The sequence below is a fragment of the Paraburkholderia aspalathi genome, assembly GCF_905220735.1.
In the GTDB taxonomy this organism is placed as follows: Bacteria; Pseudomonadota; Gammaproteobacteria; order Burkholderiales; family Burkholderiaceae; genus Paraburkholderia; species Paraburkholderia aspalathi.
The window spans coordinates 692,060-749,730 of sequence record NZ_CAJNBA010000004.1 but is presented as its reverse complement, the minus strand read 5'-3'; the positions used below and the strand labels follow the sequence as shown (position 1 = coordinate 749,730).

Here is a 57,671-nt window from a genome sequence, read left to right as displayed (position 1 = left end):
CGGCCTCCCAGATTTTCGGCCCAATGAAATAGCCGACGGGATATGCCAGCAGGATGTATCCCAGGAACCAGACTCCATACGTGGGGCCCTTCGCGTAGATGCCGCCAGGAAAGCCGACCATCGTACCGATACTGTAGATTTCGCCCGCAGCGAGAAAGAACACCAGATACGCGCCAAACTGCCGGGACGCGACAAAGAAGTCATGCACGCTTTGCGCGCCATGTCCTTTTTTGGACCGTATCGCCAGATACAGCGAAAAGAGAATCAAACCGAGAAAGACAACGGTGGACATCCTGGCTCTCCTGCTGCTTCAGTTGGTTTGCGGATCGGCTTCGTCCGCGCGACGATCGAACAGACGCCAGCACACCTGCAGGCAGATGGACGTCAGGACAAACCACGCGAAAATCCACGCATAGATGAACGGCACGCCGAAGACGAATCGATCGACCGAAGCGACCCAGGGCAGCAGGCCTATCACACCGATATAGGGGATGCCGATCCCGATCACGAACTTGAGCATGAAGTCTCCGTCTGCTTTTCGTAAGCGATGAAATCGTCTCTGCTGAATCCGCCTGCCAATGCAGGACTGGCCCGGGGTAGCGGCGCTCCGCGGCGAGCGGATGTGGCACGGCGGCCATAGCAGATGAGTTCAGTATCGGTGGCCGAAAATGCACCTGACTAGTACCAGCGATAATAAATCGCCTGGTCCACATGAGGGGCCATGAGCGGGCATTGCACCCGCTTCTACGAATGTGGCCAGGTCGTTTTTACGTGACTAACGCGATCAACCGGCAACGCAGCAGCCAAGCTGCTCACGAGATGTTCGAGCCGGCGAAGCGCCGATACTGCCCAGCGCGCCGCTCTTTTTACGGTTCGTCCCGCTTACCAGGCATCGCTGCCCGCATAACGCGTCGCCACGGCCAAAGCGACACTCCAAACCAGCGCGCCCAGCAGCGACAGGCCGATCGCCAGATAGACCGCCACGCGAATCCCCACGTCGACTGGCTGGATCGCGCTCATCAGCGCGCCGAAGATCGCGACGCCAAAAGCGGCCCCAGTCTGCCGGCTCGCGTTGAGCACACCCGCCCCGACGCCGGCACGCGCCTTGTCCACCGCTGTCATCAGCGCGGCGGTCGCCGCCGGCGAAATCACCCCCGCCGCGAAACCGACTGCGGGAAAGCAAAGCGCAATACGCCAGTACGGCGCATTGTCCGCGAGCGCGACGAGCCCAACGAAACCCACCGCATACAGCACGAAGCCGGCACAAACGAGCCGGTGCGCACCATACGTCCGGTTCAACGCACCGGATGCAAAGCTGCCGATGGCCACCATCACGGTCAACGGCAGGAATTCGAGGCCGGTCTGCAATGGCGACCATCCGCGTGCAGACTGGAAGTACAAGCTCAACAGGAAAAACAAGCCATAGAAAATCAGACCGGAAATCAACGAAACGAATGCCGACGCTGAAAATACTGGACTACGAAAGAAGCCTAACGGCAGCATCGGTTGTTTGCGCCTGCCCTCGACCAGCACGAATGCAACCCAGGCGGCAAGCGCAATCACCGCACCAGCCCGTATCACGGCCGCCTGCCATCCGAGCTTCGCCCCCTCGATCAGCACGGCTACCGACGCGCCAAGCGCAACAACGGCAAGCAGTTGCCCGGCGACATCCATCGACCTGTCCGAGCTGGCCGGCCGCACCGCACCGATGCGCGTGGTCAGCCACGCGCCGATCAGCGCGATCGGCACGTTCACCAGAAAAATACTGCGCCAGCCGAGCAGATGAGTTAGCAGACCACCGGCGAGAGGCCCCGCCGCCATCGCGATACCGCCGCATCCGGCCAATACGCCGATCGCGCTCGCGCGCTGCCGGGCAACCGGAAAGGCATGATTGATCAGGGTCAGCGAACACGGCACCAATAATGCCGCGCCGACACCTTGCAATACCCGCGCAACCACCAGAATCTGCAAATCCGGCGCCAATCCACATAACGCCGATGCGCAAGCGAAGACCAGCAGTCCGGCGAGATAGACCGTTTTCGCGCCGATCCGGTCGCCTAGCGCGCCGCCGCTCAACAGCAGGCTGGCAAACGTCAGCGTGTAAGCGTTGACCACCCACTGCAGCCCGGCAATATCCGAGCCCAGACTGGCCGCAACCGGCTCAAGCGCGACGTTTACGATCGACGTATCCAGGATGACAATGACGTAGCTGAGGCTCGTCGCGATCAATACCCGCTTCTGATATTCACGTTCATCGTTCAAGAGTTTCAGCCCCTATTTTCTGCTTCGCCGTTGACTATACGGCGGCCCGCACAGAGAATGCTTCGGGCTGTATCGAAGTGTGCGTGCGGACAACTTTTCGCCTGCCGGCAGGCGTCGCTCACGCATCAATGACGGACATTGCACATAAATGGGTCAGCACAATATTTCGAGCGTTGCACACCTGATCGCCGAACCGGTTCGTTCGGTGATGCTGATCACGCTCGCCGACGGCGGCACCATGTCGGCCGGCGCGCTTGCAGCAGCGGCGGGCGTGACTGCCCAGACCGCCAGCTCGCACCTCGCCAAGCTGCTCGACGGCGGCTTGCTGAGCGTGGAAAGCAAAGGCCGGCATCGCTATTACCGCCTCGCCGGCGCGCACGTTTCTCATGTGCTTGAAAGCCTCGCGTCGGTTGGCCCGGTCACCCCGGCGTGGCGCAATACGCCGAATCGCTCGGCGCAGGCGCTGCGTTTCGCACGCTGCTGCTATGACCATCTGGCGGGCCAGATCAGCATCGCGGTGACGCAAAGCATGCTCACGCGGGGTTTCATCGTCGAGGCGAGCGAGCGCCGCTACGCGCTCACCACATCCGGCCATGTGTGGCTGCAGCAGCTCGGAATCGATATCGGCGAGTCGCCGATCGGCGAAACGGAACTGGCACGTCAATGTCTCGATTGGACCGAGCGGCAGTTTCACGTCGCGGGGCCGTTAGGCGCCCGGCTGATGGATGCCTTTCTTGCATGGGGCTGGGTGCGCAAATCTTCCGCCACGCGATCGGTGGCCGTCACGGCGCTCGGCTGGGATGGACTCAAGACGCACTTCGGCATCGTGCGTGAGACAGTCGAACCTGATTAAAAGCGTCAGGTCACGTAGACCGCTCAATTGTTAAATCCTCGCCTCGCAGCTTCGTTTTGTTGAAGCCGGCTCACCGAGGGGAGGCAACATGCACGCACCGAGACATCATCGCGGAGCTGATCGCCCGCCGCATCTGAGAGCGGTCAAGCCAACCCATCAGTCGCACCCGGGATCCGGACCCGAGCCGGAACAGAAACCTAGGCAGAAGCCAGGGCCGACGCCCAAGGAAACGGGCACCCCGCACGAAGACCGTCTTGCGAAGCTCGCAACCTTCACGTCCAACCTGCGCATGGTTTCGCTGAACCTGCTGCTTCTGATCGGCGCATGTCTTGCCGGCGCCGTGCTGTGGAAACTGCTCTCCGCACGCGAGACCGTCATCGAAAATATCTCGGTTCCCGAGGAAATCGCCAAAATCGGCTACTCCAGCGACGTGGTCCAGTCACTCGTCGCGGGCCAACTGATCTCCCTCGAAGAGAGTGCGGCAAACGTGATACCCGCCTCTGCCAAAGAAGAAATCAGGCTCGATTCCGACATGCCGGATTTCTCGGTGCCCGGCACCTCCATTTCCGCAAAGACGATCCTGCAATACGTGCGCGAGGCGCTGCCGCTTCCGGTTTCGACCATCTCAGGCAGCGTAACCTGCGCCAAAGACCTCTGCACTCTGCACCTGGTCCTGGTGGAACGCGGCCACGTTTATAATTTCGACACGGACGAAGGCGCAATCGCCGATCTGAAGAAAAAACTCCCCAAAGTCGCCATTGATGTGCTGAAGAAGCACAGTCCTTATATCTACGCCTCGTACCAGTCGGCCGAAGCCCAGACGCGCTGCTACGATGACAAGAAAGCCTGCGATTTTTCCGAGCCTGAGCGGATATTTTCGAGCATCGTCAACGCCGGAGACGAACAGCCGAACTACAAATGGGCCCTCCTCGGACTCTCGAAGATCAACGAGGCGAACCACGACTACAAAGGCGAAATCAACGCGGTCAGCCGCCTATCCACGGAATACCCGTCGTCCTGGAGCTTCTATAACTGGGGCGTCGCACTCAGCGAGCTCGGTTGCCACAAACAGGCGATCGGCGCGTTCGAACGATCCATTGCCTTGCATTCGTCACGGGAGGCGGCGTTCAATGCAATTGGCCGCGCCTGGCTGGCACTGGCGAGGCAAGCACCTGACCGCCATTCGGCCGAAGCGGAGTCCGACCTGCAAAATGCGCGCGACGATTTCCATATCGCCGTTTATCTGAAACCGGACTATCAGGAAGCGCACGTCAATCTGGCGGAGTCGCTCAAGCTGCTCGACGATGACAGCGGCGCGCGCCGCGAATACTTGAGCGCCATCAAGATGGATCCGACACGCGCGGGGCTCGCCTATGCCAGGTACGCCGAACTGGTCCGGAATCCGAAAGAGCGGAGTGAGCTCCTCGGCCTTGCAAGCTGGGCCGACAGCTTGCACAAGGAATGCCGCGCGAGTAACTCGACCTCACTGCTCGAGTCGCAAGGTTGCAGCGTCGCCATGCGCGCGGAATCAACTCACTTCGCTGACACAGGAAGTTATGCTGGAATCGAGACCGTTGCAGCGACGGCGGCTTCGGCACCCGACTGCCAAAGCCTCGCGGTCGATGACATACTCGGGCCCAAAGATGGCTTGCCCGACATTCCGGAGATTGCACCGTAAAATCGGGCGCAGCACCCCGCGCATACAAGCACTGTATCAATGGCTGACTGTGCCGCGATCCGAGCGGCGCTCGACAAAACGCCTCACGTAGTCATCCGCGGGGCGCGTCAGGATCTCGTTAGGCGTCCCTTCCTGTACGAGTTTGCCGTCGCGCAGAATCGCAATGCGGTTGCCGATCCGCAGCGCTTCGTCGAGATCGTGCGTGATAAATACGATGGTCTTCTTTAGCGTCGCCTGCAGTTGCAGCAACTGGTCCTGCATTTCCGTGCGAATCAGCGGGTCGAGCGCGGAGAATGCTTCGTCCATCAGCAGGACGTCTGTATCGGCAGCTAGCGCGCGGGCCAAGCCGACCCGCTGACGCATGCCACCGGATAACTCGTCCGGGTAGTGGTCGTCATAACCGTTCAGGCCCACCTTGCCGAGCCAGACACGGGCTTTCTCATTGGCTTCAGTCTTGCGTTCGCCGCGCACACGCAATGCATACGCTGTATTGTCGAGCACGGTCTGATGCGGCAACAGTCCGAAATTCTGGAACACCATGCTGACCTTATAGCGGCGCAGGTCACGCAGGCCTTGCGCGCCGAGCTTGATGACGTCCGAACCGTCGATCACGATCTCGCCCGCAGTCGGCTCGATCAGCCGGTTGAAATGGCGCACCAGGGTCGACTTCCCGGAACCGGACAGTCCCATGATCACGAAGATTTCGCCCGCGCCGATATTCAGGCTGACGTCGTTCAAGCCGACATTGCATCCGGTCTGTGCCAGCACATCGGCTTTGCCCTTGCCGCTTCGCAACAGGTCGAGCACGCGCGCATGACTGGCCGGCGGACCGAAAAGCTTGTACACGTGGTTGACTTCAATCGCTGCCATGTCGCTCTCCTCGCTTTTTCCAATCATTTGGCCGTGCGGGTTTCGAGCCCGCCATCAGCCGCCGATGTTTCGTCCGTATTCGCGCTGCCCACACGATAAGGAATGCGCGAAGCCGCCCGGGCCTTTCTGCGCTGCGCTAATACCCGTCGCGCACGGCGGTCCTGTCCATAGCCCTGGCTGATGCGGTCGATCACGATTGCGAGGATCACGATGGCAACACCCGCCTGCGTCCCCTTGCCCACGTCGAGGGTCTGAATGCCGGCGAGCACATCTTCGCCGAGGCCGCGCGAACCGATCATCGAGGCGATCACCACCATGGAGAGCGCCATCATCGTCGTCTGGTTGATGCCGGCCATGATGCTGGGCCGCGCCAGCGGCATCTGCACGTTCACCAGCAATTGCCAGCGCGTCGTGCCGAAGGCGCGCGCCGCCTCCACCACCTCGCTGTCCACATGGCGGATGCCGAGATCGGTCAGGCGAATCAGCGGTGGCAGCGCATAGATGATGGTGGCGAGGATCGCCGGCACCTTGCCGAGGCCGAACAGCATCAGCACCGGAATCAGATAGACGAAGCTGGGCAGCGTTTGCATGACGTCGAGCGTGGGCAACAGCACGCGCCGCAGCCATGCGCTGCGCGAGGTGAGAATGCCGAGCGGTACGCCGAGCGAGACCGACAGCACCGTCGCCACCAGCATCAACGCGAGGGTCTGCATCAGCTTTTCCCAGAGGCCGAAACAACCGATCGCATAGAGCAGCAGCATGAAGAAGCCGGCAACGCTCAGGCGCCGCGTTGCATTCCACGTCACCGCGCCGACCGCCAGCAGGATCAGCCACGGCGGTAGCGCGCGCAAAGCGCCTTCAAGCGGCACGAGCACATAGCGTAAGAGCGCAATGCTGAATTGGTGAAAGCTGTCGCCGTAGCGGGTAACGAACGATTGCACGGCGTCGTTCACCCAGTCGGCAATCGAAAGATGCAGAAAAAACGAATGCATGACCCCTCCTCCACTACACGTACACCACAGGCCGTACAACACCTGCAGTCCGGCACGAAGCCGCAAGACCTCGTGCCGTCGAAATCCGCCTGACGTTACCGCCTGTCAGGCGCCAGCGAGTCCGGCCTGCACTTTCGACGCGACGTCGGCAGGCACCCATTGCTTCCACATCTCCGGATGCTCGCGCAGGAATTGCGTGGCCATGACCGAGCCGTCGAGTTTCTTCGTGCTCATCTCGAGGATCGTGCTGTTCAGGAAGTCCATCGGAAACTTGACCTTGCCGAGCATCGACACGAGCTGCGGGTCAGCGTCGTAGAACGGCGTGGATACGCCTACCGTGACATGCGAGACCATATACGAGGAAGCGCATTGCGAGGTGCTGCTTTCGTCGCGCAAGGTCTTCCAGCACGCGTCGTTATAGGCAGGCATCTTCAATTCGACGAACCTGTACTTCGCCATTAACGCGGCCGGGCCCCAGTAATAGAACACGATCGGCGCGCCACGCTGGTAAGCGGAAGCGATAGCGGCATCGAGCGCGGCGCCGGTGCCTGGGTGGAAGTTGGTGTAGCTCGCATCGAGATTCAGCACCTTCAGCAAGCGCGTGTTGACCCGTTCGCAATCCCAGCCCGTCGGGCAGTTTAGAAAGCGGCCCTTGTCCGGTTCCTCGTCGTCGGCGAATACGCTTTTGTACTTCGGCAGGTCAGTCACTGAAACAAGACCTGCTGCGAGCGGCTTGATGCCGCGTTTGGGATCGCCCTTCACCACGTATTCCGGCACGAACCAGCCTTCCTTCGTGCCGCCCGGCAAGGTGTCGCCCACCAGCTTGACGCTGCCCGAGGCCACAGCCTTCGCGGTGATCTCGCTGCGCCCGGTCCATTGTTCGGCCCATACCTGCACGTCGTTGTGCGCGAGCGCAGTTTCGGTGGCTGCCGTGCTGCCGGGCACGACATCGGTCTTGCAGCCGTAACCCTTCTCCAGAATCTGCCGCAGCACTTCGGTCGCAAAGGAGCCGCTTTCCCACGTAATGCCGGCGAAATGCACCGTCTTGCCCTGCGCGCACCAGCTATCCGCAGCGTGCGCGGTGACGCCGGTCAAAGCCATGGCGGCGGCGCACAGCACCGTCCGAAGTTGTCTGAATTGCATCGTCGATCACCCTTGGAACGTTGAATTGCAATGAGCCGGCATGTGCGAGGGCCTTGACCCTTGCCTCACATGCCGATGAGGACACGCCATGCGCTCAGGCGAGCAGGCGCTTCTCGAACGGATAGTCGGACAGCAGTTCCACGCGGCCGTCATCGCGCACATACACCTGCTCTTCCAGCTTGACGCCTTCGCCGCCATCTTCATGGCCGATATAGCTTTCGATGCACAGCGTCATGCCGGGCTCGATCACGCCGTCATAGCCCTTGGCGTCGTTGTCCTCGCGATGGACGATGTACGGATACTCGCCGGTCATGCCGACGCCATGCGCAAGCGCGAAATAGCGGCGCGCCTGATAAGGGCCGGGAATCTTCCAGGCCTTCGCAATGAACTCCTGAAACGTCGTGCCGGCGCGCACGTTCTCCATATTCGAATGCACCTGTTCGTAGGCGAGTCTGTAGAGCGTTTTCTGTGCTGTCGTAGCGGGAGCGTCGCCGCACAGGAAGGTGCGCGAGAAGTCCGCGTAATAGCCGAAGCGCCCCACGACGTCCGTATCGAGGCCAACGAGCTCGCCTGTCTGGATCTTGCGCGGGCTGCTTTCCTGGAACCACGGATTGGTGCGCGGACCCGAGCTGATCAAACGTGTTTCCACGTAGTCGCCGTCCGTTTCAATGATGTGCTTATGCAGATGCGACCAGAGTTCGTTTTCGCTGATGCCGGGCACGAGTGCGGCCTCCAGCTTACGCACGCCCTCTTCCGCGGCACGCAGCGATGAACGGATCATCTTGATCTCGTTCGGCACTTTGATCGAGCGGGCCCGTTCGAGCGGTTCCTGTGCGTCGCTGATCTGATAGCCGCGCGCTTGCAACGCAAAAGCCGCCGCCGACGTCGCGCTCTCGATGGCGATGCGTTTGCCGCCGCCGCTCTGCTTGACCAGCTCGTCGATTTCGTCGGCCCAGCGTTCGGTGACGCGGCCCAGCATGTCGTCGCAGAAGTAATAGGAAATCGCGGTAGCGGGCCGCACTTCGTCGACGGTGTCGAGCCCGTCGGCGAGAAAATCACAGCCGGCGTATTCGAACAGCACGACCTTGCCTTCGGCCGGTACGAACAGATAGCGCGCCGGGTTGCGCATCGAATAGACCTGCATGTTGCGCGAGCCGGTCGCGTAGCGCATATGCGTGGGGTCGAACAGGATCGCGGCGGTCAGATCGCGCTTCTTTAGCTCGCGACGTACGGCGGCAAGCCGGTCACGCTGGATCTGCGCGATTTCCTCCGCAGTGGGTTCGCAATCTTCCGGGCGGTGAGTCGGGCGAATAATCGTCATGTTTTCGAAGGGGACGTGGGATGGTTTTAGAAAAACAGCTTCAATCGACGAGGTTGTCGGCGCGCACGAGCCGCTGCTCGGCTTCCAGATGCATTTCGGACACCCGTCCATACAGTTGACGCGTGCGTTCGAGCCTGCCGATCACACCGGGCTTCTGCGAGTACGCGAAGATCGCGGTATGCCGGTCGATGCCGCCCTGCACCTTGGTGACGCGGTGCAATGAAAAACGTCCTTTGAACAGTTGCAGATCGCCGGGCTGCAACGTGATCACATTGATCGGCGCACGAGTCTCGCCGCGCACCACGCTGCCGACGTCGCCATAGTTCTCGCCTTGGGGAGAACGGATATTCGGGCAATACTCGAAATCGCCACCCGCTTCCGGCTGTTGCGTCATCATCGAGACGATGAATTCGTTGGTATCGTAGTGCCACGGCTGTTCGGTGCCCGGCGGCATGACGTTCTGAACCAGCCCGGCATAAGGGTCCGCGTATTCCCAGACACGCGCTTCTCCGAGGCAGGCCGCAACGAAACGCTTCATCGCCTGGGCAACATAGATGCGATGCACGATCGCGTCGGCGGGAATCACATCGCGGGTGACGAAGCCGCTGGTGCGGTCCATGAAGACGCGGCGCGGATCGTCGGCGGGCAGCGACGGATCGTCCGCCGTGAAGTAGGCGTTGACCTTACGAGTCGAAAAGTAGGTCTTGGCCGCCAGCGCGACACCTTCGGCCCGCGCCTGGACGAGCGCCTCGGGCCGCAGAAAACCGTGCAGCACCGCGCTGCCGTTGCCCGCCAGGTGTGCGCGGCAGCTTGCGATCAGCTCGCGCATACGGGGATGGTCCGGATCGTGCAACGGATAGCGCCCGGTATCGACGATGTCGCTCAAATCGTTGCATTCGGCATCGGCAAGAGGAAGGACTGACACGGCGGGACTCCAGATTAGGGGTTCAGACTGATTTGTGACGCGAATTGTTTTCGACAACAATCACCTCACTGACGCCCCCATGTTTTGATCGCCAAATTTCTTTGGAAAGCGAGTAATTCCGATGGCTTCCATCAGCGGACCCGATTGGTCGAAACTGAGTTCTCTGGACCCCGAACTGGTGCGGGCGTTCGTTGCCGTGGTCGATAGCGGTGGGTTTACCGCGGCGGCCAAATTGCTGCACCGCACACAGTCGACCATCAGTCTGCGGATACGCACGCTGGAGGACCGGTTGGAAACGCACATGTTTCTGCGTAACAGCCGGCGGTTGGCTTTGTCGCGCGATGGCGAGAATTTTTTGATTCACGCCCGGCGGATTATTCAGGTGCAGAACGAGGCGATTGCTGCGCTGAACCGGAGCAATAGTGATGGTGTGATCCGGTTTGGGCTGCCTGAGGACTATGCGGAGTTATGGCTGCCTGAGTTGCTGAAGAAGTTTTATGCGCTTAGGCCGGGTGCGCGGCCGCATATTCATTGCCGGATGTCGTTGGAGTTGCTGGAACGGTTGCAGGCCGGGGAGCTGGATCTGGCGCTAGTGGTGCGGCATGGGTCGCAGACCAGTGGGCGGCATCTCGGGCGTGAAGAGGTGGTGTGGGCGGCGCATCGGGATTTTGTTCTGGAGCCTGAGGTTCCTGTGCCGTTGGCTTTGTTTCCTGAGACTTGTTGTTATCGGCAGCGGGGGCTTGAAGCGCTTGCCGCGCTTGAGCGGCAGTATCAGGTCGTTTATACCAGTCAGAGTCCTACTGGGATTAAGGTTGCTGTTAATCATGGGGCTGCTGTTACGATTATTGATCGGTGTACTTTGCCGGATAATTGGCGGGTTTTGGGGGTTCAGGATGGGTTGCCTGCTTTGCCTCCGGCTGACCTTGAGTTGCATCGGGCTTCTGTTAATCGGGATCCGGCGGTGGATGTGCTCGCCGGGTTGATTGAGGAGATGGTGGAGGAGAGGCGCAATGTTGTTGTGGGGGTTGCTGCCTAGCTTTTGCTGGTTTGTTGCCTGCGCGGCGCTTGCTGTCAGTGTCTTGGGGTTTTGGCCTTTCCTTGTTCTGGCTTTGGTGCCTTTCCTTGCATTGTTAGTGGTCTATTAGCGTTGCCCCTGTGCGGGGCGGCACTTACTTTCTTTGCCGCCGCAAAGAAAGTAAGCAAAGAAAGCGGCTAGATGCCCCTGCTAAGCGGGTCCCGCAGCTCGCTCACGGTAGTGGTGCGACTGGAATCTGTGTTCGTGCCACTACATGCTCTTGTGACAAGGGCGTCATTCTTCCGGCGGCGCTGCGCGCGCCGAAGCGTTGTTCTTAACACCGTCTGGTTTGTCACCCTTCTCGCTTCGTCCTTGGTCCTTGGTCCTTGGTCCTTGGTCCTTGGTCCTTGGTCCTTGGTCCTTGGTCCTTGGTCCTTGGTCCTGCGTCTCGTTCGGTTGTGCCTACCTCGTCTTGCTCTGGCTTCCCTCGCGTGTTGTTCGCGCGCTCTTCAACCGATTAATTCGGATCGCAAAGGGTTTGCGGTTGGGTTGTCATCTCTCCTGTGATTGCTCCATCGGGGTTTCCGATTGGTGCCATCAGAATTCCTCGCTTTGCAAAAAGTATTGTCCGGAAAATGATGCGTCGGCCACTTGCCAAACCATTCCGGAGATCTTATGAAAAAGAATGTCCTCGCCGTCGCCCTGGTCGGCGTCGTCGCCTCCCCCGCCTTCGCGCAGAGCAGCGTGACGCTGTATGGGGTCATCGATGAAGGGATCGACTATACGAATAACGTCGGGCACGGTAGCGTCGTGGAACTCGCCAGCGGTTACGCTCAAGGCAGTCGCTGGGGCCTGAAAGGCTCGGAAGATCTCGGTGGTGGTCTCAAAGCAATCTTTCAACTCGAAAATGGCTTCGATCTGAATTCCGGGCGGCTCAATCAGGGCGGTCGGATGTTCGGGCGGCAAGCCTATGTGGGGCTGAGCAGCGATCGCTTCGGCTCCGTTACGCTTGGCCGTCAATACGATTCGGTCGTCGATTACCTCGCGCAAACTACCGCCAACGGCAATTGGGCCGGCTATCTGTTTGCGCACCCGTACGACAACGACAATACCGATAACTCGTTTCGTGTCGATAACACCATCAAGTACGCCAGCCCGGATTTCTCAGGGTTCCAGTTCGGTGGCACGTATAGCTTCAGCAACGATACGAATTTCGCCAACAATCGTCAGTACAGCTTCGGCGCTCAATACGCAAACGGCGGTCTGCTCGTCGCCGCGGCCTATTTGCAGGCGAATAATCCCGGCGTGGGTTCGAACGGGGCAATTACCGCCAACGATGCAAGCTTCATCGCCGGGCGCATGCGCGTGTTCGGCGGCGGGATCAATTACACGTTCGGCTCTGCGACCGTCGGCTTCGCGTATACCAACTCGAACTACAAGGACCCCACCGGTAATGGCTATATAGGCATCCCGCTCGCCGCGAACGGCGTCCTGCTGAATACGCTCAAATACCAGAACTTCGAAGTGAACGGCAAATACCAAATCACACCGGCGTTCTTTGTCGGTGCACAGTATGTCTACACAATGGAGACATACGACGCATCCACTGGCAGCGTGAAGCCCAAAATCCACTCCGTTGGACTGATGGCGGACTACAACCTGTCCAAACGCACGGACGTCTACGTTCAAGGCGAATATCAGAAGGTCGCCGGCAGTTCGACCAACTCGATTCTCGATGACGCATTCGTCCCTGGCACGCAGTCTCCCTCGTCGACGCAGAATCAGGTCGTGGCCCGCGTGGCGCTTCGCCATAAGTTCTAAACGGCGCGTCGCCGCGCGCCAACCCGATTACTCAAGCCCAACACGGAATGCGTGGCTCACCTTGCATTCCGCTGTCAATCCAGTCAACTTGACTCCCGGCAGATACGAAGGTAACCTTCGTAGGTAACCTTCACATCTGCCGGTATGTCCAGCAACGACACTCAGCCCACACGGCCCCTCTCCGATCCCGACGCGTTGCATGCAACGGCGGAAGATCTGCGCGTACTGGTCGGCAAATTGCGCCGCCGGTTGCGCGAAGAAGCACATGTGGGCGATTTCACGCCGTCGCAGGTGCAGGTTCTCAGTCTGCTGGAACGCGAAGGTCCGGCAACGGTCACCACGCTCGCGCGCATCCAGGGGATGCGGCCGCAATCCATGGGCGAGACGCTTTCAGTTCTGAAAGCGGCCGGACTCGTGAGCGGCGCCCCCGACCCGAACGACGGGCGGCAAACCGTTCTCTCCCTCACACCCGCCTTCCGCAAGAAGATCAAGGCAAGCCGCGCGGCGCGCGAAGACTGGCTATTCCGTACGATCCAGACCCGCTTCTCCGCCGCCGAACAGAAACAGCTCGCGATTGGCGTCGACTTGCTCAAACGCCTCATCGATTCGTAACTCTCAGGAAAACATCATGGCCCTCACTACGCTCGACGCAAAGACCGCATTGGTCGTCATCGATTTGCAGCAAGGTATCGTCGCGCTGCCTACTGCCCATCCCACCGCGGAGGTCGTCAAACGCTCCGTTGGCCTGATCGATGCATTTCGCCGCCATGGTCTGCCGGTGGTGCTCGTCAATGTGGCGGGTGGCGCGCCCGGCCGCGCGGAACAGTCGCGTCCCGCCGGTGACTTCCCCGCCGGCTTTGCGGACCTCGTTCCCGAACTGAATCAGCAGCCGTCGGATCATCTGGTGACCAAGCGCACCTGGGGCGCGTTCACGAACACCGACCTCGAAGCGTATCTGCGCAAACAAGGCGTCACGCAGGTGGTACTGGTCGGCGTGGCCACTAGCATCGGTGTCGAGTCTACCGCGCGTTTCGCACAGGAACTCGGCTTCAACGTCACGTTCGCGGTGGACGCGATGACGGACATGAACCCGGACGCGCACACCAACAGCATCACGCGAATCTTCCCGCGCCTCGGCGAAACAGGCACGACGCAGGACGTCCTCGATCTGCTCGAGACATCGCGCGCATGATCATGCGTCTGAACCGCTGTGCGGCGCGGCGAATCGTCCACTCGGGGATGTCCCGGTGAGCGGCACATTTCGTTCGCTGCGTACGTTCAACTACCGGGTCTGGGCCAGCGGTGCGATCGTCTCCAACGTCGGGACATGGATGCAGCGCACGGCACAGGACTGGCTCGTGCTCACTGAACTCACGCATCACAATGCCACCTCCGTGGGCATTGTGATGTCGCTGCAGTTCGGGCCGCAAATGCTCCTACTGCCCCTAACCGGCTATGCGGCCGATCATTTCGATCGGCGCAAGCTGCTGTTCGCCACCCAGGGGGCGATGGGCACGTTGGCGTTATGCCTCGGGATTCTCACCGTGACCGGCCTCGTGCAGTTATGGCAGGTCTATGTGTTTGCAGGCTTGCTCGGCTGTGTCACCGCGTTCGATTCGCCGGCGCGTCAAACCTTTGTCTCCGATCTGGTGGGAGAAGCCGATCTGTCGAACGCGGTCGCGCTGAACTCCACCTCGTTCAACGCAGCGCGAATGATCGGGCCTGCCGTCGCAGGGCTATTGATCGCCTCAGTGGGCACGGGCTGGGTGTTTCTGATCAACGGGCTCTCCTTCGTCGCCGTACTCGGTTCGCTGCGCATGCTGCGCATCAGCGAACTGAATGTGAAACCACGTGCAACACGCACGCGCGGCAGCTTCGTGGAAGGTTTCAAGTATGTGTGGAGCCGTCCCGATCTGAAAGCCGCGCTGTTGATGATGTTTCTGATCGGGACGTTCGGGCTGAACTTCCCGATCTTCATCTCGACCATGTCGGTCACCGCCTTTCATGCGGGCGCGAGTCAATACGGCGTGCTGAGCTCGACCATGGCGATCGGTTCGGTAACCGGTGCGCTGCTCTCCGCACGCAGAGCGAAGCCTCGCATGGCTCTTCTGCTCGGCGCAGCGGCCGTTTTCGGCGTGGGCTGCACGATCGCCTCGCTCATGCCGAACTACGTCTTGTTCGGCCTGGCGCTCGTCGTAGTTGGCGTGGCGACACAGACGTTCAACACGTCGACGAACAGCCTCGTGCAAATCTCCACCGAGCCGGCCATGCGTGGCCGGGTCATCGCGATCCTGCTGGCCATCGCTCTGGGCGGCACGCCGCTCGGCGCGCCGGTGGTGGGTTGGGTCGCGGATCGCTTCGGTCCGCGTTGGGCGCTCGGCGTCGGCGCTGCATCGGGTTTCGCGGCGGCGGTCGTCGGCTTGATGTATCTGGTCAAGTATCGTCAGTTGCGCGTGTATGTCGAGGCCGGGCGTTTGCGCTACAGCATCGATGATCCGCGCCAGGCGCCGCCTTATGTCAGTCCCGTCACGGCAGTGCAGAACGCCGTGTTGCATGAAGCGGAAGAGGATACGTCGGCTGGGGTTTAAAGGCCGCTGCGCGAAGTGCAACGAAGCCGCCCGTTATTTCGTCGAGCAACGCGCCCTGCCCACAGCTATACTCGTGTGCATCATGAAGCCCGCCGTATGGTTATTCAACCGCCGTTGCCACGCCGATCCGGCGTGCGCGCACGCGCGCCTCGCCACGGCGCGCCTCAATCCCCTGCTGAACGTGATTCTCGCTTTCTGGGCAATCTGGCATTGCCGTCACGCACGGCCCCCGTTGTTCTCTCTGCATCCGCTCGCCTGAACTGAATCCAGCGCCGCCATCCGCGCGGCTCTTCCGATTTTTTTCGTCGCTCCGCGCACCTGATGCGGAGGACGAGGCACGCGCCAATGCGCAGAGAGAACCGACATGCAATTCGCCCACGAACAGGAAGCGCTGAGTTTCCTCGAACAGAATCCCGATATCGATCTGATCGAACTCTTTATCGTCGACGCCGCCGGCGTGCCGCGCGGCAAGCTGCTTCATCGTGAAGAACTACTCGCCGTGTATCGCAGCGGACGACCGCTGCCGAGCGCGATCATGAATCTGACCATCAACGGCGACGACACCGAGGACAGCGGCCTCGTCTGGGACGTGGGCGATATCGACTGCCGCGCCTATCCGCTGCCGGGCAGCCTCGTGCGCCTGCCGTGGCGCAAGATGCCGACCGCCGCCGTGCAGGTTCAGATGCATCCCGAAGAAGGCCTGCCCGCCGGCGTCGCCGATCCGCGGCAACTGCTTGCGCGCATCGTCGATGATCTACAAGCGGAGGGTTTCTTTCCGGTGATGGCGTGCGAACTCGAGTTCTATCTGCTGGATGCAAAACTCGATGCACAGGGCCGTCCGCAGCCCGCGCTCGATACCGACGGCCGCCGTCCGCGAACAACCCAGGTGTATGGCCTGCGCGAACTCGAACAGATCGAGCCGTTCCTGAAGGATCTCTACGATGCCTGCCGTGAACAGAACATTCCGGTACGCACCGCGATTTCCGAATACGCGCCGGGCCAGGTCGAGATCACACTCGAACACGGCCCCGCGCTCGAAGCGATGGATCATGCCGTGCGCTACAAGCGCATCGTCAAGGGAGTCGCGAACGCGCACGGCATGAGCGCATGTTTCATGGCCAAGCCGTTCGCCGACATCGCCGGTTCGGGCATGCACATGCACGTGAGCCTCGCCAATGAAGCCGGCGACAACCTCTTCGCCTCCGAAGACAAAGCCGGCACGCCACTGCTGCGCCAGGCGGTGGGAGGCATGTTGCACGGCCTGCTCGATTCGATGCTGATGTTCTGCCCGAACGCGAACTCGTATCGCCGCTTCCAGGCAAACAGCTATGCGCCGTGCACGCCGACATGGGGCGTCGATAACCGCACAGTCAGCCTGCGCGTGCCGGGCGGACCGGCGCCGAGCCGGCACGTCGAGCATCGCGTGTGCGGCGCCGATGCGAATCCGTATCTCGCTGCCGCGGCCATTCTTGCGGCCTCGCACCACGGCATTCGCGAATGCCTCGACCCGGGCGCACCGATCGAAGGCAATGGTTATGCGCAAGCCACCACACTGCTGCCGACCGACTGGTTAAGCGCCTTGAACGCACTCGAACAGTCAGACTGGGCGAAGGACGTATTCGGCGCAAAATTCCTTAAGGTGTTCCTCGCGATCAAGCGCGCCGAGTACCGGCAGTTCATGGGCGAAGTCGGTGAACAGGACTGGCGCTGGTATCTGAACCAGGCTTGATTGCTTGCCACTGCGTGTCGCCTGCACGCAGCTGATTCATTAAAAAAGCCGCGCCTGAAAAATCAGGCGCGGCTTTTTAACTACGGCAATACTGCTCTATTGCTTACTTCGCCACCGGCATCGTGAACTCAGCACCCTTCGCGATGCTATCCGGCCAGCGCTGCATGATGCTCTTGTAGCGCGTGTAGAAACGCACGCCTTCTTCGCCATACGCGTGGTGATCGCCGAACAGCGAACGCTTCCAGCCGCCGAACGAGTGCCATGCCATCGGCACCGGAATCGGCACGTTGATGCCGACCATGCCCACCTGAATCTGCCGCCCGAACGCGCGCGCCACACCGCCATCCGACGTAAAGAGCGACACGCCATTGCCGAACTCGTGCGCATTGATCAGCTCGACCGCGCTCGCGAAATCGGGCACACGCACCACCGCCAGCACCGGGCCGAAGATTTCTTCCTTGTAGATCTTCATCTCGGTACCGACCTGGTCGAACAGCGTCCCGCCGATAAAGAAACCGTCCGCATTCGTGACCGGATGCGCGCGGCCATCGACGATAAGCTTCGCGCCTTCCGCCACGCCCGAGTCGATATAGCCGGCCACCTTGGCCTTATGTTCAGCGGTAACCAGCGGACCCATTTCGGCGTCGAGGTTCTCGCCGTTCTTGATCACCAGAGACTTCACGCGCGGCACGAGACGCTCGATCAGTTCATCGGCGACATTGCCCACCGCCACCGCGACCGAGATCGCCATGCAGCGCTCGCCTGCCGAACCGTAGGCAGCGCCGATCAGGGCGTCCACCGCCTGGTCCAGATCGGCGTCCGGCATCACCACCAGATGATTCTTCGCGCCGCCGAGCGCCTGCACGCGCTTGCCGCGCTTCGATGCTTCCGTATAGATATATTCGGCGATCGGCGTGGACCCGACAAACGACAGCGCCGCGACGTCCGGGTGTTCAATCAGCGCATCCACGGCTACCTTGTCGCCGTTCACGACGTTGAACACGCCATCAGGCAAACCGGCTTCCTTCAGCAGCTCGGCAATGCGCAACGAAGCCGACGGGTCACGCTCCGACGGCTTCAGCACGAACGTGTTGCCGCAAGCGAGTGCGACCGGGAACATCCACATCGGCACCATCACCGGGAAATTGAACGGCGTGATCCCTGCCACTACGCCCAGCGCCTGACGCAGATTCCAGTTGTCGATGCCGCCGCCGATCTGGTCGGTGAAATCGGTCTTCAGCAGATTCGGAATGCCGCAAGCGAACTCGACCACTTCGATGCCGCGCACCACCTCACCTTGCGCGTCCGTGAACACCTTGCCGTGTTCGCGGGTGATCAGCATCGCCAGTTCGTCGTGATGCTTGTTCAGCAGTTCCTTGAACTTGAACAGAATGCGGGCGCGCTTGATCGGCGCGGTTTCGCTCCAGGCGGGAAAGGCGGCCTTGGCGGCCTTGACCGCCGCGTCCACTTCCTCGACCGATGCCAAAGCGACCGAGCCGGTCACCTGGCCCGTGGCGGGATTGAACACGTCCTTGAAGCGGCCGCTGGTCGACGCAGCCGGTGCGCCGCTGATGTAATGCCCCAACTGTTGCACCGACAACTTCGCTTGTTCGTTCACTGCATTCATTTCGTTCCTCGTGTTCGGGATAGGCCGCAAGGGTTGATCCGCCAACTGTATCGACGGCGCCGGTCATATTCCCGATACAGCACAATAAAACCGCGCCTCACTGTATTGTTTTTCACGAGGCAACTGTACTGGCCGACGAGGTTGGCGCAACTTCAGGAAAAACCGCTCAACTCAGCGCCATTGCTCGGTCAATTCATTGGCCAACACCATCTTTTCGCGGACGAGCTCGATAAAGCCGGCGTCCGCGCCGTTCTGGGCTTTGAGGAATTTCAGCGCCGCGGAATGAACGGCTCGCATCGACCGGCCGTCGATCCCAGCCATGCGCGCCGCGCTGCGACGCGTTTCCTCGACCAGATCGCGCGCGCTGCTGAAGTCGGGTGACAGACCGGTCTGCGCTTCGAACCCGGCGCGCAATCCGGCCGCATACTCACGCGACGGCCCCAGCCGGTCGATGTCGATCATCAGATCGACGCCGTCGGCCATGCGCAACGCACAGAGAATCCATAGCGCGACGAACGCCCGATATGCGTTATTGCCTTCCGCCGTGCGCGCGTATTGCTCGCACACCATGGCGTAAGCGTCATCCGACGTAGGCACGCCAGGCGGCAAACTCACGCCGCAGATTTCGATGGCCTGCCGGACCAGCGGCTCCGTCTGGTTCAGACCCAGCACGCGAAACGGCGCGGCCACGAAAAACGAATTGCTCCATTGCTGATTGAGCAGCCACCCCGAGGCGAACTGCGAAGCGGGATTGCGCAACACGGCTGCGTGCATGATCTGCGGGAACGCTTGCTTGAGCCACGGCAGCCGGCCCGACGAACGGCAAAACTTGAAGACGGGTACGCTGCCGTGCTCAGCGGTGCGTTCCCACAGGTTGGCCAGATAGGCCTGCAAGGCGGGGAATTCCGCGTCGGGTGCAGGCGCAAAGCGGTCGGTGCCGAAGCGCTTCCTGTATCCGGCTACGCCGCGTGCGCTCTCCTGGAGAAACGGCCGATACTCTTCGAAATACGGCGCGGCGAGCGGCGGGTGTCCAGAAGTTAATGTAGGGCGGGACGCAGAAACGTCGGCGAGGCTCAGATCGGCGAGCACGTTGCTGAACGGTTCATAGAATCCGGTGACGGAATCGAGTGCACGCAGACGCGACCAGACCCACGTTCCTGCGCTGCGCCAGCCCGTGTGCAGGAATACCCCCTGTTTCAGGGCATTTTGTTGCGCGGCGGCGCCCGGACTCGTTCCTCGTGACAACGACATGGGACTTCTCTTCAAATGGAAGCAACAACGATTCGACGGAAGGCGGGTGCTGCCCGCCCCACCTGGTTCAAGTGCACACTTTAGCCGTTCAAGCTGTCGGCTTCGTTACGGACGTATCAGTTTACCTTGCAAGAACGTCTTGTGACGCACTGGAACAGCGCATCCAAACGCTTTAAGCTGCCAGACTCCCGAACTCAAAAGCTTCTGCCATGAACGACTCGGCCGATATCCGGTTTCTGCTGGCCATCCGCGAAAGTGGCAGCCTGATCGCCGCGGCGCGAAAACTGGGCCTGTCGCCCTCGGCGGTGACCCAGCGCCTGCAGCAGCTCGAAAAGAAACTGGACACGCAGCTGGTGACCCGCACGGCGCGCCGTTTGCAGTTCACGGAAGAAGGCGCGCTCCTATGCGAACGCGGCGCCGAACTGGTCGAGCAGTTCGACTCGCTGTTCGAAGACCTGCAGACACGCCGGGGCGGCCTGGTCGGCACGCTGAAAATCAATGCGCCGCTGGGCTTCGGCCGGCGTCACCTCGCGCCAGCCATCGCCGACTTCCAGCAGCAACACCCGGACATCGACGTGGCGCTCACACTGTCCGACCAGCCCTTGACCGACACGATAGACCGCTTCGACATCGTCGTGCATATCGGCGACTTGCCGGTATCGAATCTGGTCGGCTATGCGATTGCGCCGAATGCGCGCTTCGTCTGCGCCGCGCCCGCGCTGCTCAAACGTACTGGTCAACCGGAGTCGCCGGAAGACTTGAGCAAGCTGCCGTGCATCGTGCTGCGCGAGAACAACGAGGACGTCTCGCTGTGGCAGTTCAGCAAGGGCCGCACACGCCGCAGCGTGCGCGTTTCTCCGCATCTGAGCTGCAACGACGGCGATGTGATCCGCCAGTGGGCTTGCGAAGGCCGTGGCGTGATCCTGCGCTCCGAATGGGACGTAGCCGAAGACATCGCGAAGGGAAGGCTCGTGCGGTTGCTGCAAGGCTGGAAAGCACCAGACGCCGACGTAATCGCGCTCACGCATCAGCGAACGGGAATGCCCGCTCGCACGCGGCATTTCATGCAGTACCTACAGGGTAGATTCAGGCCGCTGCCGCCGTGGAGAAGATAACGCGCGAAACGTGACGAGTCACGTCGCGGATGGCACATTCACTCAAACTGAATCTTAGAGTTACCTTGGCTGAACTCCGTGCGAGCAGTGAAACTTTATAATCGGCTCACCGTTCCTCGCCGGTTAAATCATGACCTCCATATCGACTCCGACCGCCTACCCCAAGGCCGTCCTCTTCGACCTCCTGACCGCCCTGCTCGATTCGTGGACGTCATGGAATCACGCCGCAGGGTCCGAACAGCTGGGCCGTGCGTGGCGCGCCGCCTATTTGCGTCTGACCTACGGCTGCGGCCGCTACATTGCGTACGAACAATTGGTGCGTGAGGCGGCCGCCGAAGTTGGACTGCCTGAATCCGCCGCGCTTGCGCTCGAAGTCGACTGGCTGAAACTTACCCCATGGAGCGGCGCTCTCGACGCCTTGCACGCACTCCGCCCGCATTGCAAACTGGCAATTGTCACCAACTGCTCCATCCGCCTCGGTACGCAGGCTGCCGGGATTTTCCCAATCCACTGGAACGCTATCGTCACCGCCGAAGAAGCCGGCATGTACAAGCCGGACCCGTTGCCTTACCGGCTCGCGCTCGGCAAACTTGGCGTAGACGCCCATGAAGCCGCGTTCGTGGCCGGTTCCAGCTACGACATGTTCGGCACAGCCGTGGTCGGGTTGAGGACATACTGGCACAACCGCGTGGGTCTGCCGCTGGTGGCGGGAGCACAGCCGCCCGAAATCGAGGCGCCCACGCTCGACTCGCTGGTCCCATGGCTCGGCCAGTTCGGCCAGACCGAAAGCCACTCCATTCCCCGGTGAAACCATGAAACTCGAGCATATCGACACCCCTGCCGCGCTGATCGACATCCCCCGGATGCAGAAGAACATCGCGAGAATGCAGGGACATATGAACGCACTGGGCGTCGCATTCCGGCCGCACGTCAAGACCACCAAATGCATCGACGTTGTCCGTGCGCAGATCGCCGCCGGCGCGCGCGGCATCACGGTCTCGACCCTCAAAGAGGCGGAAGCATTCTTCGCGGCCGGCGTCAGCGATATTCTCTACGCGGTCAGCATCGCGCCTTCAAAGCTGCCGCGAGCACTGGCGCTGCGCCGCCAGGGTTGCGATCTGAAACTGGTGGCCGACAATCCGACCGCCGCTGCAGCCATCGCCGCCTTCGCGGACCAGCACGGCGAATCCTTTGAGGTGTGGATCGAGGTGGACACGGATGGCCACCGCTCAGGGATTACGCCGGAACAGGACACACTGCTCGAAGTCGGCCGGATTCTGCACGAGAACGGCGTCAAGGTGGGCGGCGTGATGACTCACGCCGGTTCCAGCTATGAGCTTCATACGCCGGAGGCGCTCGCCGCGCTGGCGGAGCAGGAACGCGCCGGCTGCGTGCGCGCGGCGCAACGGTTGCGCGACGCAGGCATTCCGTGCCCAGCGGTGAGCGTCGGGTCGACGCCCACGGCGCTGGCCGCCGAGCAACTGGATGGCGTGACCGAAGTGCGGGCGGGTGTCTACGTTTTCTTCGATCTGGTCATGCACAACGTCGGCGTGTGCGCGCTTGAAGATATCGCGCTGAGTGTGCTCGCGACCGTGATCGGGCATCAGGCGGACAAAGGCTGGGCGATTCTCGACGCAGGCTGGATGGCGATGAGCCGTGACCGCGGCACCTCGAAGCAGCCGCACGATTTCGGCTACGGCCAGCCATGTTTATTGAACGGGACACCGCTTGGCGGTTTTGTCGTGAGCGGCGCCAATCAGGAGCACGGGATTCTGTCGTCGTCGGAAGACGGTGAGCCTGTGGACGACATCGCGCAGCGCTTTCCCATCGGCATGAAGCTGCGTATCCTGCCCAATCACGCGTGCGCGACCGGTGCACAGTTCCCCGAATATCACGCGGTGTCGGCGGATGGCGGCAGCGTCGAGTGGAGGCGATTTCAGGGGTGGTAAGAGAATGGCCATGGCCTGCGCGAGCGCAGTTCATCGCCAGAAATTAACCAACAACGCGTTACTTCACTCACCTTCTTCTTCAAGCCCGGCAAGCAGATCGTCGACCGCGCGATACACGCGCTCGACGATTTCCGGCCCCACCTTGCGCTCCAGTTCGCGATAGTGCGCCTCGAGATCCTTCGAGATCACGCGCACCAGGTCCACGCTCGTATCAGTGAGCGACACCAGCACGCGGCGCTGGTCTTCCGCGAAACGCTCCTTGGTCACCAACTCCATACTCTCCATGCGCGCGAGCACACCCGCCATGCTCGGGCTCGAAATCGTGCAGATATCGGAGATGTGACGCGGCTCCATCGGCCCGTGCTCGTTGAGCGCGCGAATCACGCGCCATTGCTGCTCGGTCAGTCCGTGCGCGGTAATCAATGGCCGGAAACGCTCCATCATTTTTTCTCTGGCGCGCAGCAACAGCATGGGCAGGTTGCGGTGCAAAACTCGGGTAGAAGCAGATGCGGACATGGCAGATAAATTAAAAGCAGCTGTCGAAGCTTAAGGGAAAACCCGCGATCGGCCGACAGGCTATTGACCGTGGATGATATCAAGCGCAATACTACTAACATGTTAGTGTTTTTGCCGAGAGACAGCTAATTTATGTTTGCACTTGCCGATCACCTGTTGCATCCGGAAGGCGACGCGCTGCCTCGCGATGTGGATGCGCGCACCGTTGCCGCGCTGCTTGCACGCGGCATTGCCTGCCGCGCGCCGGTTTCCGGTGCTGTGTATGGAACCTTGCTGAACGACCGCGCCGCTTTGGCCGCGCTGGGCGACGCAGTGCATGCTGCTCCCTATAAAGCGCCGCCCAAAGCACCGATTCTCTATCTGAAGCCGCGCAATACGTTCGCCGGTCATCGCGCACGTGTTGCCGTGCCTGACGATGCATTGGGCGTGGAAGTCGGCGCTTCGCTGGGTATCGTGATCGGCCGCACTGCAACACGCGCTAGCGCGGAGCAGGCGTTCGACTACATCGCCGGCTATACGCTGGTCGCCGATCTGAGCGTGCCGCATGCGAGCGTGTACCGCCCTTCAGTACGGTTCCGGGCGCGTGACGGTTTTTGCGTGATCGGGCCGGCGGTGGTTGCAGCGCATCATCTTGTTGCGCCGGACAACCTGGCGATCAAGGTTTCGCTTCCTGGGCGCGAAGTATTCACTGCGAGTACTGCGTCGTCGGTACGCAGCGTGGCGCAATTGCTTGCGGACGTAACCGATTTCATGACATTGAGTGCCGGCGACGTCATTACGCTCGGCGTGCCTCATGGTTCGCCAGTTGCCCATATCGGCGACACGGCTACGCTGTCGATTGGCGGTTTGCCGCCGCTCGAGGTGTCGTTTTTCGGTGCAGCAGAACAGGATGGAGAACAGCAATGATGCGCGGCCGTGTTGCGTATGCAGGAGCGATTCATGAAGCCTATCCGGACGCCAACGGCGTGCGCCTTGCCGACGGCCGCGTACGTCGTGAGGATGAAGTGGTGTGGCTCGCACCGATCGAGGTCGGCACGATCTTCGCGCTTGGCTTGAACTACGCGGAGCACGCGAAGGAACTGCAATTCAACAAGCAGGAAGAGCCGTTGGTCTTTCTCAAAGGCCCGGGCGCGGTCATCGGTCACCGCGGCTTCACGCGCCGCCCCGCCGACGTCACCTTCATGCACTACGAGTGCGAGCTGGCGGTGGTGATCGGCCAAACCGCGCAGAACGTCAAGCGCGACAACGCCATGCAGCATGTGGCCGGCTACATGATCGCCAACGACTACGCGATCCGCGACTACCTGGAAAACTACTACCGCCCCAACCTGCGCGTGAAGAATCGCGACGGCGGCACGGTGCTCGGCCCCTGGTTCGTCGATGCCGCCGATGTCGAAGACGTCACGCAACTCGAATTGCGCACGTTTGTGAACGGCACGCGGCAGCAACACGGCAACACGCGCGATCTCGTCACCGATATCCCGGCGTTGATCGAATACCTCAGCGGCTTCATGACCCTCGCACCCGGCGACGTGATCCTGACCGGTACGCCGGAAGGCATCGTCAACGTCAATGCGGGCGACGAAGTGGTCTGCGAAATCGACGGCCTTGGCCGTCTCGTCAATACGATTGCATCCGACGCGGACTTCGGCCGCGCCTGATCGACAGGCTTTGCATGGGATCAGAGTAACGCGCTAAAGCGCGCACTCTGATCGACAGCTAAAGAGAAAGGACAACACAATGCGAATCGACCATCTGATCAACGGCAAATCGAGCGCCGCGAAAGACTACTTCGAGACCGTCAATCCGGCGACGCAAGACGTGCTCGCCGAAGTGGCGCGTGGCGGTGCGGAAGAAGTCGACGCCGCCGTACGCGCCGCCAAAGAAGCGTTTCCGGCATGGGCCGGCAAGCCCGCGGCGGAACGCGCAAAAATCATCCGCAAGCTCGGCGAGTTGATCGCGAAGAACGTGCCGGACATCTCGGAGACCGAGACGAAAGACACCGGGCAAACGATCTCGCAGACGCGCAAGCAACTCGTGCCGCGCGCCGCCGACAACTTCAGCTATTTCGCAGAGATGTGCACGCGCGTCGACGGCCATACGTATCCCACCGATACGCATCTGAACTACACGCTGTTCCATCCGGTCGGCGTTTGCGCGCTAATCTCGCCGTGGAACGTCCCGTTCATGACAGCAACGTGGAAAGTCGCACCCTGCCTCGCGTTCGGCAACACCGCCGTGTTGAAGATGAGCGAACTATCGCCGCTAACCGCCTCGATGCTCGGCAATCTCGCGCTCGAAGCCGGCATTCCTGCTGGCGTGCTGAACGTCGTGCACGGCTTCGGCAAGGACACCGGCGAACCGCTGGTGGCGCACCCGGATGTACACGCGGTGTCGTTCACCGGATCGACTGCAACCGGCAACCGCATCGTGCAAACCGCGGGCCTGAAGAAGTTTTCGATGGAACTGGGCGGCAAGTCGCCGTTCGTGATCTTCGACGACGCCGATTTCGAACGCGCGCTCGATGCCGCCGTGTTCATGATCTTCTCGAACAACGGCGAACGCTGCACGGCGGGTTCGCGCATTCTGGTGCAACGCTCGATTTACGCGCGCTTTGCCGAGCGTTTCATCGAACGCGCAAAACGTTTGACGGTTGGCGATCCGCTGGCCGACAGCACGATCGTCGGCCCGATGATCAGCCAGGGGCATTTGGCCAAGGTGCGCAGCTACATCGAACTGGGTCCGAAGGAAGGCGCCACGCTCGCATGCGGCGGACTCGACGCGCCCGACTTGCCGGAAGCCATGCGCAAAGGCAATTTCGTGCAGCCGACGGTATTCGTCGACGTCGACAATCGCATGCGGATCGCGCAGGAAGAAATCTTCGGTCCGGTTGCCTGCCTGATTCCGTTCGACGACGAAGCCGATGCGATCAAACTTGCCAACGACATTTCCTACGGCCTGTCGAGCTACATCTGGACCGAGAGCACCGGCCGCGCACTTCGCGTCGCTGCAGCCGTGGAAGCCGGCATGTGCTTCGTCAACAGCCAGAACGTGCGCGATCTGCGCCAGCCGTTCGGCGGCACCAAGGCATCGGGCGTGGGCCGCGAAGGCGGCACGTGGAGCTATGAAGTGTTCCTCGAACCGAAAAACGTATGCGTATCGCTCGGCTCCCATCACATTCCGCGCTGGGGCGTCTGAAACGCGGGTCATTTGCGCGCGAGGGCACCAGGCCTCGCGCCACACAGAACAGGAGACCGCGATGGGCAAACTCGCGTTGGCAGCAAAAGTCACTCACGTCCCGTCGTTATATCTATCCGAACTGGACGGTCCGCATAAGGGCTGCCGTCAACTGGCAATCGACGGTCACCATGAAATCGGCCGCCGCTGCCGCGAATTGGGTGTGGATACGATCGTCGTCTTCGACGTGCATTGGCTGGTAAACAGCGAATACCACATCAATTGCGCGCCGAGGTTCGAGGGCGTCTATACGAGCAACGAACTGCCGCATTTCATCAAGAACATGCCGTACGCGTATCCCGGCAATGTCGGACTCGGCGATCTGATCGCGGAAGTCGCCAACGAGATGGGCGTCAAGAGCCGCGCGCACAGCGAGACCACGCTCGAACTCGAGTACGGCACGCTGGTGCCGATGCGCTATATGAACAGCGACCAGCACTTCAAGACCGTATCGGTAGCCGGCTGGTGCATGTGGCACGACCTCGAAACGAGCGCGCGCTTCGGCCTCGCGGTACGCAAGGCCATCGAGGAACGTTACGACGGCACCGTGGCGATTCTGGCGAGCGGGTCGTTGAGCCACCACTTTGCCAACAACGGCACGGCCGAGCAGTTCATGCACAAGGTATGGAGCCCGTTTCTCGAACAGATGGACCGCCGCGTGGTCGAGTTGTGGGAAGCCGGCGACTGGAAGACCTTCTGCGAGATGCTGCCGCTCTATAACGAGAAGTGCTGGGGGGAAGGCGGCATGCACGACACCGCGATGCTGCTCGGCGCGCTCGGTTGGGATCGATACGACGGCAAGGTCGAAGTCGTCACACCGTATTTCGGCAGTTCGGGAACCGGCCAGATCAACGCGATCTTCCCCGTGACACCCCTGCCCGCTTGAGTCCTGAGAGAGGAGCTTACCGTGCCACATCTGACAATCGAATACAGCGCCAATCTTGCTGATGAAGCAGGCATCGGACAGCTTTGCACCTCGCTGGCGGCTTGCCTTGACGCGCAGCGCGACAACGACCAACACGTCTTTCCGCTCGGCGGCATCCGCGTGCGCGCCTTGCGTTGCGACCAGTACTCCATAGCCGACGGCCGGCCCGACGCCGCCTTCCTGCATGCAAACCTGAAGATCGCCGCGGGCCGCTCGGACGCCGTAAAGAAGGCGACCGGCGACGCGTTGTTTGAAGCGATCAAACAGCACTTCGCCGCGGAGTTTGAAAAGCACGGCCTGGCGTTGTCGCTGGAGATCAATGAATTCAGCGAAGCCGGCACGTGGAAACACAACAATCTGCACGCGCGGCTTAAGGCCTGACACCGAGGCTCGAGGCTCCGGCCTAACATTGCGACCCGGCAAATGGGTCTGGCAGCCGCTCAAAGAGAACCATCATGCTAGACGAACAGACAATCCGCGACCTTGCGGCGCAACTCGACAACGCCGAGAAGACGCGCACCCAACTGCGCCACTTCTCCGCGAAATATCCCGAGATGACGGTACAGGACGGTTACGCGATCCAACGCGAGTGGGTGAAGCTGAAACTGGCCGAGGGCCACGTGATCAAGGGCCGCAAGATCGGCCTGACGTCACGCGCGATGCAGCGCTCTTCACAGATCGACGAACCCGACTATGCGCCGTTGCTCGACAGCATGTTCATCGAAAACGGCCAGGACATCCGCGCTGATCGCTTCATAGCGCCGCGCGTGGAAGTCGAACTGGCCTTCATATTGAGCAAGCCATTGAAGGGCCCCGGCGTCACGCTCTTCGACGTTCTGGACGCCACAGCCTACGTGACCCCGGCCGTGGAAATTATCGACGCCCGCATCGAACAATTCGACCGCGAGACGAAGGTGCCGCGCAAGGTCTACGACACCATCTCCGACTTTGCGGCGAATGCCGGCATCGTACTGGGCGGCCGCCCGGTACGTCCTATGGACGTCGACCTCCGCTGGGTTGGCGCATTGCTTTACAAGAACGGCACCGTAGAAGAAAGCGGCCTGGCCGCCGCCGTGCTGAACCACCCCGCGACAGGCGTTGCATGGCTCGCGAACAAGATCGCTCCATACGACGAAGTCCTGAACGCGAACGACGTCATTTTGAGCGGCTCCTTCACGAGCCCGATCCCGGCGCGAGCGGGCGACACCTTCCACGTCGACTACGGTCCGCTGGGCGGCATTGGTTTAAATTTCATTTGAGCTCATTTGAGTCAATCGACATGTCTCTACCGCAAAACACATTCAAGCGCGCGCTAGCAGAGGGCAAGCCACAATTTGGCTTATGGGCGGCGCTCGCCGACGCCTACGTGACCGAACTGCTGGCCACGGCCGGCTTCGATTGGTTGTTGATCGACAACGAGCACGCACCGAACGACGTGCGCAGCACACTGGCGCAATTACAGGCGGTGGCCGCCTACACATCGCATCCGGTGGTCCGTCCCGTACGAAGCGACAGCGCACTGATCAAGCAATTACTCGACATAGGCGCCCAAACCCTGCTGCTCCCGATGATCGACACGGCGGAGCAAGCTGCGGAAGCCGTAGCGGCAACGCGCTACCCACCGCAAGGCATCCGCGGCGTGGGGAGTGCGTTGGCACGGGCCTCGCGCTGGAACCGAATCCCCGACTACCTGACCACGGCGGCGCAGGAATTGTGCGTACTGGTCCAGGTAGAAACCGTGCAGGGGATGGAAAACCTACCGGCGATTGCAAAGGTGCAAGGCATTGACGGCGTCTTCTTCGGCCCAGCCGACCTAAGCGCATCAATGGGTTTGCTAGGCAAACCAGGCGACGCAAGCGTACGCGAAGCGATCTGCAGCGGGATCAGGAAGGTACGAGAAGCCGGCAAAGCAGCGGGCGTACTAGCACCGGACCCGGGCATAGCAGCCGAATACTTGGCGGCGGGCGCAACATTCGTGGCGGTAGGAACAGACACGGGCCTACTAAGCAAAGCAGCAGCGGACCTCGCGGCCGCATACAAAAAGACAGCGCCAATGGCAACACCGACAAAAGGCGGCTACTAACAAAACCCACGGATCGGTTTTATGAGCTACTCTTCGGCGCGCGCAGCGCCGCCGGAAGAATGACGCCCTTGTTACAAGAGCATGTAGTGGCACGAACACAGATTCCAGTCGCACCACTACCCTGAGCGAGCTGCGGGACCCGCTTAGCAGGGGCATCTAGCCGCTTTCTTTTGCCTACTTTTCTTTGCGGCGGCAAAGAAAAGTAGGTGCCGCCCCGCACAGGGGCAACGCTAATAGACCACTAACAAATCAAGGAAAGGCCAAAGCCCCAAGAACACGGCCAAATGCCGCCGCCAAAGGCAAAAAAAACTACTCACCGGCAGGCCAAGGCAACCCCACCACCGACCAATCCAACTCCACCCCAATAACCGACCGCTCAGCGGAAAACTGCACAGCCAAAGTAACCGCAACACAAGGCCGCCCACTAGCCAAAGAAAGATAAGGATTACTAGCCACAGCCACCCCAGGCAACAAAACAGCGTTACGAAAATAAGGCCGATGATCCCACCTGGCATCCTGCGGATTAGCCACAGGCTGCAACGAAGCCCCATCACCACTCCACGCGGGCCCGCGCACTTCATGCCCAACCTGCCGCCCCGAATCATCAAGAACAAAGCAACTGATACACCGCTCAAACGTAGCCAGAAAAGCAAACGCCTCACCAACGGAAACACCGGCAATCAAAGCATCGGCAGCCCGCCTCAAAGCAGCCCGATAAGGCTCAACCTCCGACTCAAACATCGCATACTGATGGGCCCTCCCCTGGGCGATCACATCGAACGCATCATCAATTCGCCTATGCACCGAATCAGGCGGCACAATCTCAGCCGCCGGCCGCCCAAGCAAAAATCCTTGCGCAAAATCCACATTCGACTCCACAGCAAGAATCAATTCCTCCGTGGTTTCCACGCCCTCAACAACAACCAGCATCCCCGCCAGGTGTAACAAAGAAACGAGCTTCGGCAAGATCGGCTGCTCGGTGCCATGACCCGTCGCGCGAATCAACTCGCCATCGAGCTTCACAAGATCCGGGCGAATCCGCAGCAACCGGTCGAGGTTCGACTGCCCCGCACCGAAATCGTCGACGGCGATCAGAAAGCCATGCTCACGGTACAAAGCCGCCACCCGCGACATGTCGTCGACGCTGCCACCATGCGATTCGAGAATCTCGAGAACCACCCGCTCAGGTTCGAGCCCCACCGCCCGCACGATCCTGGCGAGCTGGTCCGCATAGCCCTCGGCGATAAACGTCGCAGGCAGAATATTCAAGAATAGCCAGGCATCGCTCGGCAGCGACTTGCGCGCGTTGGCCAGATGCACGGCATGGCTCGCGCGATCGAGCGCGCCTTCGTCGCTGGAGGGCTTCGGCGCGAACAGCACCACGGGCGGCACCAGCGTGCCGTCGTCCTGCTCTCCTCGCAGCAAGGCCTCGAACCCCACCTGCTTCTGATGCGACAAACTGTAGAGCGGCTGGAAGTGCGAGGTCAGGGAATACTCGTCCCAGCGATGCCGCGGCACCAGCGCCCCGTCCTCCGCGAACACATCGCCGGCAAGCATCTGCAGCGGTTCGATCGGCAACGCGCGTTCGGCGCACACGCGGTTTCTGCCCGAATGCTTGGCGCGCAGCAAGGCTTCGTCGGCGCGATCGAGCAACACCATGATGTTTTCGCCGCTCCGGTGTTGAGCCACGCCGAAACTCGCGGTCAGATGGCCGTCCGGGCGCTCGAGCGCGGCAATCGCGGCGCGCAGGCGCTCGGCCAGCGCCAGTGCGCCAGTCAGGCCGTCACGCAGCAGCACGGCAAACTCCTCGCCGCCGATCCGGCTCACGCTGTCGTCCGCGGAGGTCTCTTCCATCAGCACCTGGGCGACCTGGTACAACGCATGGTCGCCAACGGCGTGGCCAAAGCGGTCGTTCAGCGATTTGAAACTGTCGATGTCGAGAAAAATCGCGCTGACCCGCGCCTCGGGCGTCATGGTTTCGAGGCGGCGCTCGGCCTGCTTCACGAACGCTCGGCGGTTTTGCAGGCCGGTCAGCGGATCGGTCGCGGCGAGCTGCGCCAGTTGGCTCTCGAGCAGAAAGTGGTTACGCCGGAACCGGTAGAAACCGAAGTGAAACACAACGGAAGTCGGCACACCGATCGCCAGGATCCACATCCACACGACGATGTCGACGTCATGCGTGCGCGGCCCACCGAACAGCAAGGCAAACGCCGCCCCATAGAAGAGCGCGCTGCCGACGAAGAAATGCAGCGGCGTGAGCCACAACGGCGCAGCGCAGACCGGAATCACCACCATGGCCGGCAGGATCCACAACAACGGCTGCTCGACGCCCGAGACGTTCAGCGCGAGACCCACCACCAGCACGAGCGAGTAAGCGACACCGATTGCACCGAAGGTCCAGGTCGAGCCGGTGCGTGGAATCGCCATCACCAGCAAGGCGAGCACCAGCGCACAGGCAAGCCGGTAGCCAAGCGGCGTTGCCGGCCCGTTGACCATGTTGCGCGCCCCCACGAGACACAGGAACGCGACAACCGTAAATGCCATCGTCACCGTCGAAAGGGGACGCTGGTGTTCCAACGATCGTCGATGGAAGCGATCGCGCAAACCGGAATCGGACAGTGGCTTCGTTGAGGTGGAAAGCATATTGATAGATATCAGGCTGGCTCCGGTTACTCTACCGATGTATAACGGCAACCGTCTGACAAATATTTATGCCCCGCCCGTAAATAGAATTCCCCCCCCGCTCAGGCAGGGCTACGCCGCCATCACGCGACACGAGAGATGCCCCGCGCATAACAGCACCGCCCTTAGCACGAGGGACTCGCCGCCCTCTCGACGGCCAATACCTGGCTCATTCCGCGCAACCCAACTCAAACCGTTGCATTTAGCACGAAACCAAAAAGCTAAAAGATCGGCGCAATCGACCGTTAATAAAATTATTGAAAACAGCTTAGCGACGGACATCCTCAGTGGAGAAGCGAACAAGGCAATTCCGGCAGCAAAAATTACGTGGCGGACAAGCATCTGCAGCAATCGTTTGCGCGTATAAAGCAGACGAATGTAAAGTGGCTAAAAGTTAATGTCTTAAGTAGACTCCTCCGAAGTGTGGCGGATAGAGCAGACGAACTCGGTAAAAGTAACCTAAGACGCGTGCAACGCGCGCCTTCCCGTAACACTTTCAGTTATTCGGCCGTCGGCACCCGTTTTGTACGCGGTTTGAGCAGCGGCTATTTCCCGGAAAACATGGTCCAAATTCTCGATTACCTGCTGGAACGCCAAATCTCGCCACAATGGCGCGGCATGCTGACCGCACTCGCGACAGAGTTCGAAGCGCAGATCGGTCGCGACGAGCTGCGTCAATTGATGTACCGGGTCGGTTGCCGGTTTGCGGCGGCGCATCAATTGCCGGCGTGCGGGTCCACCGCCGAGCTCGCTCAGGCGTTGAATCTGTACTGGCATGACATGGATTGGGGCTACGTCGAACTGTCCGACGAAGCAGACGCGCTGCGCATCGTTCATTACTGTGCGCCGCTGCAGGCGTTCGGCAACGCGGCGCTCGCGTGGACGCCGGCGTTTCTCGAAGGCGTCTATCAGACGTGGTTGAGCGCGTTGGGCGCGCAAGGCCTTTCGGTAGCGCAAACGAGCGCGTACGGCACGGACACCTCGATCGAGTTCCGGCTGGGGCGGCATTCTGTTTGAGCGGTCCGGGTAGCAGACCAGGTAAGCGAGCCAGGCGAGCGGACCGATCGGGGCAACGCAAGTCATTAAAAAGTCGGCGGCACTATGAGTTCATCTAGCGACATCGAAAAACTATTCGACCATTTTGGCGGCGACGCCAGCGCGTACCAGGAAATCGGCCGCGAAAACGAAGCGCGTTCGGCGCGCACGCGTTGGCCGCTGCTGGTGACGCTGGATCTGACACAGCCGGCGATTCCCGCGATCGGGCAACGCCGCGAGGTTGCTGGCGAGGCATTGGCGCAAGAAGCGGCGCCGGAAGTCGATCGTCAGGACATGACGCCCAAAGACGCTGCCTCGGTCACGCGCGCGAAGGCGCCGCTGTTTACCCGCTCGCATCGACGGGACATTCCGCCGGTCGCCGTCGCCGCTCAGCCTGGCGCACCGCGCGGCGCTTCACGTTTCGGCGCGTTCGAAACGAAGAGTGACGCTGCCGTACCGATCGATGCGGTGACGCCAGTGGCCGCACAGCCTGCGGCTGCCGTCGCCCAGGCACAGGTGACGCCGGTTGCCACTGCACCTATTCCCCCTGTCATGCCAGCTGTAAGTATTCCGCCGGTGGCTCAGTTCCGCACGTCGGCCATGCCTGTAGCGCAACCTACGGCGAGCATGCCGTCAGCAGCGGTGATGCCGCGCGCCGAGATCCCTGCCCTCACGCCGCGCAGCACTGCGCCGGCGCCGGTCTCCGCATCCGCGCCGACGTGGGCGCAAGCACCGGCTCCGGTCCCGGCATGGACGCAAGCTCTCGCCCAGGCGCACACGCCGGCATGGGCACCGGCGCCCGCACCCAGCTACACGACTGCGCCCGCAGCGCCGAAGCCGCCCGCGTCGATCCTCGGCAAACTGTTCGCCCCAGCATCCGAACCGACGCCGCCGCAACCCGCCGCGCCCACCGGCGAATCCGCACCGCTGCAATCGGTCTTCGACCGTCTGCGCGGCACACCCGCACAAACGGCCGCCGCGCCGGTCCGCGCTCCCAGCGTCGCCGCGCCCGCCCCCTCCAACTCGTGGCTGGTCAACGGCCCTCGTCGCTCATGAAAGTCATTGCGGTCGTGTCCGCCAAAGGCGGGGTCGGTAAAACCACCCTCGCCGCCAATCTCGCTTCCGTGCTGGCCGCCAGCGGCCGCCGCGTGATCGCGCTCGACCTCGATCCGCAAAACGCGCTGCGTCTGCATTTCGGCGTGCCGCTCGACAGCATCGACGGTTTGTCGCGCGCGACATTGACGGGCGATCCGTGGCAATCGGTCATGTTCGACGGCGTAGACGGTGTGACCGTGCTGCCCTACGGCGCCGTGCTCGAAGACGATCGCCGCCGCTTCGAAGCGTATATCGACCAGGACCCGAGGTGGCTCGCGCACTCGCTGCAAACGCTGCGGCTCGATGCGTCCGACATCGTCATCATCGATACGCCGCCGGGTTCGTCCGTGTATGTACGCGCTGCGTTGTGCGCGGCCACTTTCACGCTGAACGTAGTGCTCGCCGACGCGGCTTCCTACGCGGCCATTCCGTTGATGGAACGGCTGATTGAAGCGTACGCGGCGCCGCGCCCCGAGTTCGGGGGCGAAGGTTACGTGGTCAACCAGATCGACCAGTCGCGCCAGTTGACCAAAGACGTCCTCAAGGTCTTGCGCCAGATGCTCGGCGACAAGCTCTTCCCGGGCGTCATCCATCTTGATGAAGGGGTGAGCGAAGCGCTCGCCTGCGACACCACGCTGATTCACTACGATCCACTCAGCCAGGCGGCCGCCGATTTTCGTTCGTGCGGCAACTGGCTGATGGCGGCGGTCGATGCGATCGCCGTCTCGCCGAGGAACGTCGCATGAGTACGCCCCAGTCGCAGGACATCGAGGCCGGCGAACCGTCGCGGCTCGAACGCATCGTCGACGCGCGCTTCTGGAACAGCCGGATCGTGACCGGTCTGGTCACGCTGTTCGCGTTGATGATGCTGTACTTCGTCTTCACGGTGCCACTCGCTTTCTACGAGCAACTGACGTTCGCGACCTGCTGCTTCGTCACCGCGCTGTTGTTCCGACGCCTGCAAGGCCGTTACGCGACGATGGTGATGATCATGCTTTCGGTGGTCACGTCGGGCCGCTATATGTACTGGCGGCTCACTTCGACGACTTACTGGGAGCATCCGCTCGACGCCGCATGGGGTCTGCTGCTGGTGTCGGCCGAAGTCTATTCGACCGTCGTGCTGATGCTCGGCTACTTCCAGACCGCCTGGCCGCTCAAGCGCACGCCGATGCCGCTGCCCGCCTCGCGCGACCTGTGGCCGACCGTCGACGTCTTCATCCCGACCTACAACGAGCCGCTCGCGGTGGTGAAGCCGACCATCTACGCCGCGCTCGCGCTCGACTATCCGGCCGACAAGATCGCGATCCATGTGCTCGACGACGGCCGCCGTCCCGAGTTCAAGGCGTTCTGCGAGGAAGTCGGCGTCAACTGGACGATCCGCACGCACAACCGCCACGCGAAGGCCGGCAACATCAATGAAGCCCTGAAGATCACTCAGGGCGAGTACCTCGCGATCTTCGACTGCGATCACATTCCGACCCGCTCGTTCCTGCAGATCGGCCTCGGCTGGTTCCTGCGCGACAAGCTGCTGTCGATGCTGCAAACGCCGCACCACTTCTTCTCCGCTGATCCGTTCGAACGCAATCTCGGCACCTTCCGCAAGGTGCCGAACGAAGGCGAACTGTTTTACGGCCTCGTGCAGGACGGCAACGATCTGTGGAACGCGACCTTCTTCTGCGGCTCGTGCGCGTTGCTGCGCCGGACCATGGTCGAAGAGATCGGCGGCATCGCGGTAGAAACCGTGACCGAAGACGCACACACCGCGTTGAAGCTGCACCGCCTCGGCTACACCACGGCCTATCTGGCGATCCCGCAGGCAGCAGGTCTCGCCACCGAAAGTCTGTCCGGCCACATCGGCCAGCGGATTCGCTGGGCGCGCGGCATGACGCAGATTTTCCGGATCGACAATCCGCTGACCGGCAAGGGCCTGAAAATCGGCCAGCGGCTCTGTTATCTGAACGCGATGATGCACTTCTTCTACGGCATCCCGCGTCTGGTGTTTCTCACGGCGCCGCTGTCGTATCTGTTCTTCGGCGCACACGTGATCGAGGCCGCCGCCAGCACGATCGCGATCTACGCACTGCCGCACATGATGCATGCGAGCATCACCAACTCGCGGATGCAGCGCTCGTTCCGCCATTCGTTCTGGGCCGAAGTTTACGAATCGGTGCTGGCGTCGTACATTACCGCCCCGACGCTGCTCGCGCTGATCAACCCGAAGCTCGGCAAGTTCAACGTGACGGCCAAGGGCGGTCAGATCGAAAAGAACTACTTCGACTGGGCGATCTCGCGGCCGTATCTGTTTCTGCTGTTGCTGAACCTGATCGGCTTCGTGGTCGGCATCGTGCATATCTATCTGAACTGGCACACTCGCAGCGTGGTGCAGACGACCATCCTGAACTTGGGCTGGACCACCTACAACATGCTGATTCTCGGCGCGAGCGTGGCCGCGGCCAGCGAGCGCCGGCAGATTCGCGCGGTGCACCGCGTGGCGATGACCATGCCGGTGATGCTGAAGTTCTCGACCGGCCGCACGCTCGCCTGCGAGACCATCGACTACTCGGAAGGCGGCGTCGGCGTGGCGCTGCCGGCCAAGATCGAAGTGCCGATGCACGAAAGCGTGACCGTATCGCTGTTTCGCGGCGACGAGGAATACGCCTTCCCCGCCACCGTCGGTTTCACGGAGCCGGGCCGCGTGGGCCTGCGCTTCTCGGCAATGACGCGCGAACAGGAATACGAGTTCGTCAAGACCACGTTCGCGCGCGCCGACGCATGGACCGGCTGGGCCGAAGGGCGTCAGCAGGACACACCGTTGCGCGGTCTGACGCATGTGCTGACGGTCGGCGCACGCGGCATCGTGGGGCTCTTCGAGCATCTCTATGCCGACCTTCGAAGCTCGATGAAAAGCCGTCCGGTGGACGTCAAGAAGCTAAAAACCAAAGACTGATCAATGGGCAACAGGATGGCGAAGGGACACGTCGAACGCTCGAATCACGGGCGCAATGGGATGGAAACGGAGGCACGCCTTTTTGGGCGCCCTCGCTCAAAACGGCTGATGCGCGGGCTTGCCTGCTGGCTCGCGTTGCAAACCGCGTTGACGGCGCCACTGGCTTCGGCAGCTGAAGTGGCCGCAGCGGCCATGAGCGGCGCGAGTGCGTCGCAAGCGTCGCCGGCGGCAGGCGCCCCAGGCGCGGCGGCTGCGCGCGTCGCCACCGGCGTGGGCAGTGTGCCCGCGCCGAGCGCGGCCGTCCTCTACGATCCGAACGCGCTCGCGCAAGCGCAACTGGCCACGCCAACGCCGGCACTCGCTGCTTCGTCGGTGAAAGCCTTGGGGATCAAAACGCCGACCACCGCCGAACCGGGCACGCTGGTGCCGGGCGGCCGCCGTCAAACGCTCACGTTCGCCGACCTCGGCGCGCGCGATCCGCTGCAACTGCGCGGCACCGACGGCCAGAACGGCGTCGCGTTCTCCGTGCGCGGCGACGAAGTGGTGACCGGCGCGATCCTGCATCTGGTCTACAGCTACTCGCCGGCGCTGCTCGCGAATATTTCCCAGCTGAAAGTGCTGGTGAACGGCGAAGTCGCCGCGACGCTGCCGGTGCCGCACGAACAGGCCGGCATGCTGGTGGCGCGCGACGTCTCGATCGATCCGCGCTTCATCACCGAATTCAACCATCTGAACGTGCAGTTGATCGGTCATTACACGACCAGTTGCGAGGACCCGGCGAATTCGTCGCTGTGGGCCACCGTCAGCAATGCGAGTTCGCTCGATCTGACCTACGCGTCGCTCGCCAGCAAGCCGGATCTCGCCGCCCTGCCGCAGCCGTTCTTCGACCGCCGCGACGTGCGCCGTCTCGAGCTGCCCTTCGTGTTCCCGCAAAAACCCGGCGCCGCGACGCTCGAAGCGGGCGGCATCGTCGCATCCTGGTTCGGCGCGCTCGCCGGCTATCGCGGCGCGGTGTTTCCGGCGCAACTGGATAACGCGCCGCTGTCGGGCAACGCCGTCGTGTTCGCGACCGACGACCAGCGCCCGGCCGGCGTAACAATTCCTGCGATTTCCGGCCCGACGATCGCGGTGGTGGATCGCGAAGCGCCGGCGCGCGGCAAGCTGCTACTCGTGCTCGGCCGCACCGAGGCCGAACTGAAAACTGCCGCCAAAGCGCTCGGCATCGGCCAGAACACGCTCACCGGCCCGAGCGCGACGATCACGCAGTTGAATGAACTCATGCAGCGTGCGCCGTACGATGCGCCGAACTGGCTGCCGACTAACCGTCCGGTGCGTTTCGGCGAACTCACCGATCCGCGCGACCTGACGGTGTCCGGCTATGACGCCGACGCCGTGCGCGTGAATCTTCGCGTGCCGCCGGATCTGTTCATGTGGCACACCAAGGGCGCGCCGATCGATTTGCGCTACCGCTATACGGTGCGTCCGCTGCGGGACCGTTCGTCGCTGAACGTCAGCGTCAACGACGGCTTCGTGCAGGCGCTGCCGATTCCGGCCGAGTCGGCCTCGGTGTTCGAGTTGGGCCATTACTTCGAGCGCGTGTTGCCGGACAAGACTGCCGAAGCGCGTCGCACCGTGCATATTCCGCCGCTGCTGCTGACGCCGCGCGCGCAGGTGCGCCTGCATTTCTTCTACGACATTCCGAACACCGGCGAATGCCACGGCCGTCTGCTGGAAAACGTGGTCGGCGCCATCGATCCGAACTCGACTATCGACCTCTCGTCGTTCCCGCATTACATGGCGCTGCCCGATCTCGCGGCATTCGCCAATAGCGGCTTCCCGTTCACGCGGATGGCCGATCTCTCCGAGACCGCGGTGGTCTTGCCGAACGAGGCCGATTCGAGCGACTACAGCCTGTTTCTGCTGACCATGGGCCGCATGGGCGCATCGACGGGTTATCCGGTGAATGGCGTCACCGTCGGCACGGCCGACGACGTCGACAAGTACGCCAACAAGGACCTGCTGATTTTCGGCGCGCCGGGCAAGCAACCGCTGCTGCAACGCTGGGCCAAGTCGATGCCGTTCTCCAGCGACGGCGATTCGCGCACCTTCGCGCTCTCGGACGTGGTCTTCAAGCTCGAGGATTGGTGGCATGGCGAACGCGGCGTCGAACGCTCGCCGGCACGCGCCGACCTGACGCTCGTGAGCTCGAGCGGCGATGCGCTCCTGACCGGTTTCGAATCGCCGCTGCAGAAGAACCGCAGCGCCGTCGCGCTGGTGAGCGCGGCCGGCCAGTCGGACGCCGATCTGTCCGCCGCCCTGCTCGACGCCGACGTGCTGCAGGAAATTCAAGGCGCGATGGCCGTGGTCCACGGCCGCACCGTCACCATCACGTCGAACGGCGAAGCGTACTATGTCGGCCATTTGTCGCCGCAGGAGTATCTGCGCTGGGCGCTGTCGTCGCATCCGCTGTTGCTGATGCTGGGCGGCGTGCTCGCCGCGCTGATCATCGCCGGCCTGTTCTACCGGACGCTGCGCTCGATCGCCGCGCGCCGCCTAAAGGACTGATAGGACTGATATGCGGGTTCGAAACATCAAGACACACGTGGCGCTGACGCTCGGGCTTGGCTTTGGCCTTGCCCTTGCGGCGGCCACGTGCTTTGCCAATATCACCAAGGTGGCGCAGACCACTTCGGCACCCGGCCAAACGGGTCCGTGCAATACCGACTGGCCGGCGTACCGCATTTTCGTCGAGCACTTCGTGCAGGCCGACGGCCGCGTGATCGACTACTCCTCGCCGCAGTTGAAGACCACCTCCGAAGGTCAGTCATACGGCCTGTTCTTCGCGCTGGTCGCGAACGACCGCGCGACCTTCGACCGGCTCCTGAACTGGACCCGCACCAATCTCGCGGGCAATCAGTTCGATGCGCAAAACGTGCAGCTGCCGTCGTGGCTCTGGGGCAAGAAGCCGGATGGCTCGTTCGGCGTGCTCGATCCGAATTCCGCATCCGACTCCGACCTGTGGATCGCCTACGATCTGCTGCAAGCCGGCCGCCTGTGGCATGAGGCGAGTTATACGCAACTCGGCGAGGCGCTCGCCGCGCAGATCGCACGCCAGGAAATGACCACGCTGCCGGGTGTCGGCCCGATGCTGCTGCCCGGCCCGCAAGGCTTCAAGAATGGTGGCGTGACGCGCCTGAATCCGAGCTATCTGCCCTTGCCGGTGCTGCGCGCGCTCGCCAAAGACATGCCGAACGGCCCATGGGCCAAGCTCGCCGACAGCGCCTACAAGCTGATCAAGACGACGGCGCCGCAAGGTTTCGCGCCCGACTGGGCGGCGTGGCAGAACGGCCAGTTCGTAGTCGATCCGAAAGAAGGCGACACCGGCAGCTACGACGCGATCCGCGTCTATCTGTGGGCCGGACTCACCTCGCCCGCCGACCCGCTCGCCAAACCCTGGCTCGCGGCGCTCGGCGGCATGCGCGCGAAGGTTGCGCAAAGCGGCATTCCGCCCGAGAAGGTTTCGTCGACCACCGGTACGGCGAGCGGCGAAGGACCGTTGAGCTACTGGGGCGCGCTCGCGCCGTACTTCAAGGCGCTCAATGACGAGCGCGGCCTCGGTCTCGCGCGCACCCATCTCGCCGTGCTCGACACCAATGTGCCGGGCCGTGAACCTGTTTATTACGATCGTGTGCTGGGCTTGTTCGGCACCGGATTCATCGACGGCCACTATCGTTTCGACGAAGCCGGCCGTCTCGTGCCGAGTTGGAGAAATGCATGCGATTGAGCGCCCTCGCGTTTTCATTGCGGTTCGCGCTGAGCCTCACGGCCGTCTGCTGCGTGGCGACGGCTTCGCCTGACGCATTGGCGCAGGCGTCGAAAGACCCCTTGAACGTGCTGATCGATCAGGGCAAGTACTGGCAATCGCATCATCGCGGCGACCTCGCCGAGCAGGCGTGGCAGAAAGTGTTGCGCATCGATCCGAAGCAACCCGATGCGCTCTACGGCATGGGCATGGTGCTCGCCGACCGCAAGGACGGCGCCGGCGCGCAGCAATATCTGGCGCGTCTGAAAGCGGTCGCGCCGAACTATCCGAACCTGGACGAACTGGGCCGGCGCCTCGGCGAATCGAGTCTGCGTGACCAAACGGTCAACGATGCGCGGCGGCTCGCGCAAAGCGGTCAAAGCGCGAGCGCGGTAGAGGAGTATCAGCGCGCGTTGAACGGCAAGCCGGCCACACCCGCACTGCAACTCGAGTATTACCAGGCACTCTCCGCCACGCCGCAAGGCTGGGACCAGGCGCGCCGCGGCCTCGAACAGCTCGCACGCGATAACCCCGACGACCCGCGCTACGCCCTCGCCTACGCACAGCATCTGACGTATCGCGATACGACGCGCCGCGACGGTATCGCGCGGCTGCAGAAGCTTGCCGGCGACAGCACGGTCGGCGCGTCGGCGAAAAAGAGCTGGCGCCAGGCCTTGCTGTGGCTCGACGCACGGCCGTCGGACGCCGCAATGTACGAAGCGTATCTGCAAGGCGCAACCGACGACGCCGCGGTCAAGGCGCGCTTCGAGTCGATGGTTCAGCAGGACAAGGTGGCCCGCGATCGCGCCCAGGAAAATGCCGCCGTCGACGCCCGCGGCCGCACGATCGCCGACGGTTTCGCCGCGCTCGATCGCGGCGACCTCGGCACGGCACGCGCGAAGTTTTCGTCAGTACTGGCGAATAGTCCGAACGACACCGACGCGCTCGGCGGCATGGGTATCGCCGCGTTGAAGCAGGAAAAATTCGCCGAAGCTCGCAACTATCTGGAACGCGCGTCGCGCAACGGCAATCCGGCGCGCTGGAAAACCGCGCTCGATAGCGCGACCTACTGGACCTATACCAGCGACGCCATCGGCGCGCGCAGCAATGGCGAGTTCGCGAAGGCGAAGTCGCTGTTCGAACGCGCGATCGCGCTGAATCCGTCCGACGTCACCGCGCAGGTGCTGCTCGGCGAGATGCTGCTCACGAACGGCGACCCGGTCGGCGCCGAACAGGCCTACCGGATGGCGCTGCGCCGCCAGGCCGACAATCCCGATGCGATTCGCGGCCTCGTCGGTTCGCTCGCCGCGCAAGGCCGTGGCGACGAAGCGCTGCAATTCGCCAATCAATTGAACAGCGAACAACAATCGAAGGCCGGCGGCATCAACCGTCTGCGTGGCGAAGCACAGGCCGCGCAGGCACGCGCGGCCGAAGCGCGCGGCGATCTCGGCAGCGCGCGCAGCCTGTTCGAAGACGCGTTGCTGAACGATCCTGACGATCCCTGGCTGCGCCTCGACCTCGCGCGTATTTACGTGCGCCAGGGCGCGGTTGCGAATGCCCGCAGCATGATGGACGGATTGCTCGCCGCGCATCCCGACATGACTGACGCGCTGTATGCGAGTGCGTTGTTGTCGGCGGAAACGCAGGACTGGACGGCCGGTCTCGCGCAACTCGAACGGATTCCAGCCGCGCAGCGCACTGACGCGATGACCACCTTGCAGCATCGCCTGTGGGTGCATCAGCAGGCCGATCTCGCGACGCGGATGGCGCGCAACGGTCAGTCGCAACAAGCGCTGGCAACCTTGCACGCCGCCGAACCGGTTGCCGGCAACAATCCCGAACTGATCGGCGTGATCGCTGCCGCGTATCAGCAGGCGGGCGACCCGAATCGCGCGTTGGGCCTCGTGCGCAGCGCGATGAACGCGGCGCCTGGCAACACCGATTTGCTGCTGCAATACGCGGGTATTCTCTCCGCCACGCAGCAGGAAGCCGAACTCGGCATGGTGATGCGACGCCTCGCAGCGATGCAGTTGACGCCGCAGCAGCGCACGGATTTCGGCAATCTGAATCTGGGCATCGTCATCAAGCAATGCGACGCGGTGCGTCAGCGCGGCGATCTCGCCAGCGCCTACGACGTGATCGCGCCGTGGCTCGCGGCGATGCCCGACAATCCCGATCTGCAAGCCGCCCTCGGCCGCCTCTATTCGAGCGCCGGCGACGACCGCAACGCGCTCGCCAGTTACCGCGTCGCGTTGCAGCGCAAACCCGACGACCTGAACCTGCTGCAAGCGACGATCTCCGCGGCATCTGGCGCGAAACAGTTTAGCTATGCCGAATCGCTCGCCAATCAGGCGCTTGCAGCGGCGCCGAACGACCCCGGCGTGCTGGCGACGGTCGGCCGCATGTATCGCGCCGAAGGCAAGCTGTCGCTCGCGTCGACTTATCTGCAACGCTCGTTGATCGCGGCCAATACGCCGCTGATGGCCAACGGGCCGCGCGCCAATGCGGCGAGCAACGTGCCGCGTGGCTGGGAGGTCGCGATGCGCCGGATCGGCGCGACGCCGCTGCCGGGCACCAATCCTTTCGAAGGTAAAACCGCAACGATCTCGCCGACCGACGCCGACAACGCCGCGCTCGCAGGTGGCGGCTCCAATGCCGCGCGTGCATCGCTCCCGTACTCGCAGTCCTCCTTGCCGTCCCAGACCGTGCCGAACTATCCGCCGCCCTCGCAGCCCGCGCCGTACGTGGTGCCCTATACGGCGCCTGCTCAGCCGTATGCGCCGAACGCCGCGCCTACCGCCGTTCCCTATAACGCGCCACGTCCCGGCACCAACGCGGATGGCTACGGCCAGGAGACCAACGGGTCGAGCCAGTCCGGCGCGCCGTTGCAGCCATATCCGGGGCAAGGGCAGGCGCAGATGCAGCAGGCGCAGCAGCAGCAGCAGTACAACCCGGCGTATCCGCAGCAATCCGGTTACCCGCAACAAGGTGGATATCCACAACAGGCGCAATATCAGCAGCAGGCGCCCTATCCGCAGCAGCCGGACGGTTATGCGACCACGCCGTGGCCGATGTCGCCTGCGGCACGCGATGCGCAGGCCAATGCCGGTTCGATGCAGCAACCGCGTTATACGAATTCGGCCACGAGCACGAAACGCTCGACCAGCAAGAAGCAAAGCGCGTCGAAGAGCAACCGCAACGCGCAAGCCTATGCGCAGGCGCCGTATGGGCAGCAACAAGCTTATCCGCAGCAGCAACAGCCCTACTACGGCCAGCAGCCTTACCCGCAGCAACAACAGGGATACGCGCAGCAGGGTTACGCACAGCAGCCTTACCAACCGGTGCCGCCGCAACAGGCCTACGGTCAGCAGTCTTATCAGCCGTATCCGAATCAGGGCTCGGGGTATTACGCGCAGCAACAGCAGCCGTATATTCCGCAGCCGCCGACTGGTTACGCGCAGGCGTACTACCCGCAACAACCTGGCGCGAACGGTAACGGCGGCACTTACCCGCAACCGAACGTCGCCAACACGCAGACGCTCGGCGTGGCCGAAGAACTGGCGCAGGTCAATCGCGAGCAGTCGAGCACCGTGTCGGGCGGGGTCGTGTTCCGCAATCGCACGGGCGAGGACGGCCTGTCGACGTTGACCGATATCGAAGCGCCGGTTCAGGGGCGCATCAAGGCCGGCAACGGCCACATCGTCGTGACGGCGACGCCGGTAACGCTGGATGCCGGCACGGCCGCGGGCAGTGAATCGACGCTCGCGCGATTCGGCGCGGGACTCTCCAATAGCACGTCTGCTGCGGCGGCGGTGGCGGGCACCAACACCTATGGCAGCCAGACCGCCAGCGGCGTGGGCTTGTCAATCGGCTACGAAGGCCGCAGCTTCAACGGCGACGTTGGTGTGACACCGCTGGGTTTCCCCGAGAAGAACATCGTGGGCGGCTTGCAATACAACGGCGCCATTACCGACAAGGTGTCGTATTCGCTGGCCATCGCTCGCCGCGCGGTGACGGACAGCTTGCTGTCCTATGCTGGCGCGCGCGATTCGGGCTCCGGCCTCGAGTGGGGCGGCGTCACCTCCAACGGCGGCCTCGCCAGCCTTGCATGGGATGACGGCACCAACGGCCTGTATGTGAACGCCGCGTACCAGCACTACATGGGCTATCACGTCGCGAGCAATAACGCATACAAAGGTGGCGGCGGTGTCTACACGCGCGTTTACAAGGATGCCGATCAGACGCTCACTGTCGGTGTGAACACGACGCTGATGACCTATAACAGGAACCTCTCGTACTTCACTTATGGTCAGGGCGGGTACTTCAGTCCGCAGCAGTACATGATTCTGAATTTGCCGGTGGAGTGGACTGGGCGCAATGGTCAGTTTACTTATGACGTGAAGGGGTCGATCGGCGTGCAGCATTACCGGCAGGATGCATCGGATTACTTCCCGCTCGACGGCACGCTCCAGACCAATGCGGCGGCGGAAGCCAAGACCCTCGGTTCGGGGTTGGATAGTGGTGCGCAGTATCCGGGGCAGAGTAAGACTGGGGTTTCTTATTCGCTTAGCGCTGTGGGGGAGTATCAACTGGCGCCGCAGTTGGCGTTTGGGGCTACCGCTTCGCTCGGCAATGCTTATGAGTATCGCGAGTGGCTCGCGGCTGTTTATTTGAGGTATAGCTTTAGTAAGCAGACTGGGTTGCAGCCGTTTCCGCCTACGCCGGTCAGTTCGCCTTATTTGTCTTTGTCTAACTAGCTGGGGGTTTTTGCCTGCGCGGCGCTTTTTGGCCGTGTTCCTGGGGCTTTGGCCTTTCCTTGTTTTGTTGGTGGTCTATTAGCGTTCCCCCTGTGCGGGGGGGCACCTACTTTTCTTTGCCGCCGCAAAGAAAAGTAGGCAAAAGAAAGCGGCTAGAAACCCCTGCTAAGCGGGTCCCGCAGCTCGCTCACGGTAGTGGTGCATCTGGAATCTGTGTTCGTGCCCATGCATAGGCTTGTGACAAGGGCGTCATACTTCCGGCGGCGCTGCGCGCGCCGAAGAGCCGCTCATAAAACCACTCACTACGTTTTGACGCCTACGCCTCGCCAACAGGTCGTGGCTCGTCCTTGCATTGCCACCGTAGCCGTGACCGTGATTGCGGGGCACCGACAAACATTTGAAGTGGGGGTTTCCGGAGTGAGTGCAGGGCGCGTCGCCGAGGCGAAGCCGACGGCCCCCACTGCGCGCAACCGAAGCCGGTGGTTTCCCATGCAGACCCGTCCGCGACGCACGCAGTGCGGAGTGGGAGCTGATGACTCCTTTGTCACTAACGCCGAATGTGAGAGAACACGGATTCCAGATGCACCACTACCCGTAGCAGACCGCGGTGCCCGCTTAGCAGGGGCTTCTAGCCGCTTTCTTTGCTTATCTTTCTTTGCGGCGGCAAAGAAAGTAAGTGCCGCCCCGCACAGGGGCAACACTAATAGACCACTAACAAATCAAGGAAAGGCACCAAAGCCAGAACAAGGAAAGCCCAAAGCCCCAGGACCACGGCCAATGCCGCCGCAAAAGGCAAAAACCAGTCACTTAATGCCCCCCTCAGTGGCATACCGTCGACAATGCTCCAAATACCCCACAGCATGACTACTAACCAACTCTAAAATACTTTTCCAAAGCCACCCCGGCGCATCGAGGGTTTTCGACCGATTCCTCCGCAACTCCGCAAGCCAGGCCGCGCGCTCAAGCGCATCCATTTGCCTCGCATGCGCCTTCCCCACCACCAACGCAAGAAAGCGCGCAGCTTTCATCGCCTCGTCCTGAGTCAACTGCTCAATCGTCAACTTCATATCCTGCGGCAGCAGCTCCCGTATAACAACAGCGCGATCCGATAACCGCGCCGCCCGCATCCGCTCGCCCAGCGAGGGCGACAAATGCCGTGCCCCCTCCACCACCCGCTCGGCGTTATCCCGCGGCATGCGCACTCGGGGATAACGCGGCGCGGCTGCCTGCGCGGCTTCCTTGATGTCGATCAGGCACAGGTCGTCGCCATCCACCGCGGCGCCGTCGATGTCCAGCAACACCGCATACCGCAACCGCCCCAGCGAACTGCACCCCTTCACCCAGTACGCCGCGTCGAGCACCTCGACATCGGCGTCGTCACCGCCGCCACGCAACACCGTCGCGAGCCGCGCCAGCGAACCCTTCTCGAACAGCGCCTCGATCTCGCGCCGCTCGCTCTTCGCCAGCGGCCAGAAGCGCGGGCCAAGTGGAATGGTCGGCTCGAGATCCTCAATCCGCTCTTCCGCCAGATGACGCCACGACCGGCGCACCGCCTCCTTCATCACCACCCTCACCGCCTCCGGCTTCTCGGCATGAATATCGGCATCGCCGGCCGCCTCGTCGAAGGCGCGCTCGTAACCGTCCGCCAACGCTTCCATCATGTGCACCGTAGTCAGTCCAGGCAGGTTCGAACCGCGCGCGGCCGTCGCCAGCGACAGCCCAAGGCGGATCAGGTCGTGCGCAGGATTGCCAATCACCGTCTGGTCAAGGTCGCGAATCAGGATCTCGACACGCCCTTCTGCATCGGCGACCGGTCCGAGATTGCCGGTGTGGCAATCGCCGCAGATCCAGATCGCCGGACCTTCAGGCAAGGTGTGGCTCTCCATCCCGTCGAGCCATTCGTAGAACTTGCTCGTGTTGCCGCGCACATAGGCGTGCGCCGAACGCGCCATTCTGGCGTTACGGCGCGTGGTCAATATCGCCTGCCGTACGTCCGGCTTGGGCAGCTTGTTTCGTGTGATGTTTTTCCTTGCCATCGTGTGGTCCGCGTTTATAGAAGTTCGAATCCGGCATGGCGCTCAACCCCCACCATGCGCCCGTTGGCATAAGCGAAGAAGAGCGGGCAGCACGAAACACGCCTGATGCCCTAAGCGCACCATTCACGCCGCACTAAAGCCTAGACATCCAGTCAAAAACCGGCGACACGTGCGCTTCTTTCCGGATCACGCGCACTGACTCGATCAACGCAGGTAAAAGTTGCGAGGCGGTTCGCGCCGATTGTTCGGCTAAACCCGCAGAGCCCCTTCTGTTATGTCATCAGGCGAGCGTTGTAGCCTACAATTATTGCTGCCGCGTGGCCGCTTCGCGCCCGCTGTGCACGGCAGAAGATTCATCCCGCCTCCTGCTGAACATTCACGCGCGCCATGAGCGCCGGCAGAGTGGGGACACATTCATTGACGTGACCTCTGTGGAGCGCAGCAATGCCATTCCCGGCACAAGACCATGGTTGCCCCGGCTGGAACGGGGAAATGGCGCGACGCATCAGCGAATTCGACTGGGCCGCCACCGACCTCGGTGCGATAGAAAACTGGCAGCGCAGTCTGACCGCCACCGTTCAGATGCTGCTCGCCTCGCCCGTGCCCCTCGTGCTTCTGTGGGGCAAACCCGGTTACATGATCTACAACGACGCCTACGCGATATTCGCGGGCGGACGGCATCCGTATCTGCTCGGCTGTCCGGTCGAACACGGCTGGCCGGAAGTCGCCGATTTCAACCGTCACGTGATGACGACGTGTCTCGCTGGCGGCACCCTGTCGTATCGCGACAAGGAGCTCGTTCTGCTGCGCGACGGTAAGCCCGAAGAGGTCTGGATGGACCTTTACTACAGCCCCGTTGCCGACGACAGCGGCGCACCCGCGGGCGTCCTCGCGATGGTCGTCGAAACCACCACGCGCGTACTCACCGAACGCTGGCGGCAACATGCCGAGGCTGAGCTGCGCGAAACCAACGAACGGCTGCAACTCGCGCTCAATACCGGCGCGGTGCTCGGCACATGGGTGCTCGATGCACGCACCGGCACCGTCACCGGCGACGAACGTTTCGCGCGTACCTTTGCATTTCCGTTGGAACAGGCCGCGAAAGGCCTTGAACGCAACGCCGCGACACAAGTGATCCATCCTGACGACCAACCGCTCAACGACCGCCTGACGGCCGAAGCGATCCGCACCGGCAAGCCGTTTCGCGCCGAATACCGGATTCGCCGCCCCGATGGCGAGTACATGTGGGTGCAGGCAAACGGCCAGTGCGAGTTCGACGAACAGGGGGAGCCGACGCGCTTTCCCGGCGTGCTGATCGACATCCATGAACGCAAGATCGCAGAACAATCGCTGCGCCAGTTGACCGAAACGCTCGAACAACGCGTTGCCGATGAAGTCGCGGCACGGGCAATCGCCGAAGAACAGTTGCGCCAGGCCCAGAAGATGGAAGCGATCGGCAGCCTCACAGGCGGCGTCGCGCACGACTTCAACAATGTCCTGCAAGTGATCAACGGCAACCTGCAGATGCTCGTCGCCGATGCCGGTGAGAGTCCGACCACGCTGCGGCGTTTGTCCGCTGCGACGGATGCCGTCAAACGCGGCGCGAAACTGGCCGCGCATCTGCTCGCCTTCGCGCGCCGCCAGCCGCTCTCGCCTACCGTGCTGAATCCGCGCCGCCTGCTTGCCGGCATGAGCGAGATGCTGCATCGCGCGCTCGGCGAGACCGTCAAGATCGAAACGGTGTTGAGCGACGACCTGTGGAATGTGCAGGCCGATCGCAATCAACTCGAAAACGCCCTGCTCAATCTTGCAATCAATGCGCGCGACGCGATGCAAGCCGACGGCACGCTCACCGTGCGCGCGACGAACCGCGTGCTGGACCCTGCGTTTTGCCGCGGCAAACCGGAACTCTCGCCGGGCGAGTACGTGGTGTTCTCGGTAAACGACACGGGCACCGGCATGAAACCCGAGATCCTGGAGCGCGTGTTCGAACCGTTCTTCACGACCAAGCCCGACGGCCACGGCACGGGCCTCGGCTTAAGCATGGTGTTCGGCTTCGTCAGGCAAAGCGGCGGCCATACGGTGATCGACAGCGAAGTGGGCCGCGGCACCACCGTCTCGCTGTTTTTCCCGCGCTGCTGCGAGCCGGAAACAGTCGAAGCCGTCGATCAGACTTCGGCGCCGGTGGGCGGCGGCGAAACGATTCTGGTGGTCGAAGACGATGCGGATGTGCGCCTGACCGCCGTCGAAATGCTCGCGCAACTCGGCTATAAAGTGCTGACTGCATCGAGTGGCGACGCGGCGCTCGAATTCATCGACAGCGACGTGCCGATCGATCTGCTGTTTACCGATGTCGTGATGCCCGGCCAGGTGAAAAGCGTGGAACTGGCGCAGCGTGCTGCGGCGCGCTCGCCCATGGTGCCGACGCTCTTCACCTCGGGCTATACGCGCGACGAGATCGTCCATCACGGCAAGCTCGACGCCGGCATCACGTTGCTGTCCAAGCCTTATAGACGTGACGATCTCGCGCGCAAGGTGCGCAGCGTGTTGCGCGGCGCCGGCGTCGCCAGCGTGAGCGAGGGGCAGATTTCACCCTGCGTGCCGCGTACGGTCTACGATCCTGCCGGTGCAACTGAAGCGTCCAACCCGCGCGAAAGCCTGCACGCGCCTGCCCCTTCGGGTGAAAAACCGCTCGCCCACACCCCGGCGAATTCGCTAGCGGATCGCCTGGCAAATCCGTCGTTGCACCAACCTGGCACGCCGGCTCGCGTGCTGCTGGTCGAAGACGACGCCGATTCGCGCGACGCACTCTGCGATCTGCTCGGCGCGCTGGGGCTAGACTGCACCGCGGTCGGAAGCGCCGAAGAAGCGCTGCCGCTCGTGCCCCTGCAACGTTTCGACGTCCTGTTCACGGACCTGACCTTGCCCGGCATGTCCGGCGACAACCTCGCGCGCGCGGTGCTGGGTCAGCAGCCGGACATCCGCGTGTTGCTGGTATCGGGTTATGGGGAGAACGCCGATATCGGCGACACCATTCCAGGCGCACGGATGCTCGGCAAGCCGCTCGATATCTCGCAGCTGCGGCGCGAACTCGCGGAGTGGCTCGATCACACGGAGGCGGCTTCCTAGGCTCGCCCGTGCGCGGCAACCACCACGTTGACTCCGATGGACATCCTCTGCGGCACCGCAGGCTGGACCGACAAAACGCTGATCGCCTGCAAGCGGTTTTACCCACCCGGCAGCAGCAGCGCTGAAGCCCGGCTGCGCTTTTACGCATCGCAGTTTCCGTTGGTCGAAGTCGATTCGGCCTACTATGCGATGCCGTCGGCAAGCAACGCGCAGTTGTGGACCGAACGCACGCCGGAAGACTTCACGTTCAACTTCAAGGCGTTCCGGCTGTTTACCGGGCATCAGACTTCGCCCGACGTTTTGCCGAAAGACATTGCAATGGCGCTGCCGGAAGGCATCACGGGTCCGCGCAAGAAAAACGTCTACTACCGCGACATGCCTGCCGAGATCCTCGATGAACTGTGGCGGCGCTATCTGGAAGCACTGGAACCGTTGCGCGCAAGCGGCCGGCTCGGCGCGGTGCTGTTCCAGTTCGCGCCGTGGATCACCCGCGCGCCGGATGGTCTCGCGCTCGTGGAAGAATGCCGGGCGCGCATGGCGGGCTACATGATGGCCGCCGAGTTTCGCAATCAGTCCTGGTTCGACGATCAGCACGCGCCATGGACGCTCGACTTTCTGCGCGAGCGCAGCCTCGTCCACGTGATCGTCGACGCACCGCCTGATGTGACGAACCGCGTGCACACCGTATGGGAAGCAACCCATCCTCAACTCGCGATGGTGCGTCTGCACGGCCGCAATACGCAGGCATGGAGCGCAACGGGCGCGGCAAGCGCGGCCGATCGCTTCGACTACGACTACAGCGACGACGAGCTGACCGGACTGGCCCCCTCGATCCGCGCAATCGCGACGCGGGCCGGCCGTACCCACGTCATCTTCAATAACTGTTTCGAGGACCAGGGGCAGCGCAACGCGCGGACGCTAATGAGCATCCTGAGGGCGGACGCGAAGCCGCTTTGAGCCAGTCGTCGGTTCGACCAGGCATCGGGCAGCGCCACGCTTCGCAACTTGTCGGGAAAGTCTCAGTCCGCCTTTACCGCATCGAGAAACGTCCGCAGTTCGCGCTGCATAGCCGGTGCATCCAGAACGACACTTCCGCCATGTCCGGCGAATACGCCACTAAAGCTTTCGTGAACGAGCCGCTCGAGGGAGCGAAGCTGGGTGGGCCAGTCGTACCAGCAAAAGTCGCGAAACGCATGCAAAGCGCGCTTTTCGAAATCCCAACTCAGTGAGTCTCCGGAGAAAAGCGCTTGGTTGACGAGGAACATAACACTTCCCCGTGTATGCCCCGCCACCGGAATGACCCGAACGCCCGGCAACATCTCATGCGCCTGATCACCTGTGACGAAGTCAGTGACCAACGGAGCCCCATCGGCGTCGTTTGCATGGATCCAGACGCGGGCGCCAAAGCGCTTCGCATAGAGGCCCGCGTCCGCGACATCGTCGCGGTGGGTCAGCAGGATGTGATCCAATCCTCCGGCTTCCGCGATCCAGCGCTCGAGGTGGCCGGACCAGCGCGGCCCGTCGATCATCAGACGCAGGCCGCCTGCAAGCGTGAAGTAGCTGTGAGCGCCGTACGAAGAGCGGGCGTTATATCCGAGCCGCCACACGCCGGGCGCCATGACTTGCGGGAAGAGGCCTGCCGGCATCTTCAAACCTTTTGGCGCCCGAACGGCTGCCGCCGGACAGAGAAGCACGCCTCGCCACGCATCTTCTGTTTCCTGTTCGCTGGCAGGCTGGTGAGCAAACGCCGAAGCACCGTTTCGCTCGATGAACAGATTGGGAGCGGCCGTTCGAACCGCGCCGCAGTTGAAGCACGCTGCACTTACGTGCCAATGATCATCGACATCATCTTTGTCCTCCGCCATAGCGCGCTCCTGGCTGATATTGGGCAGACGGTTCAAAGATAGCATCTTTGCCCGATTGAGAATTGCGGGGCGTTTAGTTGGCCCTCGCGATGACACGGCCGACCTTCATCAGCCGGCCGGTTGCTGGCCAGTGAAAACCGCCAATTGCGCGGCGAAAGCACGTTTGTAGGTGGGCCGCGCTTCACCGTGGGCAACATAGGCGGAGAGGTTCGGATATTCGTCCAGCAGCCCCGATGCTTTCAACCTGAGTAGTACGGACACCATAAGCAGGTCGCCCGCGCTGAACGCACCATCGAGCCAGTCGGCGTTGCCAAGGCGATTGGAAAGCTCGCCCAGCCGGTCACGGATGCGATCCTTGACGAGCGGCAGGCGCTCGTCGTACCAGCTCTTGTCTCCCTCCAGGAATTTAGCGGTTTGGAGATCGAGGATCGGCGGCTCAACCGTGTTGAGCGCGGCAAACATCCATGCGATCGCGCGTGCGCGGGCATCCGCATCGTCAGGTAGCAGGCCTGCGTGGCGCTCTGCGATATGAAACACGATCGCCCCCGACTCGAACAGGACCAGCGCGCCTTCTTCATAGGTCGGGATCTGCCCAAAAGGATGAAGCGCGCGATGCGCGGGTTCCTTCATCGCATCGAATGAAACAAGACGAACCTCGTAAGCCTGGCCGACTTCTTCAAGCGCCCAGCGAATACGCGTGTCACGCGCCAGTCCGCTGCCACGATCGGGCGAGCGCTCAAAAGCGGTGATAACGGGGGTCAGTGGAAGGGGCACGGTGATTTCTCCTTTGCTGGATATCTCGTTGAGTGCCGGATATGCAATTCCGGCGCTCACCTACTCGACGTTTGAGATAGGGCTAAATCGACATTGCGAGAACGCGTCATCCCGCTGCGTGGCTCGCCGCGAGCGGCATCTTTATTGCTACCCCAGAAGTGCTGTTAAGAGAACGATATGCAGGCTGGCGCTACGTCCGCCACATAGGGCAACCGCCCGTTCAATCTGTGGGGAGGCGCTATGCAGGGAAGCAAAGACACGGTACGTGCTGTAATTCTTGCCACGATGATGTCGCTATTGACAGCATGCGGCGGCGGTGGAGGCGGAGGCAGCTCGAGTAATGGCAGTGGCACAGCCACGCCGCCGGGCGGCGTCAAATTGCAAGTAGTCTCATTCGGCGACAGCCTGTCGGACGTCGGGACCTATGCGCCGCTCGCGAGCGCGGTGGGTGGCGGGCGTTTCACCACCAATCCGGGCCAGGTCTGGACCCAGAACGTCGCGCAATATTACGGCGGCACGCTAAGCGCCGCATTTACGATCGACATCACGCATAAGCTGAGTGCGCAAAACGGTCTCGGCTATGCCGAGGGCGGCTCCACCGTGGCGACGCCGGCAAACCAGAACGACTTTCTTACGAACGTGATCGGCAATGTCGAAATGCCGGTCAATCAGCAGGTTTCGAGCTATCTGGCCACGCACGGGAGTTTCAATTCCGGTCAACTGGTTCTGGTTTGGGCCGGCGCGAACGACGTGCTTCGCGCCGGTTCGCTGCCGGCGGCGGCGCCGACGGTACAAACGGCGGCAACCACCCTCGCTCAGCTTGTCGGGCAGATCGTTCAGAACGGCGCCACGCATGTGGTGGTGATCAATGTTCCGAATGTCGGTCTGTCGCCCAAAGGCCTCGCCGCGGCCGACGGCGGGGCCAATCTGACCCAACTATCGCAACTCTTCAACCAGGACCTGAACGCTGCCTTGCAGGCCGATGGCCTGCAAGGCAAGGTCATCCAGATCGATTCCTATACATGGGTAGACCAGATCATTGCGAACTTTCAGGCTAATGGCTTCGTCGTGGCAAATACCGGTCAGGCCTGCGACCCCAAGAAAACGCCGGATGACACGGCATTGCTGTGCTCACCGGCGACCTATGTGACGGCCAATGCCGATCAGACGTACATGTTCGCCGACGATCTTCATCCGACGACGCATCTGCATGCGCTATTCGCCCAGTTCGTCGAACAGCAGATCGCCAGCAGCGGTCTGGGTCACTGAGCCTTCAGAACGATGACGACTTGCCGACGTAAGGCTTTCCCGATAAATTCCGGCGACTTGCGCTTCGTCTGGCGTGTGATACGTTAGTGTTAGGGATGTTCGTGTAGGTGCGCGGCACGAACGACCCCTGGTATGATGCCAATCGAGCGCCGGCCGGCGTTCGATTCGGCACCACGTTTCGCCGCAGCGTTTGTCATTGCATTTCCAGCCACGAGAACCATCATGCCCGCCCAACACGACGAAGTCCCCACTACCAGCACCACGCCGGGCAAGGCTAAGCGCAAGGATCTGTCCATGGTGGCGCGCAATCTTATGATGGTTGCGATCGGCGTCATCGTCTTCGCGATCGTTGCGACTGTCGTGCTCTACGGTCCGATTACTTACGGCGACGAGATTCCCAACTTCGGCATCATCCTCATGCTGACCGTGCCGGTCATTGCGGGCGTGGCCTTCCGGGTGGGACTGGATGCGTGGCTGGACCGGGAATGAGTGGCAACACCACCCACACTTCTAACCCGCCGCCCTCGCGCGCATGAAACTGCAGGCTGCCGCCGTGCAGCCGCGCGATCCGTTCGACAATCGCCAGCCCCAGCCCGGTGCCGCCGCTATGCGCGCGAGCATTGCGGCCACGCTGAAACGGCGCTTTCAGTTGCTCCAACTCCTCCGCTGAAAGACCTTTGCCGCGATCGCCCACCGCGACATACACGGCTTCACCTGTGGCCCAACTGCGCACGGAGAACCCGGTGCCGCCATAGACGATCGCGTTCTGCATCAGGTTCATCAGAAGCCGCATCATGCTGATCGGCCGGTAGGGAATCGCAGGCAGAACCGCGAGCGACAGCTCAAACTCATGGCCCAGCCCGGCGAAATCGCCGGCAAGTCGCTCGACCAATGCATTGAGATCGCCGGGCTCCGCCGCTTCACGCTCGCCACTGCCGGCGTAATCCATGAACTGCTGCAAGATCGTCTCGATCTGGTCCAGATATCCCTCGGCGGCGACCACGAAGCTGCTGTCGCTGCCGTCGGGCATCGCCATGGCCATCGAAAGCCGCAACTTGGTGAGCGGCGTGCGGATGTCGTGCGAGATGCCCGCCAGCATCAGCGCGCGCGTCGCCTCGGCCTGCTGCAGCGCATGCGTCATCTGATTGAACGCGCTGCTCACCGTGGCGATCTCGATGGGACCGTCGGTCGACAACGGCGCGGGCGTTTCGCCGGCACTCACGCGGCGCGCCGCCTGCGTCAACGCCTGGAGCGGCTGGTTGAGGTGGCGCTGGATCACGTAGCCGGTCAGCGCCGCCAGCGCGCCCAAACCGAGCGACAACAGAATCGCGGCGTCGAGTCCGTTGCCTTGCGCGTCCTCGGGAATCGGCAGCGCGATCCAGTACGGCGTGCGCGGCGCATCGGCCGGCGCATGCATGCGAATCCACAAGCGTTGACCACCTTCGGACTGCCAGAGCGCGGGCATATCGGCGGGCAGATGCTCGCGCAAGCTGTCGAGAAATACGTTGCGCTGATACGTGCGATAAGCGCGCGTCAGACTAGGCGGTGGTTCAAGGGCGGCATCGGCGGGTAGTTCCGTGCGAGCGTCGAGGCGTGCCGTCAACTGGGCGCGCGCGCCCGGCGGCGTGGCTTGAAGCAGGCTATCGAGCGTTGTCACGTATGTGGCGAACACCGTGGCCGCCCGTTCGACGCGGGGCCGCTGTACATAGTGCAGCAACACCGCAAGCGCGCAGAGCTGGCTTAGCATCACCAGCACGATCAGCAAGAGGATATTGCGCGCCAGCAGCGTTTTAGGCAGCACCCTCTGCAGCCACGCGCGCGTCATGAGTCGACGTCCGCGACCAGCATGTAGCCGACACCCCACACGGTCTTGATGAAGCGCGGCTTCGACGGGTCGTCCTCGATAATTTGCCTGAGCCGCAGCACCTGCACGTCGATGCTGCGATCGAGCGCATCGTGATCACGCCCACGGGCGCGCGCCAGCAGATTGTCACGGCTCACGGGGCGGTTCGGCGACGAGGCCAACGCGACCAGCAACAACATCTGCGCCGAATGGATCTCCAGCAACTCACCGGTACGCGACAACTGCTGCTTGCCGACATCGAGACTGAAATCGCCGAAACGTACGCTCTGCGAAGTCACGGTGACATCGCCCGAGGCGATCTTCTGGCGGCGCAACAGCGCATTGATCCGCGCCACCAGTTCACGCGGCAGGAAGGGTTTGGCGAGGTAGTCGTCGGCGCCGGTTTCGAGGCCGAGCACCCTGTCGAGCGGATCGCCCTTCGCGGTCAGCATCAGGATCGGCAGCGTCTGCCCTTGCTCGCGCAACCGGGCGCAGATGGCAAGCCCGTCCTCTTCGCCGATCATCAGATCAAGCACC

The 57,671-nt window shown here is 62.3% G+C and carries 47 protein-coding genes (2 of these 47 running past the window's edge); 30 read left to right on the top strand and 17 right to left on the bottom strand.

The genetic code is table 11. The features are described from left to right. From KHO30_RS26140 to KHO30_RS26130, 3 genes are all read right to left on the bottom strand, one after another. Positions 1–292, bottom strand: the beginning of a protein-coding gene (locus KHO30_RS26140) for a sodium:solute symporter family protein (RefSeq protein WP_211702762.1). The gene continues 1,094 nt to the left of window position 1, outside the view; 292 of the gene's 1,386 nt are visible here — the first part of the coding sequence; its start codon is at positions 290–292; its stop codon lies beyond the left edge, outside the window. A gap of 18 nt (positions 293–310) precedes the next feature. Further along, complete coding sequence (locus KHO30_RS26135; protein ID WP_211702761.1) at positions 311–520, bottom strand: DUF3311 domain-containing protein; 210 nt, start codon at positions 518–520, stop codon at positions 311–313. Positions 521–882: 362 nt separating this feature from the next. Further along, positions 883–2,262 carry an MFS transporter gene (locus tag KHO30_RS26130; RefSeq protein WP_244864134.1) on the bottom strand — a complete coding sequence of 460 codons (1,380 nt, stop codon included), beginning with the start codon at positions 2,260–2,262 and terminating at the stop codon, positions 883–885. Between the two features lie 148 nt (positions 2,263–2,410). On the opposite strand from KHO30_RS26130, the gene KHO30_RS26125 reads away from it, so the two are divergent. Together KHO30_RS26125 and KHO30_RS26120 are read left to right on the top strand one after the other, a co-directional pair. Next, positions 2,411–3,115 (top strand): ArsR/SmtB family transcription factor, encoded by a 705-nt coding sequence (locus KHO30_RS26125; RefSeq protein ID WP_211702760.1) that lies wholly within the window; start codon positions 2,411–2,413, stop codon positions 3,113–3,115. A 340-nt stretch (positions 3,116–3,455) separates the two neighbouring features. After that, the gene (locus KHO30_RS26120) at positions 3,456–4,793 is read left to right on the top strand and encodes a tetratricopeptide repeat protein (RefSeq protein ID WP_200651284.1); all 1,338 of its coding nucleotides are present in this window, start codon (positions 3,456–3,458) and stop codon (positions 4,791–4,793) included. A gap of 36 nt (positions 4,794–4,829) precedes the next feature. Here the strand turns inward: KHO30_RS26120 and KHO30_RS26115 are convergent, their stop codons facing one another. From KHO30_RS26115 to KHO30_RS26095, 5 genes are all read right to left on the bottom strand, one after another. Beyond that, on the bottom strand, positions 4,830–5,663 hold the full coding sequence (locus KHO30_RS26115) for a quaternary amine ABC transporter ATP-binding protein (protein WP_211702759.1): 834 nt from the start codon (positions 5,661–5,663) through the stop codon (positions 4,830–4,832). 23 nt (positions 5,664–5,686) lie between these two features. Then, positions 5,687–6,655, bottom strand: coding sequence for an ABC transporter permease (locus KHO30_RS26110; protein ID WP_211702758.1), 969 nt, complete (start codon positions 6,653–6,655; stop codon positions 5,687–5,689). A 105-nt stretch (positions 6,656–6,760) separates the two neighbouring features. After that, positions 6,761–7,798: an ABC transporter substrate-binding protein gene (locus KHO30_RS26105; RefSeq protein ID WP_211702757.1), complete on the bottom strand. Its 1,038-nt coding sequence runs from the start codon at positions 7,796–7,798 to the stop codon at positions 6,761–6,763. Positions 7,799–7,892: 94 nt separating this feature from the next. After that, entirely contained in the window at positions 7,893–9,119 is a 1,227-nt protein-coding gene (locus tag KHO30_RS26100; protein ID WP_200651281.1) for a M24 family metallopeptidase, read from the bottom strand. A 40-nt stretch (positions 9,120–9,159) separates the two neighbouring features. Beyond that, the gene (locus KHO30_RS26095) at positions 9,160–10,044 is read right to left on the bottom strand and encodes a HalD/BesD family halogenase (protein ID WP_171926647.1); all 885 of its coding nucleotides are present in this window, start codon (positions 10,042–10,044) and stop codon (positions 9,160–9,162) included. A 121-nt stretch (positions 10,045–10,165) separates the two neighbouring features. Between KHO30_RS26095 and KHO30_RS26090 the strand changes: the two genes are divergently transcribed. From KHO30_RS26090 to KHO30_RS26060, 7 genes are all read left to right on the top strand, one after another. Continuing rightward, positions 10,166–11,080 (top strand): LysR substrate-binding domain-containing protein, encoded by a 915-nt coding sequence (locus KHO30_RS26090; protein ID WP_211702756.1) that lies wholly within the window; start codon positions 10,166–10,168, stop codon positions 11,078–11,080. Between the two features lie 654 nt (positions 11,081–11,734). Beyond that, positions 11,735–12,880: a porin gene (locus KHO30_RS26085; protein WP_093632876.1), complete on the top strand. Its 1,146-nt coding sequence runs from the start codon at positions 11,735–11,737 to the stop codon at positions 12,878–12,880. A 144-nt stretch (positions 12,881–13,024) separates the two neighbouring features. Next, positions 13,025–13,492, top strand: a complete 468-nt coding sequence (locus KHO30_RS26080) for a MarR family winged helix-turn-helix transcriptional regulator (RefSeq protein WP_054039136.1) — start codon at positions 13,025–13,027, stop codon at positions 13,490–13,492. Between the two features lie 16 nt (positions 13,493–13,508). After that, a complete protein-coding gene (locus tag KHO30_RS26075) occupies positions 13,509–14,072 on the top strand; it encodes an isochorismatase family protein (RefSeq protein WP_200572102.1) in 564 nt (187 codons plus the stop codon). 55 nt (positions 14,073–14,127) lie between these two features. Next, complete coding sequence (locus KHO30_RS26070; protein ID WP_211702755.1) at positions 14,128–15,468, top strand: MFS transporter; 1,341 nt, start codon at positions 14,128–14,130, stop codon at positions 15,466–15,468. Between the two features lie 82 nt (positions 15,469–15,550). Then, the gene (locus tag KHO30_RS26065) at positions 15,551–15,727 is read left to right on the top strand and encodes a hypothetical protein (protein ID WP_211702754.1); all 177 of its coding nucleotides are present in this window, start codon (positions 15,551–15,553) and stop codon (positions 15,725–15,727) included. 105 nt (positions 15,728–15,832) lie between these two features. Then, the gene (locus KHO30_RS26060; protein ID WP_211702753.1) at positions 15,833–17,197 is read left to right on the top strand and encodes a glutamine synthetase family protein; all 1,365 of its coding nucleotides are present in this window, start codon (positions 15,833–15,835) and stop codon (positions 17,195–17,197) included. A gap of 103 nt (positions 17,198–17,300) precedes the next feature. Here KHO30_RS26060 and KHO30_RS26055 read toward each other — a convergent pair whose 3' ends face one another. Then, positions 17,301–18,824, bottom strand: a complete 1,524-nt coding sequence (locus KHO30_RS26055) for a CoA-acylating methylmalonate-semialdehyde dehydrogenase (RefSeq protein ID WP_093632881.1) — start codon at positions 18,822–18,824, stop codon at positions 17,301–17,303. 171 nt (positions 18,825–18,995) lie between these two features. Further along, positions 18,996–20,075: a hypothetical protein gene (locus tag KHO30_RS26050; protein ID WP_093632882.1), complete on the bottom strand. Its 1,080-nt coding sequence runs from the start codon at positions 20,073–20,075 to the stop codon at positions 18,996–18,998. Positions 20,076–20,284: 209 nt separating this feature from the next. Between KHO30_RS26050 and KHO30_RS26045 the strand changes: the two genes are divergently transcribed. From KHO30_RS26045 to KHO30_RS26035, 3 genes are all read left to right on the top strand, one after another. Next, positions 20,285–21,190 carry a LysR family transcriptional regulator gene (locus KHO30_RS26045; RefSeq protein ID WP_200620276.1) on the top strand — a complete coding sequence of 302 codons (906 nt, stop codon included), beginning with the start codon at positions 20,285–20,287 and terminating at the stop codon, positions 21,188–21,190. Between the two features lie 130 nt (positions 21,191–21,320). Continuing rightward, on the top strand, positions 21,321–21,998 hold the full coding sequence (locus KHO30_RS26040; protein WP_211702752.1) for an HAD family hydrolase: 678 nt from the start codon (positions 21,321–21,323) through the stop codon (positions 21,996–21,998). Positions 21,999–22,002: 4 nt separating this feature from the next. Next, the gene (locus KHO30_RS26035) at positions 22,003–23,139 is read left to right on the top strand and encodes a DSD1 family PLP-dependent enzyme (protein ID WP_211702751.1); all 1,137 of its coding nucleotides are present in this window, start codon (positions 22,003–22,005) and stop codon (positions 23,137–23,139) included. A gap of 63 nt (positions 23,140–23,202) precedes the next feature. Here KHO30_RS26035 and hpaR read toward each other — a convergent pair whose 3' ends face one another. Further along, positions 23,203–23,610 carry a homoprotocatechuate degradation operon regulator HpaR gene (gene hpaR / locus KHO30_RS26030; protein ID WP_175050134.1) on the bottom strand — a complete coding sequence of 136 codons (408 nt, stop codon included), beginning with the start codon at positions 23,608–23,610 and terminating at the stop codon, positions 23,203–23,205. 177 nt (positions 23,611–23,787) lie between these two features. Between hpaR and KHO30_RS26025 the strand changes: the two genes are divergently transcribed. The 7 genes from KHO30_RS26025 to hpaI all read left to right on the top strand — a co-directional run bounded on the left by KHO30_RS26025 (position 23,788) and on the right by hpaI (position 29,900). Continuing rightward, positions 23,788–24,561 carry a fumarylacetoacetate hydrolase family protein gene (locus KHO30_RS26025; protein ID WP_211702750.1) on the top strand — a complete coding sequence of 258 codons (774 nt, stop codon included), beginning with the start codon at positions 23,788–23,790 and terminating at the stop codon, positions 24,559–24,561. Next, positions 24,558–25,316, top strand: coding sequence for a fumarylacetoacetate hydrolase family protein (locus tag KHO30_RS26020; RefSeq protein ID WP_200620272.1), 759 nt, complete (start codon positions 24,558–24,560; stop codon positions 25,314–25,316). The genes KHO30_RS26025 and KHO30_RS26020 overlap by 4 nt, the downstream gene beginning before the upstream one ends. A gap of 79 nt (positions 25,317–25,395) precedes the next feature. Further along, the gene (gene hpaE / locus KHO30_RS26015; RefSeq protein ID WP_093632889.1) at positions 25,396–26,853 is read left to right on the top strand and encodes a 5-carboxymethyl-2-hydroxymuconate semialdehyde dehydrogenase; all 1,458 of its coding nucleotides are present in this window, start codon (positions 25,396–25,398) and stop codon (positions 26,851–26,853) included. 61 nt (positions 26,854–26,914) lie between these two features. Continuing rightward, on the top strand, positions 26,915–27,778 hold the full coding sequence (gene hpaD, locus KHO30_RS26010) for a 3,4-dihydroxyphenylacetate 2,3-dioxygenase (RefSeq protein ID WP_200620271.1): 864 nt from the start codon (positions 26,915–26,917) through the stop codon (positions 27,776–27,778). A 21-nt stretch (positions 27,779–27,799) separates the two neighbouring features. Next, complete coding sequence (locus KHO30_RS26005; RefSeq protein ID WP_211702749.1) at positions 27,800–28,198, top strand: 5-carboxymethyl-2-hydroxymuconate Delta-isomerase; 399 nt, start codon at positions 27,800–27,802, stop codon at positions 28,196–28,198. Between the two features lie 74 nt (positions 28,199–28,272). Continuing rightward, positions 28,273–29,076, top strand: coding sequence for a 2-oxo-hept-4-ene-1,7-dioate hydratase (hpaH, locus tag KHO30_RS26000; protein ID WP_211702748.1), 804 nt, complete (start codon positions 28,273–28,275; stop codon positions 29,074–29,076). Between the two features lie 20 nt (positions 29,077–29,096). Next, on the top strand, positions 29,097–29,900 hold the full coding sequence (gene hpaI, locus KHO30_RS25995; protein ID WP_211702747.1) for a 4-hydroxy-2-oxoheptanedioate aldolase: 804 nt from the start codon (positions 29,097–29,099) through the stop codon (positions 29,898–29,900). Positions 29,901–30,209: 309 nt separating this feature from the next. Here hpaI and KHO30_RS25990 read toward each other — a convergent pair whose 3' ends face one another. Then, positions 30,210–32,543, bottom strand: coding sequence for a bifunctional diguanylate cyclase/phosphodiesterase (locus KHO30_RS25990; protein WP_211702746.1), 2,334 nt, complete (start codon positions 32,541–32,543; stop codon positions 30,210–30,212). 600 nt (positions 32,544–33,143) lie between these two features. Here KHO30_RS25990 and bcsD point away from each other — a divergent pair. The 7 genes from bcsD to KHO30_RS25955 all read left to right on the top strand — a co-directional run bounded on the left by bcsD (position 33,144) and on the right by KHO30_RS25955 (position 46,218). Then, a complete protein-coding gene (bcsD, locus tag KHO30_RS25985; protein ID WP_200620266.1) occupies positions 33,144–33,599 on the top strand; it encodes a cellulose biosynthesis protein BcsD in 456 nt (151 codons plus the stop codon). 84 nt (positions 33,600–33,683) lie between these two features. Further along, on the top strand, positions 33,684–34,673 hold the full coding sequence (bcsP, locus tag KHO30_RS25980) for a cellulose biosynthesis protein BcsP (protein WP_211702745.1): 990 nt from the start codon (positions 33,684–33,686) through the stop codon (positions 34,671–34,673). Further along, entirely contained in the window at positions 34,670–35,458 is a 789-nt protein-coding gene (gene bcsQ, locus KHO30_RS25975; RefSeq protein WP_093632896.1) for a cellulose biosynthesis protein BcsQ, read from the top strand. The genes bcsP and bcsQ overlap by 4 nt, the downstream gene beginning before the upstream one ends. After that, positions 35,455–37,659 carry a UDP-forming cellulose synthase catalytic subunit gene (gene bcsA / locus KHO30_RS25970; RefSeq protein WP_093632897.1) on the top strand — a complete coding sequence of 735 codons (2,205 nt, stop codon included), beginning with the start codon at positions 35,455–35,457 and terminating at the stop codon, positions 37,657–37,659. The genes bcsQ and bcsA overlap by 4 nt, the downstream gene beginning before the upstream one ends. A 3-nt stretch (positions 37,660–37,662) precedes the next feature. Beyond that, positions 37,663–40,224 (top strand): cellulose biosynthesis cyclic di-GMP-binding regulatory protein BcsB, encoded by a 2,562-nt coding sequence (bcsB, locus tag KHO30_RS25965; RefSeq protein WP_211702744.1) that lies wholly within the window; start codon positions 37,663–37,665, stop codon positions 40,222–40,224. A 10-nt stretch (positions 40,225–40,234) separates the two neighbouring features. After that, positions 40,235–41,443, top strand: coding sequence for a cellulose synthase complex periplasmic endoglucanase BcsZ (bcsZ, locus tag KHO30_RS25960; protein ID WP_211702743.1), 1,209 nt, complete (start codon positions 40,235–40,237; stop codon positions 41,441–41,443). Beyond that, on the top strand, positions 41,434–46,218 hold the full coding sequence (locus KHO30_RS25955) for a cellulose synthase subunit BcsC-related outer membrane protein (protein ID WP_211702742.1): 4,785 nt from the start codon (positions 41,434–41,436) through the stop codon (positions 46,216–46,218). Before bcsZ ends, KHO30_RS25955 begins: the two co-directional genes overlap by 10 nt. Positions 46,219–47,021: 803 nt before the next feature. Here the strand turns inward: KHO30_RS25955 and KHO30_RS25950 are convergent. Beyond that, positions 47,022–48,254 (bottom strand): DUF2252 domain-containing protein, encoded by a 1,233-nt coding sequence (locus KHO30_RS25950; protein WP_093632901.1) that lies wholly within the window; start codon positions 48,252–48,254, stop codon positions 47,022–47,024. A gap of 444 nt (positions 48,255–48,698) precedes the next feature. Between KHO30_RS25950 and KHO30_RS25945 the strand changes: the two genes are divergently transcribed. Together KHO30_RS25945 and KHO30_RS25940 are read left to right on the top strand one after the other, a co-directional pair. After that, positions 48,699–51,383, top strand: coding sequence for a hybrid sensor histidine kinase/response regulator (locus tag KHO30_RS25945; protein WP_211702741.1), 2,685 nt, complete (start codon positions 48,699–48,701; stop codon positions 51,381–51,383). Between the two features lie 36 nt (positions 51,384–51,419). Next, complete coding sequence (locus tag KHO30_RS25940) at positions 51,420–52,340, top strand: DUF72 domain-containing protein (RefSeq protein ID WP_093632903.1); 921 nt, start codon at positions 51,420–51,422, stop codon at positions 52,338–52,340. Between the two features lie 62 nt (positions 52,341–52,402). Here the strand turns inward: KHO30_RS25940 and KHO30_RS25935 are convergent, their stop codons facing one another. After that, positions 52,403–53,284: an MBL fold metallo-hydrolase gene (locus tag KHO30_RS25935; RefSeq protein ID WP_211702740.1), complete on the bottom strand. Its 882-nt coding sequence runs from the start codon at positions 53,282–53,284 to the stop codon at positions 52,403–52,405. A 72-nt stretch (positions 53,285–53,356) separates the two neighbouring features. Continuing rightward, a complete protein-coding gene (locus KHO30_RS25930; RefSeq protein ID WP_211702842.1) occupies positions 53,357–54,010 on the bottom strand; it encodes a glutathione S-transferase family protein in 654 nt (217 codons plus the stop codon). Positions 54,011–54,262: 252 nt separating this feature from the next. On the opposite strand from KHO30_RS25930, the gene KHO30_RS25925 reads away from it, so the two are divergent. Further along, on the top strand, positions 54,263–55,291 hold the full coding sequence (locus tag KHO30_RS25925) for an SGNH/GDSL hydrolase family protein (protein WP_211702739.1): 1,029 nt from the start codon (positions 54,263–54,265) through the stop codon (positions 55,289–55,291). Positions 55,292–55,513: 222 nt separating this feature from the next. Continuing rightward, positions 55,514–55,780 (top strand): hypothetical protein, encoded by a 267-nt coding sequence (locus tag KHO30_RS25920; protein WP_093633237.1) that lies wholly within the window; start codon positions 55,514–55,516, stop codon positions 55,778–55,780. Here the strand turns inward: KHO30_RS25920 and KHO30_RS25915 are convergent. Together KHO30_RS25915 and KHO30_RS25910 are read right to left on the bottom strand one after the other, a co-directional pair. After that, entirely contained in the window at positions 55,725–57,116 is a 1,392-nt protein-coding gene (locus tag KHO30_RS25915) for an ATP-binding protein (protein ID WP_211702738.1), read from the bottom strand. The genes KHO30_RS25920 and KHO30_RS25915 overlap by 56 nt on opposite strands. Further along, positions 57,113–57,671, bottom strand: the 3' portion of a protein-coding gene (locus tag KHO30_RS25910; protein WP_093632907.1) for a response regulator. It continues 155 nt past the right edge of the window; only the last 559 of its 714 coding nucleotides appear in the window; the start codon falls outside the window, past its right edge — the gene reads right to left on this strand; its stop codon occupies positions 57,113–57,115. The genes KHO30_RS25915 and KHO30_RS25910 overlap by 4 nt, the downstream gene beginning before the upstream one ends.

Coding starts and splice junctions, on each gene's coding strand:
- KHO30_RS26135 (WP_211702761.1), bottom strand. CDS start 520: ATGCTCAAGTTCGTGATCGGGATCGGCATCCCCTATATCGGTGTGATA.
- KHO30_RS26125 (WP_211702760.1), top strand. CDS start 2,411: ATGGGTCAGCACAATATTTCGAGCGTTGCACACCTGATCGCCGAACCG.
- KHO30_RS26115 (WP_211702759.1), bottom strand. CDS start 5,663: ATGGCAGCGATTGAAGTCAACCACGTGTACAAGCTTTTCGGTCCGCCG.
- KHO30_RS26110 (WP_211702758.1), bottom strand. CDS start 6,655: ATGCATTCGTTTTTTCTGCATCTTTCGATTGCCGACTGGGTGAACGAC.
- KHO30_RS26105 (WP_211702757.1), bottom strand. CDS start 7,798: ATGCAATTCAGACAACTTCGGACGGTGCTGTGCGCCGCCGCCATGGCT.
- KHO30_RS26100 (WP_200651281.1), bottom strand. CDS start 9,119: ATGACGATTATTCGCCCGACTCACCGCCCGGAAGATTGCGAACCCACT.
- KHO30_RS26090 (WP_211702756.1), top strand. CDS start 10,166: ATGGCTTCCATCAGCGGACCCGATTGGTCGAAACTGAGTTCTCTGGAC.
- KHO30_RS26085 (WP_093632876.1), top strand. CDS start 11,735: ATGAAAAAGAATGTCCTCGCCGTCGCCCTGGTCGGCGTCGTCGCCTCC.
- KHO30_RS26080 (WP_054039136.1), top strand. CDS start 13,025: ATGTCCAGCAACGACACTCAGCCCACACGGCCCCTCTCCGATCCCGAC.
- KHO30_RS26075 (WP_200572102.1), top strand. CDS start 13,509: ATGGCCCTCACTACGCTCGACGCAAAGACCGCATTGGTCGTCATCGAT.
- KHO30_RS26065 (WP_211702754.1), top strand. CDS start 15,551: ATGAAGCCCGCCGTATGGTTATTCAACCGCCGTTGCCACGCCGATCCG.
- KHO30_RS26060 (WP_211702753.1), top strand. CDS start 15,833: ATGCAATTCGCCCACGAACAGGAAGCGCTGAGTTTCCTCGAACAGAAT.
- KHO30_RS26055 (WP_093632881.1), bottom strand. CDS start 18,824: ATGAATGCAGTGAACGAACAAGCGAAGTTGTCGGTGCAACAGTTGGGG.
- KHO30_RS26050 (WP_093632882.1), bottom strand. CDS start 20,075: ATGTCGTTGTCACGAGGAACGAGTCCGGGCGCCGCCGCGCAACAAAAT.
- KHO30_RS26045 (WP_200620276.1), top strand. CDS start 20,285: ATGAACGACTCGGCCGATATCCGGTTTCTGCTGGCCATCCGCGAAAGT.
- KHO30_RS26040 (WP_211702752.1), top strand. CDS start 21,321: ATGACCTCCATATCGACTCCGACCGCCTACCCCAAGGCCGTCCTCTTC.
- KHO30_RS26035 (WP_211702751.1), top strand. CDS start 22,003: ATGAAACTCGAGCATATCGACACCCCTGCCGCGCTGATCGACATCCCC.
- hpaR (WP_175050134.1), bottom strand. CDS start 23,610: ATGCTGTTGCTGCGCGCCAGAGAAAAAATGATGGAGCGTTTCCGGCCA.
- KHO30_RS26025 (WP_211702750.1), top strand. CDS start 23,788: ATGTTTGCACTTGCCGATCACCTGTTGCATCCGGAAGGCGACGCGCTG.
- KHO30_RS26020 (WP_200620272.1), top strand. CDS start 24,558: ATGATGCGCGGCCGTGTTGCGTATGCAGGAGCGATTCATGAAGCCTAT.
- hpaE (WP_093632889.1), top strand. CDS start 25,396: ATGCGAATCGACCATCTGATCAACGGCAAATCGAGCGCCGCGAAAGAC.
- hpaD (WP_200620271.1), top strand. CDS start 26,915: ATGGGCAAACTCGCGTTGGCAGCAAAAGTCACTCACGTCCCGTCGTTA.
- hpaH (WP_211702748.1), top strand. CDS start 28,273: ATGCTAGACGAACAGACAATCCGCGACCTTGCGGCGCAACTCGACAAC.
- hpaI (WP_211702747.1), top strand. CDS start 29,097: ATGTCTCTACCGCAAAACACATTCAAGCGCGCGCTAGCAGAGGGCAAG.
- KHO30_RS25990 (WP_211702746.1), bottom strand. CDS start 32,543: ATGCTTTCCACCTCAACGAAGCCACTGTCCGATTCCGGTTTGCGCGAT.
- bcsD (WP_200620266.1), top strand. CDS start 33,144: ATGGTCCAAATTCTCGATTACCTGCTGGAACGCCAAATCTCGCCACAA.
- bcsP (WP_211702745.1), top strand. CDS start 33,684: ATGAGTTCATCTAGCGACATCGAAAAACTATTCGACCATTTTGGCGGC.
- bcsQ (WP_093632896.1), top strand. CDS start 34,670: ATGAAAGTCATTGCGGTCGTGTCCGCCAAAGGCGGGGTCGGTAAAACC.
- bcsA (WP_093632897.1), top strand. CDS start 35,455: ATGAGTACGCCCCAGTCGCAGGACATCGAGGCCGGCGAACCGTCGCGG.
- bcsB (WP_211702744.1), top strand. CDS start 37,663: ATGGGCAACAGGATGGCGAAGGGACACGTCGAACGCTCGAATCACGGG.
- bcsZ (WP_211702743.1), top strand. CDS start 40,235: ATGCGGGTTCGAAACATCAAGACACACGTGGCGCTGACGCTCGGGCTT.
- KHO30_RS25955 (WP_211702742.1), top strand. CDS start 41,434: ATGCGATTGAGCGCCCTCGCGTTTTCATTGCGGTTCGCGCTGAGCCTC.
- KHO30_RS25950 (WP_093632901.1), bottom strand. CDS start 48,254: ATGGCAAGGAAAAACATCACACGAAACAAGCTGCCCAAGCCGGACGTA.
- KHO30_RS25945 (WP_211702741.1), top strand. CDS start 48,699: ATGCCATTCCCGGCACAAGACCATGGTTGCCCCGGCTGGAACGGGGAA.
- KHO30_RS25940 (WP_093632903.1), top strand. CDS start 51,420: ATGGACATCCTCTGCGGCACCGCAGGCTGGACCGACAAAACGCTGATC.
- KHO30_RS25925 (WP_211702739.1), top strand. CDS start 54,263: ATGCAGGGAAGCAAAGACACGGTACGTGCTGTAATTCTTGCCACGATG.
- KHO30_RS25920 (WP_093633237.1), top strand. CDS start 55,514: ATGCCCGCCCAACACGACGAAGTCCCCACTACCAGCACCACGCCGGGC.
- KHO30_RS25915 (WP_211702738.1), bottom strand. CDS start 57,116: ATGACGCGCGCGTGGCTGCAGAGGGTGCTGCCTAAAACGCTGCTGGCG.